This window comes from Streptomyces enissocaesilis (assembly GCF_039533765.1).
In the GTDB taxonomy this organism is placed as follows: domain Bacteria; phylum Actinomycetota; class Actinomycetes; order Streptomycetales; family Streptomycetaceae; genus Streptomyces; species Streptomyces enissocaesilis.
On sequence record NZ_BAAAUD010000044.1, the window covers coordinates 1 to 45,676 of the forward strand.

The window sequence follows — 45,676 nt, forward strand, 5'->3', positions numbered from 1 at the left end:
GGGCCCGGCACCAGCCAGATCCTCCACGGCCTGGTCGCTGTCAGCCTGCCGGGCCTGCGGACGGTGGAAGTGCTGGTCGCCATTCATACGTAAGCACGTGCCCCGGCCACCCGCCCTCCAACAACCAAAGCAGGAAAACCCGGCTGAATACCCACCCTGCCCTCGTGCAGTCACCCGAAAATCGGAGAACCGGACGCAGGGCAGCTCCCGCATGGTGTGCGCGATGGGCGGTCAACGCCGGCTGCGACGTGGACGGCGCCTTGGCCGTACGCCACCGTGCCCCGAAGTTGCCCGGTGCGGTTGAACCGGGCGACGCGTGCGAACCCACGAATTACGCGGCGCCTGGCGGGCATACCGGTGAGCCGTGCGGTGCACCCCCAGTGCCCAGGGTGAGAACCTCCGCGTCATCTCGGCGTGCCCAAGAAACCGGCCCCGAACTTCGGCTTCCCACCGGACCTGCGCAAGGCGCAGTCGGCGCCGCACCAGGCCCGCGCCCAGTACGAGAAATGCGCCCGGACGCTGCCATGGCCGGCGGAGCCGATACCCGGACAGGAGAGCGAATAAGCAGCCGCACAGGGGCTGCCGCGCCCTCCCGACAGACCCTGCTCAGCATTCAGCGACCCGAAAGTCCCCACCCCAGCCGAAGTCCTCCACTACACCGACCACGCCCTGCGCCATTCAAGCGGCGCCTACCACCTCGTCAACATGCGAGGTTCTCTGGCAGGACTTCACTCCGACGTTGCGGTCGACTGGAGATGCTGGAGCAACGGAGCGTCGAGGGGCTCCTGTGTTTCTGCGATCCATTTAATGAAAGAATTGCCTGCTGCCGAGAATGTATTGAAATGATCCTGGGCCGTGTTCGACAGGTAACGTGCCCGCTCAATTGCTTCCTGGTACTTCATCGCAGGATCGGCCGGATACTCCGAACGGTCCGTCACGCCACCTCGGCGCCTCTCGAGGTCGATTCGGCCGAAGAACACTGCCAAACCTGTGTAGACGTGCATCGCCGTCAGAAGCCGGTCGAGTGGCCAACGCTGCTTCCGATCGCCACTGTGCCATGGAGGAGACACCATGGGGGATGAGAGTGGCCTGAACCCGGCAGCAAACAGGTGTTCTGCGTAGTCGATGTCCATGAGTTTGACATGCATTGATTCATGGAACATGGCCTCGGCTGCCGAAACCGGCGAGGCCAGCACGGTCGGCGAAAGGAAGATCACCCCTGGAAGCCCCGGGACTGTCAATGACTTGTACTGGGAGCCCTCGACCGATGTCGCCACTACCACCGTGGACGTGTGAGAAAGAGCGCTTCTTCCAAGCTCCGGGAGAAGCCTGTCCACTACCTTCGCAGCTTCGGTGATGGTTCCCAAGGCTTCGTCTGTGGGCTGCTCTATGCGCAGCATCGGGAGTCGGCCAAGACATTGCATAACAAATCGGCGTGCCGCAATATTGTCTTCGATGGCGCCGGTCCAGACGTAACCGTGGTGGGGCGCACTGCTGATGCTGACACAGCCTGCCGTTTCGGCAAGTAGTTGCGTATGGCGGTGCCTGGCATGCTCATCGGCCGCAGTTAGAATTTCATTCAGACTCTGCTCATCAATGGCGTCGCGCCCCAGCAGGTACAGGCCGACGCCATCTTCGATGGTCCTTCGTACGAGCGGGTCTCCTAGTACGAGTCTTCTCAGCTCGCCGTTCGCAGTAACCATGCGCTCGAAGAGTGCTCGCGCCCCCGGCGCCGACTTGGCGATCATTGAGAGCAATTCGACGTACCTGCCGAAGACTCGCGTCGAAATGTATTCGTAGCTTCCGAATGGAACGTCTTGAGCGAGAATTCTCTCTGCCTCGACAAACGCTCCTCTGTCAGCTGTCGAATCCATTTTCATCTCCGTCACGGTCGCTGCGTAGAGAAGAGGGCAGAATGCTGCACTCTGTTCCCGGCTCTCCCCTCTGGGGCTCGGGCCGGATTCAGGTGATGGGTCTACGACTTGACGAGCCATCGCTTTTTCGGTAAGACTTCACCACACTGCATAGAGAAGAATACAGATCGTGGCGCGGTCTGGTCCCACTGGTCCCGGTGCTCCGCCTTCTCCGGGTTCGCCGCCTTCTTCTGGCTTTCCAGCTGAGTTGGTTTCGCTGGCAGTGATCCGGTTCATGGTTTCCAGCCCACGGATCACTATCTCGGACAGTGGGCTCTGGACGGGTTCAGACGGTGGGTCTACGCCCTGCTGGGCCAACGCTTCGTTTTGGTGGGTTGTGGTCATTGACGGTTCCCCTTTTCGGGCGGTTCTTGCCTCGTCGCGGATCTCGTCATGAGCTTGCGCCTCGAACGTCCCTCGCTCAGCAGCCGCTTGCTGCGTGATGACGACCGGGACCGGGTGGATCAATGGAACGCTCCCCTTCGTTTCGAAGGCTGTGGAGGCACAGGGTTCCGATATTTTCCCAGTGGGGACAAGAGATCAACCAGTCTCATGGGATCTCCTGTGCGCCGCCGTTCGGAACTGTCCCAGCCGTGTGGAACGCCCCTGTGACGGGTCCGCCTGTTCCCATCACACCTCAAGTCGGTGGTGATCGCATCTGGCCGGCCGCGCTGCAGGCCCGACCAGGCCATCCCGGACAAGGCCTACAGTCCCGTGGTTTCCGTGCCTACCTGCGCCGACGCGGCATCGCGCACCATTGCGGAGAACTTTTCGCTCCTGAGCCGTAACGCTCGCGCCGCACGGTTCACCGGCGTCCGGACACCGGGAAGAGAAGCAGCCGTCCCCGCGCCAGCGGACGCTCTGCGTCAACTCGTCGTACGTCCCGCCGGGCGGCCCCACGGATCCACCTGCCTCACGAGACATGCCGCGATCTGGAGAACCCCAGCTGCACCGAAGCCCAACGCACCGAAACCAGGCAGCTGCACGCCCTGCTGCTGGAGCTGAGCACCGTTGTCTCCACGCACTCCTCCTGGGACACGGTGCACAAGGACAAGGCGGTGAAGGCGCGGAGGACGCCGGGGCACGCCCACGAAACCCCCGACACCCCCGAGACCGCGTCCCAACCGGCGCCAGGCCCCCGCTGGGCAGGTGCCGCGCCTGAGCCGGTCACCGACCTGGTCGGCTCACTCGGGGATGGCGTGAGGGATGCCGCACCGCCTGAGCCAGGTGCGGCTTGGCTTCGTTGTTCGCGACACCTGCCGATCCTTCTTGACCTGAAGCCTGGTTGAGGTCTTAACGTCACGGCATGTTGATCAGCGCCTGATGACAGGAGAAGACCTCATGATCCTCGTGACCGGAGCCACCGGAAATATAGGAAGTGCTCTCTTGCAAGAGCTCCGGGCGTTCGGCGCCGGACCGCTGAGGGGGCTCACCCGTGACATCGCACGGGCCGCGTTCCCGGAAGGGGTCGAAGCCGTCGCGGGTGACTTCGCTGAGACAGCCACATTGAAGCCCGCACTGGAGGGGGTCCGATCGCTGTTTCTCGTGTCACGCATGGGGTCGGACGCCGAGATCATCGAGGCGGCCCAGCGGACAGGCGTGGAACACGTAGTGCTGGTCTCGTCCATTACCGTCCAGACCCATCCGCACCTGGGTCCCGCCCGCGAGAACCTGGCTGTCGAGCAGCTGCTCAAGGACAGCGGTATGACGTGGACGATCCTGCGGCCGACGCAGTTCGCCTCGAATGCCCTGTGGTGGGCGGCAACGATCCGCGAGCACGAAACGGTCCGCGTGCCCTATGCGGACATCGGTCTCCCCACGATCCACCCTGCGGACATCGCATCGGTGGCTCGAGTGGCACTGACCGACTCCGGTCACCAAGAACGGACGTACGCGCTGACTGGTCCAAGGAGGGTCACGGCCCGGCAGCAGGTCGGGGCCATCGGGACAGCACTGGGGCGGAAAGTGCCGTTCGCCGAGATCAGCCGACAGGAAGCCCATCGTCCGATGGCTGTCTTCCTGGGCGACGAAGCCGCTGACGCGGTGCTGGACCTGACGGGTGGCGACGTCAACGACGAGCTGCTCATGGTGCGTGACACGGTTTCCCAGGTCACCGGTGCACCGGCCAGGACATTTCAGCAATGGGCGTCGGAGAATGCCACCGCCTTCCGCTGAGCTGCCCGATCCTGAGCACGTTCATCGCGCCCGACGGCAGGACGTCGGGGCGGACAGTGGAGCGATGACAGAGGCCACGGCTGCGGTGTCAGTCCGCTGAAGTATCCTTCCCGCCACCGCACACCGACTGGGAGGACCAAGAGAATTGACCGGCCTGTCTGCTTTCCCACTGCCCTTTCATGCTTCCCGTTCCATATCGTTCGCGACACCCCGAACGCTGCGGGAACTTCAGATGATGCAGTGCAGCTCACACATCCGGGCGAAGCCGGGGTGGTTCGACAAGATGAACGATGCCGACATCGTCGCCAGGTGGACGCAGGAAGCGGTCGCCCAGGGCCTCACTGAAGCGCAGGTTCGTTACGTGCTTGCCGAACTCCTGCATTACGCCGCGCTGAGGGACGGACGAACCGGCGTCGAGGTGTCCGCCGTCGACGGGGTGTGGCAGTCGGACACACTGGTCGACGACAAGCTCAGATCCCGGCTGCGCGAGGCGGTTCGGGTTCTGGAACAGGTCCCCGAAGCAGAGCAGGACTGGCATCCCGGATCCGACGGCCAGGTACTGGATCTGGTTCATCCCTCACTGTTCTGCCTGGTGAGAGAGGTGAGCAGTGCGCCCGAGAGGGCTTGGCAGAACCCGACGGACCGTTACTCGAGGTACGAGTTCTCGGAGAAATTCCAGTGGCTGCCCACGGACGTCGATGTCAGTGACGACGGCGATGTCACCTTCCGTTCGTACGTCAACAACGTCCACCCCGGGACTCATCGCGAGCTGGCCTCCGTCCTGCCGGACCTGTTCGCCCGCTTGCGCCCGTTGTTCGAGAACGTGCTCACCGATCTGCGCCATCCGCGGCCCCTGCGGATCGAGGCCGATCCTTTCGGCTGGTACGACTCGGAGCCGGTGCGTCCGGACAAATCCTCCTACAGTGATGACGGGGCCTACGCAGAAGCTTTCCGCGCATGGGGAGAGGCCCAGGACGACTGGTGGGAAAACCGCCGTCCGGTCATCCCGGACGCCCCGGCCTTCACCCCGCCCGAGTTGCCCGATGAATCCGCCCGAGTCGACCTGCGCGGCCGCCGTCTCCAGGTCATCGTCAAGCTCGCCAGCATTCATCTCACCCCGGACAAGCCCGAGTACCCCGGCGGTTCCTGGCATGTCGAGGGGATGTTGAACGAGCGGATTGTTTCGACCGGCATTTACTACTGGGACAGCGAGAACATCACCGAAAGCCGGCTGAGTTTCCGGGCGGCACTCGACGATCCGTACTACGAACAGAACGACGACAACGGCCTGCGTGAGATCTACGGCCTGGAGGACGAAGACGCACTGAGCCAGGTGCTGGGATCGACATCGACCCCAGAGGGCCGCTGCCTGGCGTTCCCGAACGTCCTGCAACACCGCGTCGGCTCATTCCGCCTCACGGACCCCACCCGCCCGGGATATCGCAAAATTCTCGCGTTCTTCCTGGTCGACCCGTCGGAAAACATCGTCTCGACATCCGATGTGCCACCGCAACAACCATGGTCCGTCACCTCGACCATGACGCTTGAACAGGCCAGGAACTACCGCGAACAACTCATGCAGGAGCGCAAGTTCTTCGTCGACGAACACAACGAGCAGCTCTATGAAAGGGAATTCTCCCTCTGCGAGCACTGAATCTCTTCCATCCTGATTACGTGCAGGTCAGGCGGGTGTGAACGGCCTGGACGACAGTGGCGATGCGGCGGGTGGAGCATCTGGTCCGCCGGAGCAGTCGCCAGGTTTTCAGCTGTACGAAGGCACGTTCTCCAGGAGCTCGCAGCCGGGCGTGATCAGGGTTGAACTCCTGTTACTGCTGGGGCTGTTCACGGTGGTGGTAGTAGTGGGGCACCAATGGTGGCGCCGGTTCCCTTTCCGCCAAGGTGATCGGAGTTCGTGCCTTCGAGCGTAGATGAGCCGGGAGACATGCTCGACGAGCTCGTACGGGACGTCGAGCATGGAAGGATACGGGACCGACAGGGCCCCTCGGTCACCGGTGCGATGGGTGAGGTCAGCTCGCCCCGGAGCGGGCGCCGGCGAGGGCGCCGGCGGCTTCGGGCTCTGTGACGGCGGGCCGGGCATCGGCGTCGGGGCTCTGTCCGACCGCCTGCGGCCGGGCGCGCCGGGCCACAGGCGGGCTGCTGCGCCGCACCCGTCGCGGCCTGCCCGTCACGGACCCCGGGCGGACCTGGAGCCGGTGTACGAAACGGTGGCGAACTCCCGAAATGGTGGGGCCTGTTGACGACCCGTTCACCACAGCGCCGACGTCAGGGGATCATTACACAGTGGTTCTCGATGACCCTGCCGCTGCGGTCCAGCCCTCCGCAGACCGCCAACCGCGGGTACGCCCTGATCTCCCGGTTGACGACGAACCGCCACCGCGTCACGCCCGCCTTGCTCGCCCGGTAGTCGCCCACGAAGGCGCGCAGCGTCCCGGGAAGGCCGTCCCGGGTCGTGACCGTGATGTCCTGGACGTAGTCGCGCCCTTGATGGGCGGTGGCCACGCAGATGTAGGTGCCGCACGTGGACTTGACCTCGGCGCTCGCCGGTGGTGCGGTCGCCAGCCCCAGAGCGCTGGCTGCGGCGAGAGCGGCCGTGATCGCCGCCACCCGCCGCCCTGTCGTGGTCACCGGCCGGATCGTCTCCTGGCGCACGTACTTCACAGGGCCCCCTTGAGTTGCTGCGTCGGCTGACTGCTCAGCGTTCTCCACTGTCGCGGGCCGAGCCCGAAGCCGCAATGACAGAAAGGGGGCGCTCTGGTGGGTACCGGGGGCGCGCGGGCGTGGGAAACCTCATTCGACCGCGCTCCGTCATCTCACGGTGCATGCTCTCGGCCGGCCGGGCCGGCCCCGGGGCTGTGGCAGTGGAACCAGACGGTGGGACGTTCACTCTCCACGCTTTGAACTTCGCTGAGCACACGCATGACACTCCAGGCCCGGCCCCTGTCGGTGGCGGCCGGCTCGGTCCAGTTCCAACCTCGGGCTTTCACGTGGACCGGCGTCCGATACGCGAAGTGGTCCACACCGTTGACGTGAGGGATGCGGCCGCTGTCGAAGCTGCGCTGGAGGGTGCGGATGCCGGTGCCCCACCTGGGCGGGCCGCCGGGCGAGGCGCCGCTGGTGGACCTTCTGGACGTCAATGTGCTGGGCACTCACCACGTCCTGGAGGCCGCCCGGCGCGCCACGGTCCCACGGACCGTGCCCCGCGTGACCGGGTTCCATCCCACGGCCCATCGCACCGGCCCGTAGGAACCGGTGCGTCCCGACGGCCTGTACGGGATGAGCAAGTCCGTCATCGAGGCCCTGGGACAGCTCTGTGCCGACAAGTTCAACATTTCCGTGATCTGCCTGCGTATCGGTCGGTGCCCGTGCTGCCTTCGAGGCCGGTTCGCCGTTTCCCTGGCGGACGAAGAGAAGCAGCGTCCGGGGTGGAGTGCTTGGTCCCGACAGACCGGAAGCACGGCTTCGAGTCGTCGGAGGAGAAGACAGCCCTGCCGGCCCTGGACTTCATGACGGTGATCGAGGTGCTCCCGCAGGACGGATCGGCGAGGTGGACGCGGTGAAGTTCGCCGCGTCCCGCGAGGCGGTGGTCGCCTGCGGCTGTCGCCATTCGGTGCATACACGCGCCGTCCCGGTGCTCACGGGACCGGCCGGAGCGCTGAACGCGGCCTGGTTGGTGTCGGGGGTGACGGCCCTGGGTGCCGGGATGGAGCCAAAGGTGATCCCGGCGGTCGTCATCGGCGGCAGGCTGCTCACGGACGGACTCGGCTCCGTCAGCGGGTCGCTGGTGGGGGTGCTGTTGCTGAAGGTCGTCCAGAACGTCATCCACCAGACCGGTTCCTTCGACCCGGCGTACCCACAGGTCGTCAGCGGCACGTTCCTGGCGTTCGTCGCCATCGCCCAGACCTGGCCGGGCGATGGCGACGAGTGCTGTAGCCGCTGTCCCGACCGTGTCGTGCGGCGCCCCGTCCGGCGCCCTTCAGTGGTACGGGCGGGGCTGCGGGACAGTCGGGAAAAGGCGTGCGTGGGGGCTGGACAGGCCACCACAAGCCTGTTGTCATGGCTCTGGCAACAGATTTCCAACGTTGCAAGTCCGGTGGACGGCGCCATCGGTCTCGCACAGCGGCAGGCCGTCCCGCCCGTCGGCGAACGAGCCCCGACCGCTCGCACCGTGGCCCTTTGTATGCGCGTCCGCACACGTCCACTCCGACCCACGGAGAGCCGTATGTCCCTGAGCCGCCGCCGTTTCGCCGCCCTGGCGTCCCTGGCGATCGCCGGTGTCACCGGCGGCGCCCCCGCCCTGGCCGCCGTGTCCTCCCCCGGCCCTTCGCCGGCCCGCGTTCTTCCGACGCCGGGCGGCCTCTACAGCCCCAACGCCGCTCCCCTGCACCCGACCGCGCTGCTGAGACTTCCGGTCACGGCCGTCCGGCCGCGTGGCTGGCTCGACGGGCAGCTGCGCCTCCAGCTCGCCGGGCTGTGCGGCCGGTACGACGAGATCTCCCACTTCCTCGACTTTGCCACGTCCGGCTGGGTCCACCCCGAGCGCGGCGCGTGGGAGGAACTCCCGTACTGGCTGCGCGGCTATGTCGACCTCGCGATCGTCACCCGTGACGCGGACGCGCTCGCCACCGCGCGCCGCTGGTTCGACGCCATCCTCGCCACCCAGCAGTCCGACGGTTTCTTCGGCCCCCGCTCGCTGCGCACCTCGCTCGGCGGCGGCCCCGACTTCTGGCCCTACCTGCCACTGTTGCAGGCGCTGCGCTCCTGGCAGGAGTACACCGGGGACAGCCGGATCATCCCGTTCCTCACCCACTTCTTACGCTATATGAACACCCAGGGCCCGTCGGCGTTCAACCAGAGCTGGGTCTCGCTGCGCTGGGGGGACGGTCTGGACACCGCCGTCTGGCTCTACAACCGCACCCGCCACTCCTTCCTCCTCGACCTCATCGACAAGATCCACGCCCATGGCGCCGACTGGACGGGAGCGCTGCCCGACCCGCACAACGTCAACATCGCGCAGGGCTTCCGGGAGCCTGCCCAGTTCGCGCTGCGCTCCGGCGCACCGGCCGACACGCAGGCGGCGTACACGACGTACGACGGGGTGATGCGGACCTACGGCCAGTTCCCCGGCGGCGGCTTCGCCGGGGACGAGAACATCCGCACCGGGTACCGCGATCCCCGCCAGGGTTTCGAGACGTGCGGAGTCGTGGAGTTCATGGCCAGCCACGAGCTGCTCACCCGGCTGACGGGCGACCCGGTGTGGGCCGACCGCTGCGAGGAGCTGGCGTTCAACTCGTTGCCGCCGTCGCTCGACCCCGAGGGCAAGGCGGTCCACTACATCACCAGCGCGAACAGCGTCGACCTGGACAACGTGCCGAAGACCCTCGGCCAGTTCCAGAACGGCTTCGCGATGCAGTCCTACCGGCCCGGTGTCGACCAGTACCGCTGCTGCCCGCACAACTACGGCATGGGCTGGCCCTGGTTCACCCAGGAGCTGTGGGCCGCCACCCCGGGCCGGGGCCTGTGCGCGGCGATGTACGCGCCGTGCACGGTCACCGCACGCGTCGCCGACGGGGTGGAGGTCACGGTCCGGGAGGACACCGACTACCCCTTCGGGGACACGGTCGCCTTCACGGTGTCCACGCCCCGGAACGTGGCCTTCCCCCTGGTGCTGCGGGTCCCGGGCTGGTGCCGCGCCCCGGTGGTGGCGGTCAACGGGCAGCGAGTGGACGCACCGGGCGGTCCGGCGTTCACCACCGTCAGCCGTACCTGGTCGAACGGCGACACCGTCACCCTGCGGCTGCCGCAGCACCTCGCGGTGCGCACCTGGCCGGGCAACGGCGGTTCCGTCACCGTCGACCGGGGGCCGTTGAGCTACTCGCTGCGGATCGGCGAGCAGTACGTCCGTACGGGCGGCTCGGACACGTTCCCCGAGTACGACGTCCACGCCACCACGCCGTGGAACTACGGCCTCGCCGTGGACCCGGCCGACCTGACGGCCGGGCTGTCCTTCTCGGCTGCCGGCGGCATGCTGCCCGCCAACCCGTTCACGCTCGCGACCACTCCGTACCGGATCACCGCCCCGGCGCGCCGCATCGCCGAGTGGACCGCCGACAGCCAGCATGTCGTCATGCCGCTCCAGCGGAGCCCCGCTCTCAGCACGGCCCCGGTGGAGGCGGTCACCCTGGTGCCGCTGGGCGCGGCCCGGTTGCGGATCTCCGCGTTCCCCCTGGCATCACCCACGGGGGCGCCCTGGACGGCGGGGGGAGCGGCCTTCCGTATCGCCAACCGCGACAGCGGCAAGGTGCTCGGCGTCCATCTGATGTCGAAGGACGACAGCGCCCAGGTGGTGCAGTTCGCCGACAACGGCACGGCCGACCACCTGTGGCGGCTCGTCGACAACGGCGACGGCTGGTACCGCGTCCGCAACGAGCACTCCGGCAAGGTGCTGGGCGTGGACGGCATGTCGAAGGACGACGACGCCCGGGTCGTGCAGTACGCCGACAGCGGCACCCCCGACCACCAGTGGCAACTCGTCGACAACGGCGACGGTTTCTTCCGGGTCCGCAACCGCAACAGCGGCAAGGCCCTGGCCGTCCTGGGCGGCTCGGCGGCGGACAGCGCGCCCGTCGTGCAGTACGCGGACAACGGCGCCGGCGGCCATCTGTGGCGGCTGCTGCCGGACGGTGCGGTGCGGCTGGAGAACCGGCACTCCGGCAAGGTGCTGGCGGTGAGCGGCATGTCGAAGGAGGACAGCGCGCGGGTGGTGCAGTTCGCCGACAACGGCACGGCCGACCACCTGTGGACGTTCCGGCCCGACGCCGACGGCTGGTACCGCGTCCGCAACGAGCACTCCGGCAAGGTGCTGGGCGTGCACCTGATGTCCCGGGAGGACAGCGCACCCGTCGTGCAGTACGCCGACAGCGGCACCCCCGACCACCAGTGGCGGCTGGTGCACGACGGCGGGGGCTTCTTCCGGCTGCGCAACCGCCACAGCGGCAAGGTGCTCGGCGTCCACCTGATGTCGAAGGACGACAGCGCACCCGTCGTCCAGTACGCGGACAACGGCACCCCCGACCATCTCTGGCGCTTCCGCTGACCTGGGCCCGGCCACGCACACGAGCCGGACCCATGCGAACCGACCGCCGTCCCCCCGTGGACGGCGGGACCATCCGCACGCCTACCAAGGAGCACTGATGCGCTCTTCGCCCTCCCCCTGGACGGGACGACGACGGCACGGCCTCGTAGCACTGCTGACCACCTGCGCGCTGCTGTGCGCCGGCCTGTTCACCACCACGGGCGTCGCCGGTGCCCGTGAGGCCGCGTGGACACCGAAGCCCTCCCCCATGACCACCCCGTGGACGAACCAGGTCCCCGTCGACAACCCGCTGCCGGAGTATCCGCGCCCACAGCTGACCCGCTCCGACTGGGTGAACCTCAACGGCGTCTGGGACTTCGCCGTGACCGCGGCCGACGCCGGGCAGCCCGGGTCGTTCCCCGACCAGATCCGGGTCCCGTTCGTCGCGGAGTCGGCGCTCTCCGGCATCCAGCGCAAGATCACTCAGAACGACAAGCTCTGGTACAAGCGGACGTTCACCGTCCCCTCCGCCTGGAACGGCCGCCGCGTCCAGCTCAACTTCGGCGCCAGCGACTGGCGTACGACGGTGTGGGTCAACGGGCAGCAGGCCGGTGCCGTCCACAGCGGCGGGTACGACGCGTTCACGTACGACATCACGCCGCTGCTGAACGGTGGCGGCACCAACACCATCGTCGTCTCGGTATGGGACCCGTCCGAAACCGGCAGTCAGGCCGTCGGCAAGCAGCGTATCCGGGACGTGGCTCCGCACCCGGGCGGTGGCATCTTCTACACCGCCGCCTCGGGTATCTGGCAGACCGTGTGGCTGGAGCCCACAGCGCCGGCCCACATCACCCGCCTCGACATGGTGCCCAACCTCACGAACAACAGCCTGAAGGTGACCGTGCGGGGCGCCGGCACCAGCGGCCACAGCGCCCGGGTGACGGTCTCCACCGGCGGCACCACCGTGGGCAGCGCGACCGGTCCCGTGGGCGGCGAATTCTCGGTGCCGATACCGAACCCGCGCCTGTGGTCCCCGGAGGACCCCTTCCTGTACGACGTGAGGGCCGAGTTGGTTTCCGGCACGGCGGTGGCCGACTCGGTCGGCAGCTACACCGGAATGCGTTCCGTTTCCGTCGCCAAGGTCGACGGTGTGATGCGCACCCTCCTCAACGGAAGGTTCGTCTTCCAGACCGGCACCCTCGACCAGGGTTACTGGCCGGACGGCATCTACACCGCACCGAGCGACGCCGCCCTCAAGTACGACCTGCAAAAGCACAAGGACCTCGGCTTCAACATGGTCCGCAAGCACATCAAGGTCGAGCCGCAGCGCTGGTTCTACTGGGCCGACAGGCTCGGCCTGCTGGTGTGGCAGGACATGCCGTCGATGGATCTGCGCACACCGGACGCGGCCGCCCGCGTGCAGTGGGAGGCGGAGTACGACCGCATCATCGATCAGCACCGCAGCTCCCCGTCCGTGGTGATGTGGGTCAATCAGAACGAGGGCTGGGGCCAGTACGACCAGGCCCGGATCGCCGATGAGGTCAAGGCGTACGACTCCTCCCGCCTCGTCAACAACATGAGCGGCGTCAACTGCTGCGGCTCGGTCGACGGCGGGAACGGCGACGTGATCGACAACCACATCTACGTGGGGCCCGGGGTCACCACGCCGACCGCCACCCGCGCCGCGGTCCTCGGCGAATTCGGTGGACTGGGCTTCAAGGTGCCGGGGCACGAGTGGTACCCGGGCGGCGGCTTCAGCTACGAGGACCAGCCGAGCATCGCCGCCCTCAACAACAGGTTCGTCGGACTGATCGACTCCATCCGTGAGCTTCAGATGCCCGCCGGCCTGTCCGCCTCCGTCTACACCGAGATCACCGACGTCGAGAACGAGGCCAATGGCCTGCTCACGTACGACCGTCAGGTTGTCAAGGTCGATCAGGCCCGGGTGAAGGCGGCCAACCAGGCGCTGATCGAGGCGTCCCGCAATCCGGCTCCGCCCGTCACCCTGCCCGTCAACCAGTACAAGTCCCTGCGGGTGACCACACCGGGCCACACCAACAAGTACCTGCGTCACAAGGACGGCTCGGCCTTCACCGAGGTCGTCGACGCCAACAGCACCAGCCTGCTGAAGAACGACGCCACCTGGAAGATCGTCCCGGGTCTCGCCGACACCAGGTGCTACTCCTTCGAGTCGCGCAACTTCCCCGGTCAGTACCTGCGCCACCGCGACTTCCGGGTCCACAAGGAAGGCGGGGACGGCTCGGCGCTCTTCAAGGCCGACGCCACCTGGTGCGCCGTCCGGGGAAGTGGCGGCGTACGGCTGTCCGCGTACAACTTTCCCGGCCAGTATCTGCGGCACTACCAGTCCGAGCTGTGGCTGGCCACCCCCGGCGGTTCGCACGCCTGGGACAACCCGAACACCTTCGCGGAGGACACCACGTGGTCCGTCGAGAACCCATGGGCCCCGTAACGAGGACGGCCTGAAGGCATGACGGGACGAGGGGGTGGCAACCGCCGGCCATCCCCTCGTCCCCTCTCGCCAGGCCCGGAAGGAATCGGACCTGACGGATGCGTTCTCGGGCATCGGCCGGTCTGCAAGCGCATCCTCCCGGTGGAGATCAGCACCAGGATCAAGATCCGTCCCGAACTCAAGCGCTCCGTCCGCAACGCGGCCAGCGGCTGACGCTCTCCACTCGGCTCCAGCCCGTCGGCGTCCGGCCCGAACTCCTCGCCGGCCCGCTCACCGGAGTCAACGGCCTCCTCTGACATGGACGCCATGTTCTCCGCCGCGCTCGTCGTCGCCGCCGGACTCGACCGCACCTGCATCCCGGTCTGAGCCTCTGCCGGATCGTCCGCGACCTACAAAGCCCATCCTCACCACCTGGAACGGCACCTGCCCCACCTGTCACCGCGGCACACCCACACAAACCCGGCCTGACCCAGCCCTACTGGCACCACGTGGTGGTACCTGTCGGCGGCGAACCACCACCGTGCCTCGGCGAACAGCGCCTGCCGCGCGGCCACCCGCTGCTGTGCCGACGCGTGCTTCTTCATCGGCAGCCGGCGAGGGAGCGGGGGCGCGGCGGAGCGTCCGCATGAACGCGCCCGTCCGAGCGCCGGCGGGACTTCGGTGGGACGGCACCACGGCGGCCGGCAGTGTTGCGCCCACCGGGTTGAGGGCGATCAGGGGCGGGGATGCCTCCAGCCACACGGAACGCAGGCGGGATCAGGATTCCATCCGGGCTCGGGCCGCTCTGGTCGTCCGCCGCTTGACAGCACGCCGCTCATCTTCGCTCAGGCCGCCGCATACGCCCATGTCCTGGCCCCCTTCAAGGGCCCATTTCAGGCAGTCGCCCAGAACCGGGCAACGGCGGCATACTGCCTTCGCCTCCTCGGTTTGGAGCAAGGCCGGGCCACCGGTGCCGATGGGGAAAAACAGGTCCGGGTCTTCCCGTCGACAGGCAGCTTTGTGACGCCAGTCCATCGTCGTGCCTCCAATCTCGTCGCCGGATGCTTCTCCACTCGACTGACCGGTATCGGCAGCTGTATGCAGCAGAGCGGGTAATCGCTCGCCTATTTCTGGACCGACCGAGCGCGGCTTCCGTTCAGCGCACACGTTGGGGGTGGACGAGCGGCATATTCAGACATCGACGTGTTCTTCCCGCCGCCCCCAGTCGCAGATGTCACCCGCTGGTCAGCACCCAGCTGTTCGTGGGCGACCGCCGGGACGACGGGGTCGAGCTGGACTGTGACCACACTGGAGACTTCGTCCATTCCGCTCGGAAGCCAGGCAGCTCCCTGGCCCACACCGGTGCCGAGTTCGAGCATCCGGCCGCCGGGCTGAGCGGCCGCCGGCACGGCCGACAGGCCGCCAGTGCGTTCCTCCCAGGACATGAGGAAACCCGCCTCACACGCTGCGGCGCGCAACCTGCTCAAGGTGGCCGGGAAATGACTCGGCGTGTCGTCCATACAGGAGTGCTGTGAGTGTCATGTCTTCGGACGCAACCGCGATTTCCTTCTGACGGTGATCACTTCTCGGGCCCCCCGTGGTCTGCGGACAAGCTCTGTGCGAGAGCGGCGCCGAACTCCTCTTCGACGGGCCGGGGGCGGGGCGGTCGAAGTTTCCAGGACGCGGCCGACGGGAGCACACCGTGGCCGCCCGCCTCAGCGGGACGGACTCCGGCGGCTTCGTCCTGCCCGCCTCCGCTGCCGTGTCCTCGCGCCCCGACGGGGCCTGACGGGCCCTGGCGGAGTCGTTTCACCGCAGAGGAGGCATGACGGAACACGTGTGGCCCGATGCTGTCTCTCCGGGGTGGCCGGCTCGCCGGTGCCAGGGTGCGGGGCTAGGACTCCGATCCGGTCCCGGGCCGCTCGCCGAACGCGGAGAACGTCCTCCTCTCCCAGCTCTCCAGCTGTGGGGAGCCCCCGCCGGTGAAGTCCAGAGCCTGCCTCGCCCGTAACTGCGTCTGCTCGGCCGCCTCACGCGAGGCGGCCAGGACGTCCCCGAACTCCTTCACCAGGTTCTGGTAGATCGGCGGGTCCTCAACTATCCCGAAAGTGTTCATGGTTCAGATCCTCTCCCACCCGCCCACGATCTGTCAGCAGGAGTTTGTGTCCGCGACCTGATGACCACACCGGCCCGGCGTGTTCAGGACGAGGCGGGAAACAGCTTCACGAGCTGTTCACGCTGGCGGGGCCCGAGTCCTGCGACACGGCGCCCCTCGGGTATGTCCAGTTCCTCCAGGAGCTGTCCGGCCCGGACGGCACCGATACCCGGAAGACTCTTCAGCAGCCTCTTCACCGGTGTCCGGGTGGCTACCGTGTCCTCACGGGCCAGCACGTCCTCCAAGGAGACCTTCCGGTCCTTGAGTCCAGCCATGAGGGCAGAGCGCTCCTTGCGGACCGCGGCCGCCTTCTCCAGAGCCTCGGCTCGCTGGGCTGGGGACAGTTCAGGCAGAACCATGAGCAACGCACCTCTCGTGTCACCGCGCACGGATCATCCGTACACGACCTACCCACTACCCCCACATCGCCTCTCGATCCGCTCCGCAGGAGATCTGCCGGCTCCCGGTGGCCGACCGTTGCGTTGCCGGCCACCGGTGGCCGGCGCCTCCCGCGCATCCCCGCCCACACGGGCCCGTACCGGTCCGTCAGGCTGCGGCGGTGGTACGGGCCCGTAGGGTCAGCTCTTCTTGAAGACGGTCACCGCCAGGCTTCCGGCGGCGCTGCCCGTGGCGCTGACCGCTCCGGTGCTGTCGAGCACCTTGGTCCAGGAGCCGGCCGGCAGGCTCACGTCATACGTGGAGCCGGTGGGGTTGTAGACCACGACGGTGTCGTGGTCGGTGGGCGCGCTCTCCCTGGAGCTCAGCGTGGAGATGACGACCTGGCCGTCGGTCCGGGTGACGGCTTGCGCCTTCACCGCGTCCCAGGAGGGCAGCCGCAGGGCGGGGGTGGACTTGCGCAGGGCGATGGCGTCCTTGTAGTAGCGGAAGGTCGCGGCGTGGGTGGTCTTCTCGCCCCACTGGATGGCGTTGACACTGTCAGGCGCTTCGTAGGAGTTCTTGGCCGTCTCGTAGTCGCCGCCGACGACCTTGGAGTGGAGGAACTCGTCTCCTTCGTGGATGAACGGGATGCCTTGGGAGGTCAGCACCATGCCGACGCCGAAGCGGTCCATCTGGCCGGCTCGGCCCGAGGGCCCTCCACTCACTCCGGAGTAGGTGATCTTGTCCCAGAGGTTGAGGTCGTCGTGGGCGGAGACGTAGTTGATGGTCTGCTCGGGGTCGTAGGCAAAAGCCGGATTCCAGGGGTCGGAGAGCGGGGCGGTGCTCTTCACCGCGAGGGGGGAGCCGCGCATGCCGGTCGCGACGGCCGCGGCGTTGGAGGCCGAGCCGCCCATGTAGCCGAGGTTCCGGTCGCGGGTACCGCCCTTGATGGCGTCGCGGTAGGCGCCGTTGAAGACGCCGACGTGTCCGCCGGCCAGGGTGGGGGTGGTGCCGTAGCGCACCTTCTGGGGCTCGAGCGGGTCGCTCACTCCGCCGCTCCACGGTTCGCCGTGGATCTGGAGCATGCGGTCGGGGAAGGCGGCGTTGAGGTGCCTGGCCCAGTCGTCGACGTTCTTGTGGTGGTGGATGCCCAGCAGATCGAAACGGAAGCCGTCGATGTTGTAGTCCCTGACCCAGGACTCCAGGCTGTCCCTGATCATCCGGCTGACCATGGGGTTGCCGTCGTCGATGGAGTTGCCCGTGGCCGAGAGGTCGTTCTGGGTGTAGTACTTGCCGGTGATCCCTTGCAGCGCGTCCTTGCTGTACGTGTGGTTGTAGACGACGTCCATGAGGACGCGGATGCCGTTCTTGTGGAACTCGTTCACCATGTCCTTGAACTCACGAACCCGGTCCTCGGGTGCGGTGAACTGGGAGAACTGCTCTTCGGGAACGTTGTAGTTGACCGGGTCGTAGCCCCAGTTGGGCACCTTGCTGTTGAAGTCGAACGACGGCAGGAGCTGGACGTGGGTGACGCCGAGTTCCTTCAGGTGGTCGATGCCGGTCTTGGCACCGTTGTGCGTGGTGCCGCCCTGGACGAGGCCGAGGAACTTGCCGCGCTTGGCGCTGTCCACGCCGGAGCTGGCGTCGATGGTGAAGTTGCGGACGCTCATCTCGTAGACGACGGCGTCCTCGCGCCTGACCGCCGGCGGGGTGGGCGCCCAGGTCCCGCCGGTGGGCCGTACCGCGGCGGTGTCGAGAACGACGCCCTCGGTGGTGCCCGGCCTCACCATGCGGGCGTAGGGGTCGCGGACGGTGTTGCTGCCGACACGGAACTGGTACGCCTGGTTCTTCCAGTCGCCGCTCACCACGGCTTCGTACACGTCGGTGTATCCGGCCAGTGCCACGGGCTTGAGGGAGTGGCTCTGGCCACCGACCGTCACGCTCACCGCGGAGCTGTCGGGGGACCAGATGCGGAAGGTCGTCCTGGCCGGGGTGTAGGTGGCGCCGAGGGTGCCGGCGGCGGGCTCGGACCCGCCGCCCCCCGAGGACCCGGTCTGGACCGTCAGCACGTGTGAGCTGCTGTTGTAGCGGAACTCCGTGGTCGAGCCGGACTGGGGGACGGTAAAGCTGATGTCGGCGCCGCCCGGGCTGCCGCCCTGCCCGTAGCTTTCGGCCCAGGACTGGCCGATGGCGGCTTTGACCTTGTGGGTTCCGGCCGGGATGGCGGTCGTGGACCAGGTGTAGGTGCCGTCGCCGTCGATGTCCTTGAGCCAGGAGGTGAGGCAGTCGGGGGCCCAGTCGGCGGCGCAGCCCAGCTCGGACTGGAAGGAGCCTCCGGCGGTGACGATCTTGTGGTTGATGTCGTCGGTGATCCAGTGGGTGACCGGGTCGTAGACGAAGGTGACCTTCCTGCCGCCGGCGGGGACGGTCAGAGGGATGTCGGCGCCGGCGGGCTGGGCCTTGGCTCCGTAGTTCTCGTTCCAGCTCTTGTTGATCGCGGCCTTGTAGGCGTAGGAGCCGGCCGGGAGGGTCAGGGTCTTCGACCAGGCCCCGGACCCGTCGGTGCGTGCGGTGAGCTGGGCCTGGTCGCAGTCGGTGGCCCAGTCGCCCGGGCAGCCGATCTCGCTGTTGAAGGTGCCGGGGACGGACACGGCGGTCGGGGCGACCGCCTGGGCGGGGGTGTGGAGAGCCGGGACGAGCGTGAGCCCGAGGGCGCCGGCCGCGACGGCGGCGGAGAGGGTCGTGGCTCTGCGGCGCCGGAGGGGTGGTGGGGTGCCGTGCATGGAGGTGCCTCCTCAAGGGGGTTCCGCTCCCCGCCGCCCGTAATCGGGGGCGCGGGTGGCGGGGAGCGGGAAGGCGGCGCCGACTGGTGCCGGCGCGGCTGCGGGGCGGGCGGTCGCCCACCGGCTCGGGGTGGTCCAGGTGACCCGGAAGTATGACGGCAGTACGCCGTTCACCCTTTGCTAACTCAAGTTAATAATTGGTTACTTGAAGGCAGTCAAGGCTTCTCACAAGGGGTTTTCCGTAACGGCGGCACCCATTGGCCCGAACCGGGACGGCGGTGAACGGGCACGGCCCGGCGGGGCAGCGGCCTGCCGCTGCCCCGCCGGGCCGGTGTGATGCTTGTGGTGTCGGTTACCGCTGGACGAACACGGCCACCGTGTGCGCGGGAACGGTGAACGTGCCGCTGTCGGCGCGGAACGCGGATTGCCTGACCGTGGCGTCTCCCCCCTGCGCCAGGACCGGGTGCAGCACCTGACGGCTGCCCGCCAGACCCTTCAGGGTCTGCTGCTGCGTCTGGGCAGTGGCGTTGTAGACGACCGTGACGTTCTTGTAGGTGTCCAGCCCCCGGCCGTCCAGATGCTGGGTGATGACACCGGGGGTCTCCCCCGGGGTGCCGGAGAGCGGGAAGCTCAGACGCTTCTGTACGGCGGCCGCGCTGCCGAGGGAGAACAGCGGCGTGGACTTCTTGATCTTCAACAGCTGCTGGAACTGCTCACCGGCCTTGCCGGTCTCCTCGCAGCCCGGGATCAGGGACGTGTCGGCCAGCAAGGGCCTGGCGAGGTCCCACTGCGCGCGGTTGGACTCGGCCGGCGGCAGACCGCGGCCGAAGCCGTTGCCGTCGCGGCAGTCCCACCGGACGGCGTTGAACCAGTCACCGCTGTCGTAGGAGTTGTGGTCCAGTGACTTGGAGCGCAGCAGGTCGGTGCCGGCCTGGGCCATGCTCGGGCTCTGGGACAGCGTGCTCGTCGCCAGGGCCAGGGCCTGCACACGGGCGCGGGCCTCGGGCGTGGTGTCCGCCGGCAGCTTGTAGGCCAGCGCGTCGTACAGGGCCAGGTTGTCGTGCGCCTCGACATAGTTGACCGCTTCGCCGGGAGCAGCGGTGTAGCCGGCCGGGTGGCCGTTGTAGTCGAGCTGGGAGCCCTTGCGCCGGGTGCCGTCGCTGGTGGTGAAGGAGTAGTCGGCCAGGTTCCCGGCCAGCCCGATCTTCACCAGGTCCATGTCCTTGAGCAGCCGCGCCTTCTGCTGTTCGGGGGTGCCGTTGACCCCGGCGCCGTTGGGGTCGGTGAACAGGCCGCTGGCGAAGCCCTGGCGGCGGGGGTCGGCGTCGGAGATGCCACCGCCGCGTACGCCGTCGCGCAGCCGGTCGTTGAAGGTGCCGATGCCGGTGCCGGCCATGTTCTCCTGGGTGGCCTGGACGAAGCGGGCGTCGTCGGCGACCACCCCGTAGTTCCAGCCTTCGCCGTACAGGGCGATGTTCTTCCCGTCGACGCCGTGGCGGCCGGGGGTGAGTCCGGCCAGGGCGGAGTCGACGTCGAGCATGGTCTGCTTGGGGTCCAGGCCCATCAGGTCGAAGCGGAAGCCGTCGATGCGGTACTGCTCGGCCCAGGTGGTGACGGAGTCGACGACGAGCTTGTTCATCATCGCGTGCTCGGGGGCGGTGTCGGCACAGCAGCTGTCGCGGGTGACGGTGCCGGTGGCGTCCAGGCGGTGGTAGTAGCCGGGGACGACGCGGTCGAGGACCGAGGCGGGGTCCTGGCCGGCGGCTGCGGTGTGGTTGTAGACGACGTCCATGACGACCCGCAGGCCGGCGTCGTGGAGGGCCTGGACCATCTGCCGGAACTCCACGACGCGCGAGCTGCCGTTCGGGTCGGTGGCGTAGGAGCCCTCGGGCACGGTGAAGTGGAACGGGTTGTAGCCCCAGTTGTAGGCGTCGGTGGCCTGGGTGCCGGCCACGCAAGCCTGCTGGGCCTCGGAGTCCGGAGCCATCGAGGGCAGGTCGCACGCGGGGGTGGCCTGGTCGGCGCGCTTCTCGGCGGTCCCGGCGAAGTCGAAGGCGGGCAGGAGTTGCACGGAGGTGACGCCGGAGCCCGCCAGTTCCTTCAGGTGCTTCCACCCGGCCGACTTCGGGTGGGTGAGGGCACTGTAGGTGCCGCGCTCGGCGGCGGGAACGTTGTCGTCCGCGGCGGAGAAGTCACGCAGGTGCAGTTCCTGGATCTGCTGCTCACCGGCGTCGATCGCCTTGGGTGAGCGGCTGTTGTTCCATCCGCGCGGCGCGGTCGCGCGGTCGTCGAGGTCGATGATCTGGCTGAGCCGGGAGTCGGTGGACAGGGAGAGCGAGTACGGGTCGGTGACGCGGTTGGTGACGGTCTTGAGGACGGCGGGCGCCCAGACCTTCACGGCGAAGCGGTAGTACGTGTTCTTCCAGTTCTTCTCGCCGCGCACCGACCAGACGCCCGTACGGGGGTCGAGGGTCATGTCCACGAGGCGCGGCCGGGTGGATGTGGCCGTGTCGTACAGCTCGGCGCTGACGCTCTTCGCGGTGGGCGCCCACACCGACAGCGTCGGCTTGCCGCCCTTGAAGACGGGCCCGAGGGCGGCCTTCTTCGCCGGTGCGGCGTAGAGGTCGTCGAGTACGCCCGGGGTCTGCAGGCCGGTCGCGGTGTGCAGGGTGCCGTCCGCGTCGAGGGCGGCGACGGCGACCTGCCCCTTCAGGAGGCCCGGCGCCTTGGCGGCCCAGGCGGGCGGGAGCCGCAGCGCTCCGAGCTTCGCCAGATGGGGGTACTGCGTTTTGAGCGAGGCCGGCAGTCCGTCGGGGTCGTAGGTCAGCGGGATGACGGTGCCGCCGGTGATGCCGGTGCCGCCCGCCGCGAGACCGCCGTCGGGGGCTGCGGCGAGGTGGTAGGTCCGGTCGGCCGGTTTGTCGCCGAGGTCCCAGGCGATCAGACCGTCGGTGAGCCAGTGGGCGGCCCGGGGGGCGAGGCTGGGCTTGGGCTCGCCCGCGTAGACGTCCAGGACCTGGGAGGAGCCGGTGTAGCTGAATGTCGTCTTCGCGCCGTCGGCGGCCACGGTGAACGAGGTTTCCCCGCCCGCGGGGGTGCCGGGCAGGCCCAGGGCGGCGCGGGCCTTGTACGTCCCCGCGGGCAGGCCGGTGGTGGTGAAGGTGCCCGTGCCGTCGCCGTCGGGGTCGGTGAGCCAGGAGGCCAGGCAGTCGGTGACCCCGTCGGCGGCGCAGCCCAGTTCGCTCTGGAAGTCGCCGACGGCGGTGACGAGCGTGGTGGTGAGCGTGTCGGTGACCCAGTGGGTGACGGGGTCGTAGACGAAGGTCACGTCCGCGCCGCCGGCCGGGACGGTCAGCGGGATGTTCGCGCCGCCCTGGACGGCGTTGAGCCCGTAGTTGACCGCCCAGCTCTTGTCGAGCGCGGCCTTGTAGGAGTACGACCCCGCCTTCAGGTGGACGGTGAGGGACCAGGCCCCGTCCGCGCGGCGTTCCATCTGGGCCTGGTCGCAGTCGGGGGCCCAGTCGCCCGCGCAGCCGAGCTGGGTGTCGAAGTCGGAGGCGATGGCGACCGCGGCGGGCGGTGCGTCGGCGGCGAGCGCCGGGGTGATGTCCGCGGCAGCGGTGGTGCCGGTCAGGAGGAGTGCGGTGACGGTGAGCCGGGGTATCAGCCTGCGGCCGTGTCCGGGCGCGCGGAGGGGTCTACGAAGCATGGAGACCTCGCTGTGTATGGGGGCCGGGACCCGAAGGTCCGGGAGAAGGGCGATGCGGTGCGGTACGGGGCCGCGCGGTGCTCAGGGGTGCGGCTCGGTTCAGCAGGCGGTCCACCAGGCGGTGGTGTCGCCCGGCAGGACCGTCTCGGTGGCCACCACGGTGATGCGGACGCTGGAGAGCAGCAGTTCGCCCGGGACGGTGAGCCGAACCGGCTCACCGGTGGTGTTGACGGTGCAGGTGAAGACCGTGCCGTCCGGGGCACGGCGCTCGAAGACGAGTACGCCCTCGGAGCTGTTCAGCCAGCGGAGGTTGTCGGCCCCGCCGAGGGCGGGGTGGCCGCGGCGGATCGCGAGCGCGGCGCGGTAGAGCTCCAGGGTGGAGGCCGGGTCGCCACTCTGGGCCTCGACGCTGAGGGCGGCCCACTCGGCGGGCTGGGGCAGCCAGCTCGGCCCGCCGGTGACGGGACCGAAGCCGTAGGGGGCCTGGGTGCCGGACCACGGGATCGGGACGCGGCAGCCGTCGCGGAAACCGTCCTGGCCGTCGGCCCGGAAGTAGGAGGGGTCCTGCCGAGCCTCGTCGGGCAGGTCGGTGACGTCGGGCAGGCCGAGTTCCTCCCCCTGGTAGACGTAGGCGGAGCCGGGCAGGGCGAGCATGAGGAGGCTGGCGGCGCGGGCGCGGCGCAGACCCAGCTCGCGGTCGCCGGCGGTGCGGATCTGGGTGCCCAGGCCGGGCGGGTTGGCGAAACGGGTGGCGTGCCGGGTGACGTCATGGTTGGACAGGACCCAGGTGGCCGGCGCCCCGACGTGGCGCACGGTCGTCAGGGTCTCGTCGATGACGTGCCGCAGCGGGCCGGCTTCCCAGGAGGTGGCCAGGTACTGGAAGTTGAACGCCTGGTGCAGCTCGTCGGGGCGTACGTAGTTCGCGGTGCGCTCCAGCGTGGGGGCCCATGCCTCGGCGACGCCGATACGGTCGCCTGCGTACTCTTCGAGGATCGTGCGCCAGCCGCGGTAGATCTCGTGCACGCCGTCCTGGTCGAAGCACGGACCGGCGTCGTTGCCCAGCAGCCTGAGCGGGTCGTGGGCGCCGAGGTCGGGCAGGCCGGGGGCCTTGACCAGGCCGTGGGCGACGTCGATGCGGAAACCGTCGACGCCCAGGTCGAGCCAGAACCGCAGGATCGAGGCGAATTCGTCGTGGACGGCCCGGTGGTCCCAGTTGAAGTCGGGCTGCTGGGGGGCGAACAGGTGCAGGTACCACTGCCCCGGAGTCCCGTCGGGGTTCTTCGTGCGGGTCCAGGCGGGACCGCCGAAGACCGATTCCCAGTCGTTGGGGGGCAGTTCACCGTACTCCCCCAGGCCGTCACGGAAGTGGAAGCGTTCGCGCAGGCGGGAGCCGGGGCCTTCGGTCAGGGCGCGCCGGAACCACTCGTGCTGGTCGGAGCAGTGGTTGGGCACGAGGTCGACGATGATGCGCAGGCCCAGCTCGTGGGCGTCCTCGATCAGTGCGACGGCGTCGGAGAGAGTGCCGAACACCGGGTCGACGACCCGGTAGTCGGCCACGTCGTAACCGGCGTCGGCCTGCGGGGAGGAGTAGAAGGGGGACAGCCACACCGCGTCCACGCCGAGCGAGCGCAGGTAGGGCAGACGGCTGCGGACACCGGGGAGGTCGCCCATGCCGTCGCCGTCGGCATCGGCGAAGCTGCGCGGATAGACCTGGTAGATCACCGCTTCACGCCACCAGTCGGCCGGGCGGGCGGTCCCGGCGGCCGGTTCGACAACCGGGTCGGTGGCGGCAAGGTGCTGGGGCATGGAGAAAGTCCTCACGACAGTGGCGCGCGGGCGCCGGCAGGTACGGAGCAGGGGCTTCGCTGCGGAGAAGGGCCACGGAACCCGCGGACGGGGCTCGCCTCAGCCCTTGGTGCCGCCGGCGGTCAGACCGGTGACCAGGTGCTTCTGGACGATGTAGAAGACGAACCCGGCGGGGACGGCGATGAGTACCGACGTGGCGGCCATGTAGTTCCACTGGGAGTTGAACTGGCTGACGTAGGACTGCAGGCCCACCGCGAGGGTGTAGTTGCCTTCCGAGAGCATGAACTTGGAGGCGAAGGCGACTTCGCCCCAGGCGGTGATGAAGGTGTAGAACGCCGCGACCGCCAGGCCGGGCCGGGCCAGTGGCAGGACGAGCCGCCAGAAGGTGCCGAAGGGGGTCAGGCCGTCGATGCGTCCCGCCTCGTCGATCTCGACGGGAATGGTGTCGAAGTAACCCTTGAGCAGCCAGGCGCAGTACGGCACGGCGGTGGAGCAGTAGATGAGGACCAGCCCGCCGTAGGTGTCCAGCAGGCCGATGCTTCCCATGATCTTGTAGAGCGGCACCATGAGGACGGCGACCGGGAACATCTGGGTGAGCAGGAAGGTGTACATCAGCGAGCCGCGGCCCAGGAAGCGGATCCGGGAGACGGCGTACGCGGCACTGGCGGCGATCAGCACCCCGATGGCCATGGTGCACAGGGCCACGATCAGCGAGTTGAGCATCCAGGTGCCGAAGCCGGTGTCCCGCAGGACGTGGCCGTAGTTGGACAGGGTGGGGTTGTCCAGGATGCGGCCGGGGTGCTGGTAGTCGTTCTTGTCCGGGCCGAGCGAGATGTAGAAGATCCACAGGACCGGGAAGACCGCGATGAACGCGGCGGCGACCAGGAAGGCGTGCAGAGAGGCGGAGACGGACCGGCGGCGGTGGCTGCGCGGGCGGTTCGGGGTGCGCGCCGGGTCCGGCACCGGACGGGGTGCGGGCGGAGCGGTGGTGGTGCTCATGCCAGGACCCCCTGGTCGTTGCGCTTGAGCCAGCGGCGGTAGACGCTCGTGAAGACCACGAGGATGGACAGGCACAGGATGCCGACGGTCGCCGAGCCGGCGTAGTCCTGGGGCTGCTGGCCGAAGAAGAGCCGGTAGGCGTAGGTGACGAGGATCTGGACGCTGTCGCTGTTCCCGCCGAACAGCAGGAAGATCACGTTGAACTGGTTGAAGGTCCAGATGACGCCGAGCAGGATCACCGTGCTGCTGACGGGGCGCAGCCCGGGCAGGATGACGTGGACGAAGCGGTGCCAGGGGGTGGCCCCGTCCATCTCCGCGGCCTCGTGGAGTTCCTTGGGGATGGCCTGCAGCCCGCCGAGCATGGAGATCATCATGAATGGCACGCCGCACCAGATGTTCACGCCGATCGCGGCGAACTTCTGCGCGAGGGGGTCGCTCAGCCAGGACGGGCCGGGCAGCCCGACCAGACCCAGCAGCTGGTTGACCACACCGTCGTCGGCCAGGATCAGGCGCCAGCCGAAGATGGTGACGAAGGTGGGCACCGCCCAGGGCAGGATGAGCAGGAGGCGGTAGAGGCCGCGCCCGCGTATGTCGCGGTTGAGCACGATGGCCAGGACCAGGCCGATCGCGTACGTCAGGACGACGCAGGCAGCGGTCCAGATGACCGTCCACACCAGGTGCGGCCAGAACTGGTTGTTGGCCCCGGTGAGGACCTCTGCGTAGTTCTTCAGCCCGACCCAGGAGAAGCTGTCGGGGATGTGGTTGACGCCGATGGTGCGGCCGACGTTCTGGCTGGTGGCGTCGGTGAACGTCAGGTAGATCCCCTGCGCCAGGGGGTAGGCGACGACTGCGGCCAGGACGAGGACCACGGGCACGCACATGGCCCAGGCGTACCAGCGCTGGTCGTAGGAGTTCTTGACGCGGCTGAGGGGGCCGCGACCGGGTCCGGTATTTCGCTGGTGGCGGTTCGTGCGGGCAGGCTTGCCCTCGACGACGGCGGTCATCTGACACCTCGGGACAGGGAGAGGAAGAGGTACGTCGGCGTGGGGAAGCCGCCCTCGCCGAGCGGGGCGGACGGCCCTGTGCGCTAGCTGACGCTGTAGTCCGACAGCAGCTTCTTCGCTTCGGCCGCGGCGTTGTCCAGGCCGCCTTCAGTGCTCTCCTGGCCGGAGAGGATCTTGATCAGCTGGGTTTCCAGCGGGGTGTACAGGGAGCTGTACTCCGGCAGGGCCAGGCGCGGCCGGCCGCTGGACAGGACCTTCTGGTAGCCGGCGATGCCCGGGTTGGCGGTGACTTCGGCGGTGTAGGCGTCACCGCGGGTGGGCAGGGTGCCGTTCTTCACCGCGACCTGGCTCTGCGTCCCGGCGGAGGTCATGAAGGCGATGAACTTCTGCGACGCCTCCTGGTGCGCGGCGTCCGAGCCCGCGTAGGCGACGAGGTTGTGACCGCCCAGGGGTGCCCCCGCCTTGCCGGTGCTGCCGGCCGGGACCGGGGCGATGCCGAGGTTGTTCTTGTCGGAGAACGCCGATCCCTTGAAGACGTTGGCGTTCTCCCACGGGCCCTGGAGGATGGAGGCGACCTTGCCGCTGCTGAAGGCGTCCATGATGTTGGGATAGGCGTTGCTGGTGGTGTCCAGCTTCATCGCACCCTTCGCCTTCACCAGGCCCTTGAGCGTGTCGATGCCCTTGACGGCGGCCGGCGAGTTCAGTGTGATCTTCTGCGCCTTCGGGTCGACCGTGTCGGTGCCCTCGCCGTAGAGGAACGGCATGGCGTAGTAGCCCTGCGGGTTGAACGCGAAGCCGTCGACGCCGGTCTTGTCCTTGACCTTGGCGATGTCGCTCTTCCACTCCGCCCAGGTGGCCGGCGGCTCGGTGATACCCGCCTTGGCGAAGAGCTCCTTGTTGTACATCATCGCCAGGGTGTCGGTGACCTGCGGAATGCCGTAGAGCTTGCCCTCGTACTTGCCCTGCTCGACCAGGCCCGGCTCGAACTCGGCGACCTCCTCCCCCGCGGCGGTACCGTCCAGCGGGGCGAGGTAGCCGGACTTCGCGAAGCCCGGGGTCCAGCCGACGTCGGCGCGCAGCACGTCGGGGGCCCCCTTGCTGCCCGCGGCCGTCTGGAACTTGGTCTGCGCGTCACCGAAGGGCACGCTGACGTAGGTGACCTCGATGTCGGGGTTGGCCTTCTCGAAGTCCTTGACCAGGGCCTTGTACGTCGGCGCCTCGTTCGTGGCGTCCGAGGTGTCCCACCAGGTGATGGTCACCGGACCGGAGGCGTCCCCCGCGTCGGAGGCACCGCCGGAACAGGCACTCGCGGTGATGGTGATGGCTGATATCAGGGCGGCTGCGGCGATGCCACGGCGCATGGGGACTCCTCGGTGGAAAGGCTGATCCGACAACGGTGGGCCCGGTACTGCCGCCGGCAGCGGGGAAGTAGCCGGCGGCAGTGCGCGAGCGCAGCTCCCGTACGTCCGTGCACGGGAGGCCGGGCCGCGGGAACACTTCCTCACCAGGAGGAGGGCACGTCGTGCCTCGTTTTCTGGTGGGGCGAGAGCTTTGCGAGCTCTTCGTGCCGCAGACGTTAGCAGGTTATTAACAGCAGTTAGTTAACGGTTTTGTAACGTGCCGGCCATCCTGCGGAGCGGCGGTGGGACACGCGGAAAGCCGCCCCCGCGACGGTCCGGGGACCAGGGCGGAAGGGCGGCGCCGAAAAGGAGGTGCGGGATCAGCCGCCCGGGCCGGAGAGCCCCGGGCCGGCGGCGGGCCGGGCGCTGGAGTCCCGGACGACCAGGTGGGTGCCCAGCAGTTGATGGGGGTGCTGGTCCTCATTGCGGATCGCGGAGAACAGCAGGTCGGCCGCGGTGCGTCCCTTGGTGGTGATGGCCTGGCGGATGGTCGTCAGACGCGGACGCGTCCACGACGACTCCGGCAGGTCGTCGTATCCGGTCACCGTCACGTCCCCGGGTACGTTCAGCCCCAGGTCGTGCAGGGCGTCGACGGCGCCGAAGGCGAGGATGTCCGACATCGCCACGATCGCCGTGGGAGAGGTCGAGGCCATCAGCGACTTGGCGGCATGGAACCCGTCCATCCGCGTCGCGGGCACCTCCGTCAGCCGGACGTCGTCCAGGCCCATGCCGCTCTCGGCCAGCGCGCGGATGATCCCGGCGATACGGCGGGCCAGCGGACCGCGGTAACCGCGCTCGGCGTGCTCGGGCCCCGGGTCGATCGAAAGGAGCGCGATGCGCCGGTGCCCCAGGTCCAGGACATGGCGCATGGCCTCGTACGCCCCGCCCTCGTCGTCCACGTCGACGCTGGGGACACCGTCGTGCGCGCTGCTGTCCACCAGGACGAAGGGGATCCCCCGCCGGCGCAGCTCCGCCACCTCACCGCGGTCGTGCTCCAGACCGCACACGATGAAACCGTCGACGGCCGCGTAGGGAATCGCCTTCAGCATCGAGTCGCGCAGCGGCGGGGTGAGCAGCAGCGTGTACCCCTGCTCGTCGCACACCTGGCCCACCCCGGTGAGGAACCTCGCGTAATACGGGTTCTCCAGCACCTTCGCGAGATTCTGCGGCAGCAGCACACCCAGCGACTGCGTCTGCCCCGCCTTCAGCATGCGAGCCAGCGTGTTGGGGACGTAGCTCAGTTCCTGGGCCGCCGCCAGAATGCGGTCGCGGGTGCCCTCGGAGAGCTTTTCGGGGCTGTTGAACGCGAACGACACCGCCGACCGCGACACCCCGGCGGCCTTGGCCACGTCGTTGGCCGTGGGGCGTGACCGCCCGCCGCCCGGCGCCGTCCCGGCCGAAGTGGTTCGCATGTCGGTCCCCCGAATCCTCAACGATTACTAACGGTATAACGCCCGGGCGATGCCGCGCGACACCGGCCACAGATACGGATGGTCCTACCACGCCCCTCCCGGAGCCTCGATCGGCATTAACCCATTAATAACTTGAGTTAGCAAACTGTTCGTCAGCAAACGGCCCCCCGTAGCGGACGAGGGTGGGGCCGGAATCCAGGGTTGACGACTGACGCCGCCCACCTGGCCGTGCCGGCGAGTGCCGGCGAGTGCCGGCGAGAGACCATCGCGCCGGATCCGGAGGCAGTGAAGGGGGATCGTGGATGTGACTGATGGTGGTTTCGCCTGCTCAGCCACTGCCCGGTGTGGCCGGGCAGGCGAGGGGAGACGTACTGGCGCACGGATCGGACGGACCGGGTCGCCGGGGTGCGGGAGAACGTCAGTGAGCAGGGCCGGCATGACTCCTGGTGCGCGGCTGAGGGTGCCGGCCGGCAGGCGGTAGATCCTGCGAGCCGTGTCCGGCAGGTCCTCGCACGGCCTGGTGAGGCTCAGCCTCGTGGGCGGGGACCGCCGGTCAGGAACTCGTGCCGTGGACGGCCGAGGTGTCGGGCGAACTCGACCGTAGACGTCGCGGCCTCACGACGTACGAAGCGGCCGGGCGCTCGTCATCGGCAGCGGGCGCGGCCTTCTGGCCCGCAGCCTCGCCCGGCTCGGTTTCGAGGTCGTCGCCACCGACTCCTCCCCCGCCGCGACGGCCCTCGCCCTGGACGCGGACGGTGGTCTCGGCGTCACATACCTGACGACGCCCGCCGAGGAACTCGGCCTGCCGGGCGACCCCTTCGACCTCGTGTACTGCGCCGACACCCTCGAGATCACCGAACGGCCGGACGCGGTCCTCGCGCAGGCGGCACGTGTGCTGCGCCCCGGCGGCGCCTTCGTCTACGACACGGTGAACCGCACCCCCGTGTCCCGCCTCATCTGCCTCGGTGCCTTCCAAGCCTTCCCGGGGACACGGATCATGCCCCGCGGCCGTTACGCCGCACACCGGCTGCGCCGCCCGGCGGAGCTCGCCGAAGCCCTCGACCGGGCAGGGCTGTCCGCGAAGGACGTCTCCGCGTTCAAGCCGCGCGACGCACGGAGTCTGGTGCGCGCGACGCGCGGGCGAAGGCGTGGCACGCTGACCGACGATCAGCTGCCGGAGCTCGTCGACATGGTGCTCGAACCGGAGGGCAACCCGGTCGTCACATATCTGGGGTATGCGCTGTACCGGGCATGAGCCGTGCTCCCGGCCCCGGACCGGCCATCGCGGACGCAGCCTGAGATAGCGTCGGTACATCGGAGATGACATGAGGGCTGATCGTCGGACTCTCGCACTCCGGCGGGCAGGCAGGGCGAGGCAGCGGCGGAGTCCGGGAACCGGCCCTCCGCCACCCGCCCGTTCGCCTGCCCGCGATCCATGCCACTGACGGTGACGGCTGCCGCGACGCGGTTCACCGCGGCGCTTTCCCCGACGGGGCAGCCGCCCGGGCTCAGCACTCGCGGCTCGGAGCGCCGGGGCCGTGCGGATCGGACACGGCCCCGGCGCGCTGCGACTCGGTCAGCTCTGGAGCTCAGCCAGGTACTTCGCGAACTTCTCCAGGCCGTCGATGTTGCGCGGCCCGCTGACGCCCTCGTTGTAGTCCAGGATGAAGAAGTTGTTCTTCCTGACGGCAGGCAGCCCCTTCGTGTGGGGGGACTTCTTCAGGAAGTCGATCTTCTTCTGGGCGGGCAGGTCCCCGTAGTCGAGGATCATGATGACTTCCGGCTCCGCTTCGGCGACGGCCTCCCAGTTCACCTGCGTCCACCGCTGGTCGAGGCCGTCGAAGACGTTCTTTCCGCCGGCGGTCTTGATGATGTCGTTGGGCGGGACCTGGTTGCCCGCGGTGAAAGGCTGGTCGGTGCCCGAGTCATAGAGGAAGACCGGCATCGGATCGCCCTTGGGCGCCTTCGCCCTGACGGCCTCCACGCGCTTCTTCAGCCCACCGACGACCTCATCCGCCTTGTCCTCGACCTGGAAAATCCTGCCCAGCCGATCGAGGTCGGTGTAAAGGGCTTCGAAGGGGGTGAACTTCTCCGGGTACTTCGGGTAGTTGAAACAGCTCTCGCTGTGCATGAAGCTCTGGATCCCGAGCTTGTCCAGGATCTCCGGGGTGATGCCCCGCTCATCCTTGAAGCCCGAATTCCAGCCGGCCACGACGAAATCGGACTTGGCCTCGACGACGAGTTCCTTGTTGAGGAGATCGTCACTGAGCATCTTCACCTTGGCGTAGTCGCTCGCCCACGGTGACTCCTCCACCGGCGGGTTCGCCGGCGGCATCACGTAGCCGTACACGTGGTCGGCCAGGCCGAGGCTGAACAGCTTGTCGGCGCTTCCGCCTTCGTACGCCACGGCGCGCTGGGGAACCGTGTATGCGACCGGCTCACCGCACCTCTTGACGGTGACCTTCTCGGGCGCCTTGGCGTCCGGTTCGATCTCGGCGCCGCAGCCGCTGAGCAGCAGGGCAGCCGCGAGCGCGGAGCCGAGGGCGGTGTGCTGCCGCACCGGGCCGGGGAATCGGTTCATGATCATGACGTGGTGATGCCTTTCACAGGAAGGGAGGGAGCGAATACAACAACTGCGGATCACCCGTCAGCGGGTGGGACACGATGCTGGCCTTGACGCCGAACACCTCGTCGACGAGCTCCGTGGTGAGGACGTCCTCGGGCGTGCCGGTGGTGACAAGGCGGCCTTCGCAGAGCACGCCGATGCGGTCGCAGGCGGCTGCGGCGAGGTTGAGGTCGTGCAGCACGACCAGGACGGTGAGCCCTGAGCCACGCAGGAGCGAGAGCAGTTCGACCTGGTGGCGTACGTCGAGGTGGTTGGTCGGCTCGTCGAGTACCAGGATCTTCGCCTCCTGGACGAGCGCCCGGGCCAGCAGGACACGCTGGCGTTCCCCGCCCGAGAGCGTCAGGACTCCGCGCCGGGCGAGGTGGCGGATGTCGAGCTGGTCCATCACCCGTTCGCACAGCTCCCGCTCTCGGCGGTTGAGCGCCTGGTTGCCCTGAAGATGCGGTGTGCGTCCGAGTGCGACGACCTCGTCGACCGTGAAGTCGAGGTCGACGGAGCCGTCCTGGGTCATGGCCGCGATGACCTGCGCGGAGCGGCGCATCGTCAGGCCGGAGAGTTGCTTCTCGCCCACCCAGACGGTGCCGGAGCTGGGGCGGAGTGCGCGGTACACGCACCTGAGGGCGGTGGACTTCCCGCTGCCGTTCGGACCGACCAGGCCCACGACCTGGCCGCTTGCCACGTCCAGGGACAGGTCACGTACCAGGCTCCTGCCGTCGGTCACCACCGAGAGTCCGTCAAGCCTGAGGTCCATCTCAACGCCCTCCGAACATGTAGCCCTTGCGGCGCATCAAGGTGATGAACACCGGCACCCCGACGAGCGCGGTGATGACGCCCAGGGGCAGCTCGCGCGGTGCCACCAGCGTCCGGGACACCAGGTCGACCCACACCATGAAGATCGCTCCGGCCAGTGGCGCCACGGCCAGCACGCGGGCATGGGTGGCGCCGACGACCATGCGCACCAGGTGGGGCATGACCAGTCCGACGAAGGCGATGGCGCCACTGACGGCGACCATCACTCCCGTCACGAGCGAGGCCAGGACGAGCAGGGCCTTGCGGTGCCGGTCGGGGTTGATGCCCAGACTCGCGGCGGTTTCGTCCCCGAGGGCCAGCACGTCCAGCGCCCGGCCGTACCGGTACAACACGACCAGGCCGAGAACGACGACCACGGACACGACCGGGAGCGCACCCCAGCTCGCGGCGCCGAAGCTGCCCATCGTCCAGTACAGGACCATGCTGGTCGCTTCGCTGTCCGGCGCGAAGTAGATGATCAGGCTCATCACGGCCTGGAAGCCCAGCGACATGGCCACGCCCGTCAGGACGAGACGCAGCGGGGAGAGCGCGCCCCGGCTGGAAGAGGCGACATACACCAGGAGCGACGCGACCAGGGCCCCGATGAAGGCACCGGCCGACACCGCGTAGACGCCCAGCGCCGCCAGTCCCCCGGTGACCGTGACACCGACGGCTCCGACGGACGCGCCCGAGGAGACGCCCAGCACGAAGGGGTCGGCGAGCGCGTTGCGCACCATGGCCTGGATGGCCACGCCGATCGCGCTCAGCCCGGCCCCCACGAGCGCCGCGAGCAGCACCCGTGGTGTACGGATCTGCCAGATGATCTGGTAGGTGGTCACCTCGTCCGCGGCGATGCGGCCGCCGCTGACAGCCGCCCACACATATCGGACGGTCTCCCCCGGCGTGATCACGGCGGCCCCCAGACCGATGGCCACCACGACCGAGGCGAAGAGGACGACGAGCAGAACGGCGCAGGCAAGCACCAGGTCCTTACGGGAGGCGAGCCGGCCCTTCACACCCGCCGCGGGTTCGGGGGGTGCCGCGTCGGCTGACGTACCGGCGCCGCTGCTCGCCGATGGCGGGGAGATTGCTGGCGGTGACATAGAGCTGGGCCTTCCAGATTGAACGGAACGTACTCATCGGGCTCGTGGCGTCCGCCCGTCGCCCCGGGCGGACGCCAGTACTGCGCCGGTTATGCGGAAGCAGACGCGCCGCTTGTCTCTTTCTCGTCCGCCCGGCCCGCGCGACGCAGTGGGACGGTGGTCCTCAGCGCCACGACGACCAGGGCGCCGAAGACCGCGACGGCCCGGGCAGCCGGCCGGGGCCGCGCCCACGAGCACTCCGCGACTCTGCGCAGCGGCGTTGAGGCGGCTCGTTGTCGCCCCGTTCGCTGATCTGGTCAGTGATCTTGTCGGGGTGGCCCCCGGTCACGGGCTCCGGGGCGAACAGGCGGCGGGACATGAATCTCCTGTAGGTCAACCGACCCGCGGCGCCGGCCCGATGGGCTGGCCGGCGGTCAGCGAGGGGCGGGCGCCTCGGGGACAGCGAGGCGGGGCGACGCGGCGGAGAGTCCCCGTGCCCACAAGCGCGGAGAAGCCGATCGTGTCGCGGCCCTCGGCGAGCAGGCCCGCCGCGAACCGCCGGCGGACACGCTCCACCGCGGCGACGGACAAGCCGTCGAGCAGACCCTTCAACCTGGTGCCGGACACCAGGGACCACAACAGGTCGGGACCCCCGGGCACAGCGAGCGGGACGTACTGCACCTCGATGGATGACAGCGAGCGGGCCGCAAGCCAGTCCCGGAACAACCGGGGTGTGCCGACGGGTTGGAGCGGATCGGCCGGGCGTGGGACACCGGCAGGGCGCGGCCGCTCTGGCGCGACGGCCCGATGGATCAACTCAGGCAGCGACTCAAGCGTGCCCTGGGACCAGATGGCCGCGGTCAGCCGGCCGCCGGGGCGCACCAGCTTCAGCAGTCGCTCTGTTCCCGCCGCCCCGTCGGGGAACGAGGAAATCCCGAGCGAGCACATCACGGCGTCGTAACCACCACGGGGTGAGGGCCAGTCGAGGACGTCGCCGTGCGCGAAGCGCACGTTGGCGAGACCGCGGACCGCGGCCCTGGCGCGGCCCCGCTCGAGCGAGGACTCCGCGAGGTCGACTGCGTCGATCACGCCGTACGGGCCGACCTGCTCGGCGGCCGGAATCGCGGACGCCCCCGAGCCGCACCATGCGTCGAGCACGTGCACACCAGGACGCAGGCGCGCAGCCTTGACGGTCGCCCTACCGATCGGCGACCACAGCGCGCTGAACAGTCGGTCGAAGCTCTCCGCTCCTTCTGCCAATCCGGCGGCCACGTCGCGCAGTTCCATGCAAGCTCCCGTCCGAGGGTGACAGCGAGACCAGCGTATATGAAAACGATAATCAGTACTACTCCCCCGACGGCCATCACCACGCCAAGTCGCGGAAGCCGTCGCGGAGACTGGCCAAGCGGCGCTTCCGCACGGCGCGGGACCGGAACCGGTGGCAGCCCACGAAAGGGGGGAGGTGCCCAAGGAGCAGCCCCCCCCCGGTCATGCCGACTCCGCGCGCGGCCCAGCACGGACCGCCCCGACGGCCGCGGCTCCCCCCGCCTCACGTGGCGGCGGGAGGCCGCGCTCCAGGCCCTTGAGGAACAGGACATGTTCGCCAGCCCTCAGGAGTTTCACCGGCTCCTCCGCGACCAGGGCGATCGAGCCGGCCCGAGCGCCGCACGCCGGGCCTCCGCCGCCCCGGAACGCCTCGATCCGGCCGACGCCGTACGTGACGGCGGAGGAGACCGGTCCCACCGGCGCCGGGACGTCACGCCGTAGGCATCATCAGCCGCACCCCTCGGACGCGAGCACCTCGACCTTCCGGCAGGCGGACAGCGCGAGCGCCTTTCGCAGGATCCCCGGAGAGGCGCGCCCGGCCTCTCGGGCGGCCTCACCGAAGTCCGGCGGCGTGACGTTGCCCGGCCCGTCGGCCCCGGCCACACCGAACGCCGCGGGCGCTACGGGTGACGGAGGCACCGCAGCCGACCGTCAGGAGGCCCCCGCAGGCGGGCAGGGCGAAGGGCGGTGACCGGTCCGTCCGCTGAACGACCATCAACCGATCTTGACAATCATTTTCAGTTAATGGATGCTGCTCGAGCCCCGCCCCCTCCCCCGCCCGGCGGCCGCGGTGCGGGGACCCCACCACGTGATCCGCTGGGAGCAGCATGTCGATCTTTCACGAGCGCCGGGAATTCCCCGGCCTCACCGGCGCCGCTGCCGGCGTCCTGGCGCTTACCGGGTGCGGTGCCGGCAGCGGTGGTCCGGCGGTGGACGACAAGGGCGAGCCCCGGCGCGGTGGCCAGTTCCGCGCGCTGTTCACCGGGGGCGGCGAGCGGGAGACCACCGACCCCCACGCGGAGGCCCTGGCCATCGAGATGACCCGTACCAAGGCCCTCCTCGACCGGCTCGTGGACCTGGACGCCACCGTGGCGCCGGTGCCGCGTCCCGTCCGGAAGCGGGGGTCCAACGGCGACGCGGCGGTATGGCGGTTCACCCTGTGCGAGGCGCTGTTCCACGACGGGAAGCCGCTGACTCCCGAGGGCGCGCTGTTCGCCTTCGGCCGTGTCCCCGCCCTGCTCGGCACGCTGGGCACGGCCGTCGTCAGTTCCCGTTGCGCCGACCCGGCCGGGCCCGTGGGAACGGGGGCTTGCGCGCCGAAGTCCTTCCGGGCCGGGCGCGCCTTCGTCGCCGAACCGTTCGACGACCACTGGGACGGCGGCGTCACGTCGACGAGCTGAGGATCCTGTCCGCCGACGTCGACGCCCGGAGCAGCGCCCTGCGGGCCGGCAAGGCGGAGTTCGGCTACGAGACGGCCCCGGCCCTCACCCGGACCGTGCAGGCCGACAAGTCGGTGCGGACCCTGGCGGCGAAGGGCGGCGCCTCGTAGGCGCCACGGATCCCGGTACGGCCCTGGTGCCGCTGATCTGGTCGCACCGGCCGCACCCGGCCCCTGACTTCACGAGCTTCCACCCCAGACCCCGACCACGGAGGACCCATGACCGACCGGACCGCAGCCGGCGCCGCAGCATCTCAGGACGATGCCCGCGCCCTGCTGGACTCGCTGCCCGACACGCTGCCCCCGGACGAGATCCTCGCGATCAACAGCTCCAAGTCCGACATCCACACCACCCGGACGTACGACTACAACGGCTGGGCGTTCACGCTGCCGCCGGGCGTCTTCAAGCCGGGCGACACCAGCCGTATCGTGCACGACCGGCTGCTGGACGGCACGATCCCCGTCAAGGGCAGGTCGTACGCGGCCATGGGCGTCGGCCTCGGTGTCGAGGCCGTCATCGCCGGCACGCTCGGGGCGCGGGAGATCTACGCGGCCGACGTCCACCCGGACAGCGTGGCGACGGCCGCAGAGCACTACCGGCGCATCGTCGGGGACCGGCCGGACACCGTCTTCCGGCCCTTGGCGTCCAACCTCTTCGAGGAGTTCCCGGACTCCTCCCGGCTGGACGTCATCACCTTCAACCCGCCCGCGGTCTCCACACGGACCAGCGACGATCCGACCGTGGTCCGCAACGTCTGTGTGGGCGCCGAGATCGTCACGCGGTTCTTCGACCAGATCGTCACACGCGACCTGCTCGCACCCGAGGGCGAGGTCTACCTGATCGTGTCCAACACCGCGGAGCTCAAGCGAATCGTCGGCTACGGGATGGACGCCGGGTTCCGGCCCGAGATCCTGCACCGCCAGACATGGGAGGGCGACGACTGCCAGGCGTACCTGTTCAAGCTCATCCGTCACCACGCCGCCTGACCGGGAGGACAAGACATGCACGAGCACATAGCCGAGGCCGTCAAGGAACCGGACGTCGTCACCGTCCCCCCGGGCGCGATCTGTCTGCGTTTCGAGACGATGAAGCTGTACTCGGCCCTCGGCGCCGTACGCCACCTGCTGGACACCGGACAGGTCAAGCCCGGTGACACCCTCGTCGACAGCTCCAGCGGCATCTACGCCCACGCGCTCGCCCTGACCTGCCACCGCTACGGCCTCCACTGCCACATCGTCGGCTCGACGACGGTCGACCGCACCCTCCGTGTCCAGCTGGAGATCCTCGGCGCCACCCTGGAGCAGGTCCGCCCCTCCAAGAACCTGCGCCTGGACCAGAACCTGCGCGTCGAGCGGATCGGTGAACTGCTGCGCGAGAACCCGCACTACCACTGGATGCGGCAGTATCACGACTCCATCCATTACCTGGGTTACCGCGACGTCGCCGACCTCATCCGCAAGGAGGTCCCGGAGGGCCCCCTGTCGCTCGTCGGGGGCGTGGGCACCGGAGCGTCCACCGGCGCCATCGCCACGTACCTGCGCGAGGCGGGCCGGGACGTGACGCTCGTCGGAGTGCAGCCGTTCGGCAGCGTCACCTTCGGCGCCGAGCACGTCTCCGACCCGGACATGATCATCGCCGGTATCGGCAGCTCCATCCCCTTCCAGAACGTCCGGCACGACCTGTACGACCGCGTCCACTGGGTGAACTTCGACTACGCCATGTCCGGCGCCGTCGAACTCCTGCGGGCCAGCGGCATCTTCGCCGGCCTGTCGGCGGGGGCCGCGTACCTCGCCACGCTGTGGGAGCGGAAGCGCGACACCGGCCGGACGTACGTCTTCCTCGCCGCCGACACCGGACACCGCTACGTCGACAGCGCCTACGCCCACCACACAGGCGCCGCGGGCCTCGGATCGATGCGGCCCCATGAGGTCACAGCACAGGACGAGTTGCGGCACCCGTGGTCGGCGATGGACTGGCCGCCGACCGACAGCGTGCTGCTGCGTGGCGGTCCTGTTCTGGTGCCCGAGAGGGCCTAGCGCCGCGGACCGGTCCGAGCCCACCGGCCTGCCGGCGGACACCGCGCGCACCGAGGTGAGCGGCGCGGTGACCGTCGAGGCACCGGCCGGCTCCGTCCTGATGTTCCCGGGCTCGTCGTGCACCGCTCCGGCCCCGACCGGACGGTCCGGGACCGGCGTTCTCTCCTGCTGTGCTTCCAGCCCGCCGGGCGCCCCGGGCTCCCGGCGCTCCCCCACCGGGCGGAGCGGCTCGCCGACCTTCCCCGACTTCCCCTCCCTGTTGTCAACATCCCGGAGAAAGAACCGATATGTCTCCCTCACAGCCGTACTCCGTACCCGAGCTCCAGCAGGCCGTCCTCGACGGCGATCTCGGCCCCCGTCCGCAGGAGCTGGCCGTCACCAGCGCCTTCTGGCTCCACCACACCACCCGGCTCGCCGGGAGCCAGGTCACGTACCGCAACAGCTATCTGCTGATGAGGTCCGGTGACGCCTTCGGCGCCTGCTCCTTCGAGGCCGGCGAGGTCACCCCGGACTTCTGCGCCGACGCCTCCGGGCACACCCTCGACACCCTCATCCGGCACGACTCGGCGCCGGTGCGCGTCGCCGCGCTCGACGCCTACCTCGGACGCGTACAGCCGCATCGCAGCGCCGCGAACGCCGAGACCGTCACCCTGCCCACCGGAACGCCGGAGGAGCGCGCGCAGGCCAGGGACGCGGCCGTCGCCGGACTCCTCGACATCGCGCCCGGGGCGAAGGTCGCCCTCATCGGCGTGGTCAACCCGCTCGTCGCCGCGATACGCGAGCGGGGCGGTGTCCCGCTGCCCTGCGACTTCAACCTGCGCACCACCCACTGGGGCGACCCCGTCACCGACGACATGACGCAGGTGCTCGCCGAGGCGGACGCCGTGGTCGCCACCGGCATGACCCTCAGCAACGGCAGCTTCGACCGGATCCTCGAGCACTGCCGCAAGCGGGAACTCCCGCTGGTGGTGTACGCCCAGTCCGGCAGCGCTGTCGCACGCGCCTTCCTGGGCGCCGGCGTGACCGCGCTGTCCGCCGAGCCCTTCCCCTTCTCCCAGTTCAGCGCCGACGCCACCGCGCTGTACCGGTACCGGGCGGAGCAGGCATGAGCAGCGAGACCCAGGGTGCCGCGGCCTCCCCCGAGGCTCCCGGTGAGACCGTCGGCGCGGCCGTGGGGCAGGTTGTGGCGGACGACGGAGCCGTACCGGGCGATCTGAAAATGACCCGCCTCCTCTGGCCGTTCATGCTCGCCTCGGCCGTCGGGCTGGTGCCCTTCACCATCTACAGCACCTTCCTGGTGCCCATCGCCCACGCGGCGGACGGCGGCGTCGCCGCACTCGGCCAACTGCGCGGCCTCGGCGGCCTCGCGGCCCTGGCCGTGGGCACCGCGCTGGCACCGCTGATCGACCGCGTGCGCAAGGAACGGGCGGCCGCGGGCGGACTCGCCGTCCTGGCCGTCTCCGCCGCGCTCGGCGCGAGCGGCGACTTCCTGATGCTGGCGGCCTTCTGCCTGCTCGTCGGCGCCGGTACGGCGGTACTGAACCCGGCGCTCACGGCGGCCGCCGCCGACCGCTTCGACAACGACGCCGCCGCGGGCCGCGCGGCGACCCTGATCACCGCCACCCAGTCGCTGACGGCCCTCCTCGCAGCGCCGCTCGTGGCCCTGCCGGCCCTGCTGTGGGGCTGGCAGGGCGACCTGTGGGCCATCGCCGCGATCTCGTCCGTGCTCGCCCTGTACTTCCTCCTCCGGGGCCGTCGCGACGATGACGATACGGACGGTGCGGCCGGGAAGCCGGCGGACCGGGTGGAGAGGCCGGGCTACCTGGAGTCGTTCCGGCTGCTGGGAGCCCTGCCCGGAGTGGTCCCGCTGCTGCTGGTCGCCATGCTGCGGACGGCGGCCTTCATGGGGTACCTCGCCTACCTGGCTGCCTTCTACGACGAACGCTTCAGCCTCGGGCCCGAGACGTTCGCGATCGTGTGGACGCTCAGCGGCACGTCGTTCTTCCTCGGGAACCTGTTCGCCGGACGACTGCTGAGCGCCGAACGGCCGAGGATCCCCAGCGAGCGCCTGATGGCACTGGCGCTGCTGGTGGCGCTGTCCGCCCTGGTCGGCGTCTTCTTCACGCGGTCACTGTTCCTCGCCCTCCCGCTGACGGCACTGGTCGGCGCCGGACACGCGACGGTGGCGGCCTGCGTCACCACACTGCTCGTACGGCGCTGCGGCTCCCTGCGCGGCACGGCACTCAGCGTCAACGCCGCCGGAATGAGCTTCGGTGTCTTCCTCGGCGCCGGGCTCGGCGGCGTGGGGCTCGCGCTCGGCGGGTACCCCGGTACGGCGGCGGTACTGGGCGGGCTGACGCTCGTGGCACTCGTCCTCGCCCGGGTGGTGGCCCGGTCCACTCCTCCGCCCGCCGCGGCCTGAGACACCGCAGCGGGCCCCGCGCACGGCATGCGGTCGCTGTCGGTCCGGGGCCTGCGAGCCGTGGCAGCCCGCTCCGCAGGCCCCTGGTGTCGTACCGCAGGGACGATGTTCATCAGGGAGTCGGTCGTGACGGTCACAGGGACGGAGACCAGTCGGCGCACGACACACCGGCGCGCCGCTGCCGGGCAGGCTCTCGTCGACTGCCCCGGCTTCGTGTCCGCCCGGGAACTCCACGCGCTGACGGGCGAGGCGGGCGTCCGCGCAGGGCTCACCACCGTGAACCGGCCCGCTGCAGGACCTGGAGCGGGCCGGCACCGCCGACGCCGTACGGAACGACGCCGGCGAAAGGCTCCACCGGCAGCACCCGGGCACCGGGCACCGTCATTACCTCATCTGCCGGCGCTGCCGCCGGAATCAGCTCCTGGACGCTGACGTCGTCGAGCGCCGGGTCGCCGATGCCGTCCGGGGCCGCGTCGATGCGCAGGGGCGGAGCCGGAGTCGCTGCGGGGTGGGTTCCCGCACGTTCCCATGACGCACACCACGCATCGGCTCTCAGTGGGCGTCGGCCGTGCGCAGGGTCAGGATGCGCGCGGTGCGCTCGCCGTTGTGTGCGTCCCGGCCGTGCCAGCAGCGGTAGTTGTCGAGGACGAGGATGTCGCCCTCGGCGAGCCGGAAGCGCGGCAGTGACGGTTCGAGACGGTGGACGGCTTCGTGGAAGCGGACCAGCATGGCGCGTACGTGCTCGGTGTCGGGATCGCGGTGCAGTGGTGCGGCGCCGCCGGTGCGGCGGACGATGCGCCGGCCGGTGCGCGTGTACTCGACGTGCCGGCCGACGCGCGGGGTGGCGGACAGTCCGCGCAGCCCCGCCCACTCGCCGTACAGGTCGACGTCGGTGCCGGTGAGGAAGTCCAGGAGGGCGGGGTCGGTTGACGCGAGGTCGTCGACGAAGCCGTACGCGTCGACGGCGAAGGAGTCGCCTCCGGAGGGAGCGGGCCGGACGCACTGGATCAGGACGTGGTCCTCGTCGGGACCGCGCCGCCTGCTGAGTACACCGCCGACGTCGACGACGACATCGAGGCTGTCGGCGTGCAGGTGGACCGGATCGCCGTCGCGCGAGGTGCGCACGCGATGCGGGAACAGTTCGCGCAGGCGGCTTCCGAACAGGTGGGCCGCGGCGACGAACAGGGCGTCCGGGGTGTTCTCGTGGCCGGTGAGGACGACCGCTGCGTCCCGGGTCAGCAGGGCGCGGGCCTCGGGTGCGCGGTCGGCGGGCACGCGAGCCGGGACGACACCCGCGGGTGCGGCGGGCGCGGAGGGGTGGAGAGGGTGGCCGGGTGAGTGCGCGGCCGGCGACAGTCGGTTCATGGGGTGCTCCTGGTCTCCTCGTCGGCACGGGAGGCGGGTCGGTGGAAGAAGCGGCGGGCGGTGGGCACGAGGGCGGCGACGGCCGGTGCGGCGAAGCAGGTCAGAGCAGAGACCGCGAGGACGCCCCGGGTACCGAAAGTGTCGGTGGCGGGGGCGATGAGGGCGAGTCCGAGCGGGGCGAGGCCGTAGGAGGGCAGGAAGTCCAAGGAGGACACACGGGCCGGCTTGTCCGGTGCGACCTCGCACTGGGTGGCGATCCGGGCGCGGCGCATGACCACGCCGCGGGCGACCGCGTCCTTGACGAGCGGCGGCCACTGCGGCCAGAACGAGCGGGCCGGGTCCAAGTTCGGGCTGCCGGTGCGCAGGAAGGTCTCGCAGTCGTCGGCTTCGTCGCCCACCGCGTAGACGTCACGCGTCTCCAGACGGACACCCGTGTGCCGGGGAGTCGCAAGGAGGTCAGTGAACGTCGCGCTGCTCAACGGCTCGCTCCGCCGCATCGCACGCCTCCCTCGGAATCGGCACCATCCGGGCCGGGATGCGGATCACCGTCCCGTGCGCCGGGATTCCCGTCACGTGACCGGGCCCCACTCGGTTCCGCCCACCATCGCCTTCAGCCGCGCTTCGGCTTCTTCGCCTTGCAGGACCAGGTCGGCGCCCTCTTCTCCCACCCACGCCGTCGGCGATCCCCCGCCTCCGGCGTCCGGGCCGATCCCGACGAACCGTAACGTCATCGCGCGCTCCCGCGTCGAGTCGGTTGCGCACAGGTGCGCAACGACCGTCCCGCGCACCGGCACCCTCGGTCAAGGACGCGGCTTGGCGGGCTTCCACAGCGGGTGGGCCACCCGGTTTCCCTGTCTTCGCATCCATGGGCACGCCTCCGACGCCTGCTACTTTGCGTTATGAATACGCATCACGCAGTGACAATCAGGGGAGTACCCGTGCGCAACCGCGTTATCGCCGTCCTGGCCGCCCTGCCTATCGTTCTGGGGGGTGCTCCGGCCATCGCGGCGCCGACCGCCCAGGACGAGACCCGCTACGTTGCCCTCGGCGACTCCTACGCCGCCGGCAATGCCGCAGGCGCCTACGACACGACCAGTGGCGCCTGCCGTCGCAGCACCCGCGCCTACCCCGCCCTGTGGGCCGCGCAGCATGCGGTGAGCGACTTCCGGTTCGCCGCGTGCAGCGGGGCAACCACCGCCGACGTGCTGCGGCAGCAACTGCCCGCCCTCAGCCGGAACACCACCCTGGTCACCCTGACCATCGGTGGCAACGACCTGGAGTTCAGTGACAGCACCACGTCCTGCCTGCTGCCGACGTCCACCGACGCCGCCTGTGACCGGGCACTGGACGAGTCGGAGCGCCTGCTGCGCGAAGAGCTTCCGCAGAAACTGCAGGAGACTCACCAGGCGATCGAGAAGGCGGCGCCGAACGCGAAGGTCGTGGTCACCGGATACCCGCATCTCCTGGAGACCGGAAGCCAGTCGTGCACCGTGGGCACGCCCGCACGACGGATGCGGTTCAACTCCCTCACCGACGAGACGAACGAGCTGACCAGGGAGCTGGCCGAAAAGCAGGGTTTCCTCTTCGCCGACGTACGCGACCCCTTCGACAGCCACGGCATCTGCACCACCACCGGCCGGCAGGAATGGATCACCCGCCTCACCCTGCCCACCTGGGCCTCCTTCCACCCCACCGCCACCGGCCACGCCCAGGGCTACCTTCCGCCCGTGACCGCGGCGATCAACGGCTGACCCGGAGACGGAGATGCCCGTCATCACCTTGTGCGCGGAGTCGGTGAGGAGCGTCCGGGGCGCGTAGCCGCCCCAGCCCCCGCTGGTCAGGAAGGGCTGGGGGCCGTTCCCGGGCCGCGGAGGCCGAGAGTCCACTCGGCCGAGCCCGACAACCCCGGTTCCCCAGACACATCGAACCCGTCTCAAGCGAGTGGTGCTGAGCGCCGGACCACCCCCGACTGGGGGTGCGGTGGGCAAGACGCGGACGACCGACCCACCCGTCGGCCGCGTTCCGGGGCACTGCGCGTGTCCTGATCCGCATACGGCAGCCGCGGCCGCCCGATCCTGTCGGCGCGGCCCGCGCCGTCTCCCTGCCGTGGTCCGACCACGACTGGGCCGCCGCGTGGGTCGTCCCGCAGACAGCCGATGTCCCGCCTCATCTGGCATGTTCACGCAGCCTGTAGATTTGGGCTCCGTGATCAACAGTAACGGGCACACGGTCGTCGCCGAGCGGTACGTACTGACCGAACGGCTGGGCAGCGGCGGAATGGGCACCGTGTGGGGTGCCTGGGACCATCTGCTGCAGCGCGCGGTCGCCGTGAAGGAACTGCACGTCGTGGCCCATGGCGAGGAGCAGCGGGCACGGATGCGCCGGGTGCTGACGGAGGCGCGCGCCATCGCACGGGTCTCCCATCCTCATGTGATCGACATCTACGACCTGGTCGAGTACGACGACCGGCTGTGGATCGTGATGGAGCTCGTCTCCGGTGGCTCACTCGCCGATCGCCTCAAGGCGGGCGGTCCCCTGCCGGCGGCCGACGTCGCCCGACTCGGGCTCCAACTGCTGTCCGCTCTGGATGCCGTGCATGCCACTGGAGCGCTGCACCGTGACGTGAAGCCCGCCAACGTGCTGCTACGGGCCGACGGCAGCGCCGTGCTCACCGACTTCGGGATCGCCGCGCTCGCCGACCAAGCGCACACTGCGACCGGCGGAGTCGTCGGCTCGGTCGAGTTCATGGCCCCCGAGAGAATGCGGGGCCTGCCCGCCGATGCCTCCAGCGACTTCTTCTCCCTCGGTGCGACACTGTGCTCGCTGGCAACAGGCGCACCACCCTTCGCCCGCCCGGAGCCGACGGCAGTCATGCACGCCGTCGTCTACGAGCCGCCCGAGGTCGCACCGAGCGCGGGCGCCCTGCGCGGCATCATCGAAGAGCTGCTCCACAAGGAACCCGCCCAGCGGCCGGCCCCCGCCATGATCGCTCATGCACTGCGATCAGCCATCGCCCAGGAGGACCGGCCTCTGCAGCCCACCCGGCGCCATGCCCCGGTCACCGCCAGGCGTCGCCGTGTCCGGCCATGGAAAGCCGCCGTCCTGGCGGGGGTGCTGCTGGTGGGCGGAGTCGGGGCGGGTCTTTACTGGACGGCCGGCAGCTCACGCGCGCCGGCAGCCGGCGCTGAGGCGAAAGCCACCCCGCATCAGATCGATGCGGTGATGGCGGTGCCGGGAGCCGAGGACCGGTTCTGGGTGTTCTCGGGCAGCCGGTACGTTCTGCTCGAAGCCGGTGACAGCCCGGCGGCCGCGCGC

At 69.4% G+C, this 45,676-nt stretch carries 34 protein-coding genes and 3 pseudogenes; 16 read left to right on the forward strand and 21 right to left on the reverse strand.

The genetic code is table 11. From position 1 onward, the window contains the following. Window positions 1-414: 414 nt before the first annotated feature. On the forward strand, window positions 415-564 hold the full coding sequence (locus ABD374_RS22090; RefSeq protein WP_344497327.1) for a hypothetical protein: 150 nt from the start codon (window positions 415-417) through the stop codon (window positions 562-564). 164 nt (window positions 565-728) lie between these two features. On the opposite strand, the gene ABD374_RS22095 is transcribed toward ABD374_RS22090, so the two are convergent. Further along, on the reverse strand, window positions 729-1,880 hold the full coding sequence (locus ABD374_RS22095; RefSeq protein ID WP_344497357.1) for an aKG-HExxH-type peptide beta-hydroxylase: 1,152 nt from the start codon (window positions 1,878-1,880) through the stop codon (window positions 729-731). Window positions 1,881-3,254: 1,374 nt separating this feature from the next. On the opposite strand from ABD374_RS22095, the gene ABD374_RS22100 reads away from it, so the two are divergent. Together ABD374_RS22100 and ABD374_RS22105 are read left to right on the forward strand one after the other, a co-directional pair. Continuing rightward, complete coding sequence (locus ABD374_RS22100; RefSeq protein ID WP_344497328.1) at window positions 3,255-4,088, forward strand: NAD(P)H-binding protein; 834 nt, start codon at window positions 3,255-3,257, stop codon at window positions 4,086-4,088. Between the two features lie 145 nt (window positions 4,089-4,233). Beyond that, on the forward strand, window positions 4,234-5,742 hold the full coding sequence (locus ABD374_RS22105) for a DUF4246 domain-containing protein (protein ID WP_344497329.1): 1,509 nt from the start codon (window positions 4,234-4,236) through the stop codon (window positions 5,740-5,742). A gap of 16 nt (window positions 5,743-5,758) precedes the next feature. Here ABD374_RS22105 and ABD374_RS22110 read toward each other — a convergent pair. Then, window positions 5,759-5,978: pseudogene (locus tag ABD374_RS22110) on the reverse strand (IS5/IS1182 family transposase); the annotation flags it as partial. 393 nt (window positions 5,979-6,371) lie between these two features. After that, window positions 6,372-6,734: a hypothetical protein gene (locus ABD374_RS22115; protein ID WP_344497330.1), complete on the reverse strand. Its 363-nt coding sequence runs from the start codon at window positions 6,732-6,734 to the stop codon at window positions 6,372-6,374. A 444-nt stretch (window positions 6,735-7,178) separates the two neighbouring features. Between ABD374_RS22115 and ABD374_RS22120 the strand changes: the two genes are divergently transcribed. The 4 genes from ABD374_RS22120 (at window position 7,179) to ABD374_RS22135 (ending at window position 13,651) form a co-directional block, all read left to right on the forward strand. Further along, window positions 7,179-7,352, forward strand: a complete 174-nt coding sequence (locus tag ABD374_RS22120) for a hypothetical protein (RefSeq protein WP_344497331.1) — start codon at window positions 7,179-7,181, stop codon at window positions 7,350-7,352. A gap of 188 nt (window positions 7,353-7,540) precedes the next feature. Continuing rightward, complete coding sequence (locus ABD374_RS22125) at window positions 7,541-7,666, forward strand: hypothetical protein (RefSeq protein WP_344497332.1); 126 nt, start codon at window positions 7,541-7,543, stop codon at window positions 7,664-7,666. Window positions 7,667-8,328: 662 nt separating this feature from the next. Further along, window positions 8,329-11,202 (forward strand): RICIN domain-containing protein, encoded by a 2,874-nt coding sequence (locus tag ABD374_RS22130; protein ID WP_344497358.1) that lies wholly within the window; start codon window positions 8,329-8,331, stop codon window positions 11,200-11,202. 97 nt (window positions 11,203-11,299) lie between these two features. Next, on the forward strand, window positions 11,300-13,651 hold the full coding sequence (locus ABD374_RS22135) for an AbfB domain-containing protein (RefSeq protein WP_344497333.1): 2,352 nt from the start codon (window positions 11,300-11,302) through the stop codon (window positions 13,649-13,651). 756 nt (window positions 13,652-14,407) lie between these two features. Here ABD374_RS22135 and ABD374_RS22140 read toward each other — a convergent pair. The 10 genes from ABD374_RS22140 to ABD374_RS22185 form a co-directional block, all read right to left on the reverse strand. Beyond that, window positions 14,408-14,665, reverse strand: coding sequence for a WhiB family transcriptional regulator (locus tag ABD374_RS22140; protein ID WP_344497334.1), 258 nt, complete (start codon window positions 14,663-14,665; stop codon window positions 14,408-14,410). An 859-nt stretch (window positions 14,666-15,524) separates the two neighbouring features. Then, window positions 15,525-15,746: a hypothetical protein gene (locus ABD374_RS22145; RefSeq protein ID WP_344497335.1), complete on the reverse strand. Its 222-nt coding sequence runs from the start codon at window positions 15,744-15,746 to the stop codon at window positions 15,525-15,527. An 83-nt stretch (window positions 15,747-15,829) separates the two neighbouring features. Then, on the reverse strand, window positions 15,830-16,144 hold the full coding sequence (gene mihF, locus ABD374_RS22150; RefSeq protein WP_344497336.1) for an integration host factor, actinobacterial type: 315 nt from the start codon (window positions 16,142-16,144) through the stop codon (window positions 15,830-15,832). 219 nt (window positions 16,145-16,363) lie between these two features. After that, window positions 16,364-18,946, reverse strand: coding sequence for a pullulanase X25 domain-containing protein (locus ABD374_RS22155; RefSeq protein ID WP_344497337.1), 2,583 nt, complete (start codon window positions 18,944-18,946; stop codon window positions 16,364-16,366). Window positions 18,947-19,298: 352 nt separating this feature from the next. Continuing rightward, the gene (gene pulA, locus ABD374_RS22160) at window positions 19,299-22,655 is read right to left on the reverse strand and encodes a pullulanase-type alpha-1,6-glucosidase (RefSeq protein WP_344497338.1); all 3,357 of its coding nucleotides are present in this window, start codon (window positions 22,653-22,655) and stop codon (window positions 19,299-19,301) included. Between the two features lie 99 nt (window positions 22,656-22,754). Beyond that, complete coding sequence (locus ABD374_RS22165; RefSeq protein WP_344497339.1) at window positions 22,755-24,461, reverse strand: glycoside hydrolase family 13 protein; 1,707 nt, start codon at window positions 24,459-24,461, stop codon at window positions 22,755-22,757. A 99-nt stretch (window positions 24,462-24,560) separates the two neighbouring features. Continuing rightward, window positions 24,561-25,460, reverse strand: coding sequence for a sugar ABC transporter permease (locus tag ABD374_RS22170; protein ID WP_344497340.1), 900 nt, complete (start codon window positions 25,458-25,460; stop codon window positions 24,561-24,563). Continuing rightward, entirely contained in the window at window positions 25,457-26,464 is a 1,008-nt protein-coding gene (locus ABD374_RS22175) for a carbohydrate ABC transporter permease (protein WP_425577302.1), read from the reverse strand. Before ABD374_RS22175 ends, ABD374_RS22170 begins: the two co-directional genes overlap by 4 nt. An 83-nt stretch (window positions 26,465-26,547) precedes the next feature. Beyond that, complete coding sequence (locus ABD374_RS22180; protein ID WP_344497341.1) at window positions 26,548-27,825, reverse strand: extracellular solute-binding protein; 1,278 nt, start codon at window positions 27,823-27,825, stop codon at window positions 26,548-26,550. 359 nt (window positions 27,826-28,184) lie between these two features. Further along, window positions 28,185-29,276, reverse strand: a complete 1,092-nt coding sequence (locus ABD374_RS22185; protein WP_344497342.1) for a LacI family DNA-binding transcriptional regulator — start codon at window positions 29,274-29,276, stop codon at window positions 28,185-28,187. A 637-nt stretch (window positions 29,277-29,913) separates the two neighbouring features. Here ABD374_RS22185 and ABD374_RS22190 point away from each other — a divergent pair. Next, a pseudogene (locus tag ABD374_RS22190) lies at window positions 29,914-30,531 on the forward strand (class I SAM-dependent methyltransferase); the annotation flags it as partial. A 321-nt stretch (window positions 30,532-30,852) separates the two neighbouring features. On the opposite strand, the gene ABD374_RS22195 reads toward ABD374_RS22190, so the two are convergent. From ABD374_RS22195 to ABD374_RS22210, 4 genes are all read right to left on the reverse strand, one after another. Further along, entirely contained in the window at window positions 30,853-31,863 is a 1,011-nt protein-coding gene (locus ABD374_RS22195; protein WP_344497343.1) for an ABC transporter substrate-binding protein, read from the reverse strand. Between the two features lie 16 nt (window positions 31,864-31,879). After that, window positions 31,880-32,653: an ABC transporter ATP-binding protein gene (locus ABD374_RS22200; RefSeq protein ID WP_344497344.1), complete on the reverse strand. Its 774-nt coding sequence runs from the start codon at window positions 32,651-32,653 to the stop codon at window positions 31,880-31,882. A 1-nt stretch (window position 32,654) separates the two neighbouring features. Further along, window positions 32,655-33,674 (reverse strand): FecCD family ABC transporter permease, encoded by a 1,020-nt coding sequence (locus ABD374_RS22205; protein ID WP_344497360.1) that lies wholly within the window; start codon window positions 33,672-33,674, stop codon window positions 32,655-32,657. A 492-nt stretch (window positions 33,675-34,166) separates the two neighbouring features. Beyond that, a complete protein-coding gene (locus tag ABD374_RS22210) occupies window positions 34,167-35,060 on the reverse strand; it encodes a class I SAM-dependent methyltransferase (RefSeq protein ID WP_344497345.1) in 894 nt (297 codons plus the stop codon). Window positions 35,061-35,369: 309 nt separating this feature from the next. On the opposite strand from ABD374_RS22210, the gene ABD374_RS22215 reads away from it, so the two are divergent. Further along, window positions 35,370-35,540: a hypothetical protein gene (locus ABD374_RS22215; protein WP_344497346.1), complete on the forward strand. Its 171-nt coding sequence runs from the start codon at window positions 35,370-35,372 to the stop codon at window positions 35,538-35,540. A 6-nt stretch (window positions 35,541-35,546) separates the two neighbouring features. On the opposite strand, the gene ABD374_RS22220 is transcribed toward ABD374_RS22215, so the two are convergent. Continuing rightward, the gene (locus tag ABD374_RS22220; RefSeq protein WP_344497347.1) at window positions 35,547-35,738 is read right to left on the reverse strand and encodes a hypothetical protein; all 192 of its coding nucleotides are present in this window, start codon (window positions 35,736-35,738) and stop codon (window positions 35,547-35,549) included. Between the two features lie 188 nt (window positions 35,739-35,926). Between ABD374_RS22220 and ABD374_RS22225 the strand changes: the two genes are divergently transcribed. The 5 genes from ABD374_RS22225 to ABD374_RS22245 all read left to right on the forward strand — a co-directional run bounded on the left by ABD374_RS22225 (window position 35,927) and on the right by ABD374_RS22245 (window position 40,996). Then, window positions 35,927-36,499: a periplasmic substrate-binding domain-containing protein gene (locus tag ABD374_RS22225; RefSeq protein WP_344497348.1), complete on the forward strand. Its 573-nt coding sequence runs from the start codon at window positions 35,927-35,929 to the stop codon at window positions 36,497-36,499. Window positions 36,500-36,756: 257 nt separating this feature from the next. Beyond that, window positions 36,757-37,524 (forward strand): class I SAM-dependent methyltransferase, encoded by a 768-nt coding sequence (locus ABD374_RS22230; protein ID WP_344497349.1) that lies wholly within the window; start codon window positions 36,757-36,759, stop codon window positions 37,522-37,524. Between the two features lie 15 nt (window positions 37,525-37,539). Then, on the forward strand, window positions 37,540-38,574 hold the full coding sequence (locus ABD374_RS22235) for a pyridoxal-phosphate dependent enzyme (protein ID WP_344497350.1): 1,035 nt from the start codon (window positions 37,540-37,542) through the stop codon (window positions 38,572-38,574). A gap of 287 nt (window positions 38,575-38,861) precedes the next feature. Then, on the forward strand, window positions 38,862-39,683 hold the full coding sequence (locus ABD374_RS22240) for a Rossmann-like domain-containing protein (RefSeq protein WP_344497351.1): 822 nt from the start codon (window positions 38,862-38,864) through the stop codon (window positions 39,681-39,683). After that, window positions 39,680-40,996, forward strand: a complete 1,317-nt coding sequence (locus ABD374_RS22245; RefSeq protein WP_344497352.1) for an MFS transporter — start codon at window positions 39,680-39,682, stop codon at window positions 40,994-40,996. Before ABD374_RS22240 ends, ABD374_RS22245 begins: the two co-directional genes overlap by 4 nt. A gap of 552 nt (window positions 40,997-41,548) precedes the next feature. Here ABD374_RS22245 and ABD374_RS22250 read toward each other — a convergent pair. The 3 genes and pseudogenes from ABD374_RS22250 to ABD374_RS22260 all read right to left on the reverse strand — a co-directional run bounded on the left by ABD374_RS22250 (window position 41,549) and on the right by ABD374_RS22260 (window position 43,092). Beyond that, entirely contained in the window at window positions 41,549-42,361 is an 813-nt protein-coding gene (locus ABD374_RS22250) for a TauD/TfdA family dioxygenase (protein ID WP_344497353.1), read from the reverse strand. Then, the gene (locus tag ABD374_RS22255; RefSeq protein WP_344497354.1) at window positions 42,358-42,840 is read right to left on the reverse strand and encodes a DUF6879 family protein; all 483 of its coding nucleotides are present in this window, start codon (window positions 42,838-42,840) and stop codon (window positions 42,358-42,360) included. The genes ABD374_RS22250 and ABD374_RS22255 overlap by 4 nt, the downstream gene beginning before the upstream one ends. After that, window positions 42,818-43,092 (reverse strand): annotated as a pseudogene (locus tag ABD374_RS22260) (hypothetical protein). Before ABD374_RS22260 ends, ABD374_RS22255 begins: the two are co-directional and overlap by 23 nt. Window positions 43,093-43,299: 207 nt before the next feature. Here ABD374_RS22260 and ABD374_RS22265 point away from each other — a divergent pair. Both ABD374_RS22265 and ABD374_RS22270 read left to right on the forward strand, forming a co-directional pair. Further along, entirely contained in the window at window positions 43,300-44,112 is an 813-nt protein-coding gene (locus tag ABD374_RS22265; RefSeq protein ID WP_344497355.1) for an SGNH/GDSL hydrolase family protein, read from the forward strand. Between the two features lie 454 nt (window positions 44,113-44,566). Beyond that, the coding region (locus ABD374_RS22270; protein WP_344497356.1) for a serine/threonine-protein kinase at window positions 44,567-45,676 on the forward strand (1,110 nt) is incomplete at its 3' end.

What these genes read in the sequence shown, in the direction of transcription:
- ABD374_RS22095 (WP_344497357.1), bottom strand. Translation starts at nt 1,880, where the DNA reads ATGAAAATGGATTCGACAGCTGACAGAGGAGCGTTTGTCGAGGCAGAG.
- ABD374_RS22100 (WP_344497328.1), top strand. Translation starts at nt 3,255, where the DNA reads ATGATCCTCGTGACCGGAGCCACCGGAAATATAGGAAGTGCTCTCTTG.
- ABD374_RS22120 (WP_344497331.1), top strand. Translation starts at nt 7,179, where the DNA reads ATGCCGGTGCCCCACCTGGGCGGGCCGCCGGGCGAGGCGCCGCTGGTG.
- ABD374_RS22130 (WP_344497358.1), top strand. Translation starts at nt 8,329, where the DNA reads ATGTCCCTGAGCCGCCGCCGTTTCGCCGCCCTGGCGTCCCTGGCGATC.
- ABD374_RS22135 (WP_344497333.1), top strand. Translation starts at nt 11,300, where the DNA reads ATGCGCTCTTCGCCCTCCCCCTGGACGGGACGACGACGGCACGGCCTC.
- ABD374_RS22140 (WP_344497334.1), bottom strand. Translation starts at nt 14,665, where the DNA reads ATGGACTGGCGTCACAAAGCTGCCTGTCGACGGGAAGACCCGGACCTG.
- ABD374_RS22145 (WP_344497335.1), bottom strand. Translation starts at nt 15,746, where the DNA reads ATGAACACTTTCGGGATAGTTGAGGACCCGCCGATCTACCAGAACCTG.
- mihF (WP_344497336.1), bottom strand. Translation starts at nt 16,144, where the DNA reads ATGGTTCTGCCTGAACTGTCCCCAGCCCAGCGAGCCGAGGCTCTGGAG.
- ABD374_RS22155 (WP_344497337.1), bottom strand. Translation starts at nt 18,946, where the DNA reads ATGCACGGCACCCCACCACCCCTCCGGCGCCGCAGAGCCACGACCCTC.
- pulA (WP_344497338.1), bottom strand. Translation starts at nt 22,655, where the DNA reads ATGCTTCGTAGACCCCTCCGCGCGCCCGGACACGGCCGCAGGCTGATA.
- ABD374_RS22165 (WP_344497339.1), bottom strand. Translation starts at nt 24,461, where the DNA reads ATGCCCCAGCACCTTGCCGCCACCGACCCGGTTGTCGAACCGGCCGCC.
- ABD374_RS22170 (WP_344497340.1), bottom strand. Translation starts at nt 25,460, where the DNA reads ATGAGCACCACCACCGCTCCGCCCGCACCCCGTCCGGTGCCGGACCCG.
- ABD374_RS22175 (WP_425577302.1), bottom strand. Translation starts at nt 26,464, where the DNA reads ATGACCGCCGTCGTCGAGGGCAAGCCTGCCCGCACGAACCGCCACCAG.
- ABD374_RS22180 (WP_344497341.1), bottom strand. Translation starts at nt 27,825, where the DNA reads ATGCGCCGTGGCATCGCCGCAGCCGCCCTGATATCAGCCATCACCATC.
- ABD374_RS22185 (WP_344497342.1), bottom strand. Translation starts at nt 29,276, where the DNA reads ATGCGAACCACTTCGGCCGGGACGGCGCCGGGCGGCGGGCGGTCACGC.
- ABD374_RS22195 (WP_344497343.1), bottom strand. Translation starts at nt 31,863, where the DNA reads ATGATCATGAACCGATTCCCCGGCCCGGTGCGGCAGCACACCGCCCTC.
- ABD374_RS22200 (WP_344497344.1), bottom strand. Translation starts at nt 32,653, where the DNA reads ATGGACCTCAGGCTTGACGGACTCTCGGTGGTGACCGACGGCAGGAGC.
- ABD374_RS22210 (WP_344497345.1), bottom strand. Translation starts at nt 35,060, where the DNA reads ATGGAACTGCGCGACGTGGCCGCCGGATTGGCAGAAGGAGCGGAGAGC.
- ABD374_RS22215 (WP_344497346.1), top strand. Translation starts at nt 35,370, where the DNA reads ATGTTCGCCAGCCCTCAGGAGTTTCACCGGCTCCTCCGCGACCAGGGC.
- ABD374_RS22225 (WP_344497348.1), top strand. Translation starts at nt 35,927, where the DNA reads ATGTCGATCTTTCACGAGCGCCGGGAATTCCCCGGCCTCACCGGCGCC.
- ABD374_RS22230 (WP_344497349.1), top strand. Translation starts at nt 36,757, where the DNA reads ATGACCGACCGGACCGCAGCCGGCGCCGCAGCATCTCAGGACGATGCC.
- ABD374_RS22235 (WP_344497350.1), top strand. Translation starts at nt 37,540, where the DNA reads ATGCACGAGCACATAGCCGAGGCCGTCAAGGAACCGGACGTCGTCACC.
- ABD374_RS22240 (WP_344497351.1), top strand. Translation starts at nt 38,862, where the DNA reads ATGTCTCCCTCACAGCCGTACTCCGTACCCGAGCTCCAGCAGGCCGTC.
- ABD374_RS22245 (WP_344497352.1), top strand. Translation starts at nt 39,680, where the DNA reads ATGAGCAGCGAGACCCAGGGTGCCGCGGCCTCCCCCGAGGCTCCCGGT.
- ABD374_RS22250 (WP_344497353.1), bottom strand. Translation starts at nt 42,361, where the DNA reads ATGAACCGACTGTCGCCGGCCGCGCACTCACCCGGCCACCCTCTCCAC.